Here is a 55,432-nt window from a genome sequence, read left to right as displayed (position 1 = left end):
CCGCGCTTCTTGGCAGGGGCGCCAGACTCCGTCTCTCTCCGATACGCTCGGGTGGGCACGATCTCTCCCGTCTTTGGATCGACTCTCCCGATGAGCGTCCGCTTTGCACGAGACTGCTGTTTTTCCTTATCCCAGTAGGGCTCGTTGTTGTAGGCATAGGTAATGCCTGTCTTTTTATTGGTTTGATAAATGATCGCCATAATGAACACCAACCTCGTTATACATTATATAATATGTAACGAGGTAAAATCAACCATTTTCGGCTAAATGCCTTGTCCCTATGCTATTTTTTCATTCATCATCGTTATACAATCCGGGAACTCAGGTTGTATGGGGAGCCTACCGAGCGATCAGAAGTCACGACCGACATAAAGATACATGAGACGCATTTGGAAGCAATTATGAAAACGCCAGAGTTTGAGGTAATTAAAAACAGATTGGCTGAACAAATGAATAGGGAAAATGAGGAGAACTAGCGGGAAGCAATGGGAGAACGCCTTTGATGGACGTTCTCCTTTGTCCTGGCTTGGTGGAGCGTGTGAGGGGCTGTGAACTTATCAAGGGAGTTTTACACTATCCACTCCATCTACGCATTACTACCATTGATTCATAAAATTCTTTCTGTTAATTATACATAAATCTCTAATAACAAAGTAAGAAGCAAAAACTTTGTCTATCTCTTTTTCAAATTCATCAATTGTTGAAAGAAAGCTCGGTGGTCGCTCCATAATGAAAAACAAAAGGAAATAACTAAAACTTTCGATTTGAAGAAATATCATGATTAAATGTTTGTTCGTTTCTGAACTAATTCCTCCAAGGACGGACTTTTCGTACATTTTATTAGGTTTTAACGATGGTAACAGAAGAGAATTGCGAGAGGCAATAATTGAAGAGTGAACTGAATTAGAAAAGAAATTTTTAAGTTCTTTTTTGTTCTTTAGATATGATTGTTTAAAGTTATGATCTACGTCACATTCTTCAAATAATTCTTTTATCTTAGAATTAATTTTCCCGTAAGCAATATTTTATTTCCAAAATTTATCTTGATAATAATTATTATCTAATACTTCATAAAGCCGGGTTGAAAAGTCCCTATCAAACAAAGCTACAAGAATAATATCTATTGTTTCAATAATCGATCTTGATATTATTCTTGCTGGCTCTTCAAATCCACTTAAAACTAGCCTTCGAATTGATACCAAAAGATTACATAACCGAGAGATGTAAATAGTAAACACAACCGATTCTTTTTTATCAATCTCATTGTTCATTTTTGTGTTATTTATAAACGCTAATTCATAAACACAATGTATAAATTGAATCCCTTCATCGAAAATCTTCAAATAGTAATCGTGCTCATTTAGTATTGAATTCTCTATGTAATCTTCTATAATAGAAATTTTCGATACAATTGGTTCTCTTTCTATTTTACTTTTTGTAAAAGCCCCCATTGAATGCTTTTCCCAAAGTCTATTGATCTTATAATCAATTGAAATTTTCCTCCGGGTAAATTTCATAGAATTGTTCCTCCACTTTGCATAGGTTTTACATGTCTAAATTATCTTTGAATATTGATAGGAGGAACAGGGCGAATGTATGGCGAACCGAACTTTTCACTTGTTTTTCGCCGTCACCGATGGTTACTGTCCTCCGCGCTGTCTGTAACGGTAAGTTTCTTCTATCACAGCAAAAAGGCTCACTATTCAAGATCAAGGTGGGCCATTTTCAAAATTTTTGCGGGCATGTTGAACCCCTGTCTACAATCGGACAGGGGTCCACGGATGGGCAAATCCACTATTCACCGCCGCGTGACGCTAACTGCGTACAGTACTTATAACTTATAAACCCATTATTTCTGTCAACTTTTTAAATTCTCTTTCGATAACTTGCGGAAGGCTATCTTTGTTACGCTCATATGTTGCTGCCCTACGGGTAAGTGCTTCTTCCGTAAAGTAAGTTTCAACATTGTAGTTATGAGCGTCAAAATATTCTTGAGTAATGATTTTAGTAAATGGAACAAAAAAGTCATTTGACTTACTGTACATAATTCCTTTGACTTTAAAAAGTCGTAGTAACTCTCTTAAGTTTTGATCATTACTTAGAAAAAATGGAATGAAATAACGTCCATTTCCACCGTGTAACAGCTGTCGCTCCATAATCCTAGGTACAGAGAAATCCCAGGCTATATTTTCAATAAATTGAAGCACCTTTTTGGGGCTCATTCCTTTATTGATTTTATTAAGCATTTTAACATCGTTTTGTGTAGTGAAATACTTATGAGCAATAACAAACTCTCTATCAAAATATATACCAACAATATTAGTTGCAAACTCAAAGAGCTTCTGAACTTTCTTGTGTACAGTTGTTTTTGATTCGAACTTAATCTGCATTACCCCTATTATGAATAGTACCATATACCTCTGTATTCTTAAGTAATAATCCATCCCTTCTTGTGCATAAGCAGAATTAAAAATTCCATTAAAGATTTGATCGGCTTGCAATTGTGCTTCATTTTCTGTAATCCCATATTGCAACTTTCCTGTTTTAATATATTCTTCTCTATTAATACTCTTGAAAAGTTCGAGGCTAACCAAATTAAGGTATAACTTGGCCTTTTTTTCTCTTTTGGTCTTTTCATCCTCACCTTCTATATTTACAAACGAATTTTTATAGTTTTCTATCATATAAAAAATATGATCATAATTAAAACTATTCCTAATGAGCAGGTCAATTGTAGTAAATATCTCATTATTTAAAGTAGAATAATCCCTACTTACAAAATTATGTATATAGCTAGCATAATTTGTGTCCAGCATTATTGAGTAGTCAAGACCAAATGTGGTGTCCTTTTCCCCGTTTTTAACAGTTTCAATCAATAACTCGTCATCAATAAAGTATAGCTTGTCCGTCTCAAAGTAAGGAATGAAGTGGCTATCGATATTGTTGATTAATTTATTCAACTCAGTAGGGTATACACTTTTGTGATAGTTGTCTAAAGAGATAATTGATGACTTATCTTCCGTTGACTCCCCCATCATTACCCAAGCTTCAACAACTTCACTTGCATTTGTCGCAATAGAAAGACTGTATAGCCCTTGTTTAATACGTTCATTATCCATTCGGTTACGCTCCTTAACAGTTAGCTTAGTGCCTTAACAGGTAACAAATCATAATGCCTACATTCGCTAAAATGTTGCCCTGTTCGCAGGGTTGTCTGCCCGATTCCGCTTCCCCGAACTGTAGCGGGCAGACCAAGGCAGCGTCAACGACCACTGCGTGAATACGGTGTTATAGGATGGCCAGCCTTTCTTGAGTTGCTGTACACTTCATATATTAGTTCTATCCAATAAAAACTTTCCCGTCTACTTTCCATTCCATCTCTAATTTAGATAAGTCACCAACAAAAAAATTAATAGACCCATCTTTATTAAGTGTCAAATTTCTTGAATCAACTACTTCTGAGTATCTTTCAAAATAAGCTCTTTGTCCGTTAGAAAAATGCATAGCAAATCCATATAAGCCATCTGTCTCGTTAGTTAATAATTCAAACACTTCATATTGAGGAAGCCTTATGTATTTAGGGTGATTATTGAACCAAATGAGCCAGGATTTCCACGCCTGAAGGAGAACTTCGAAAAAAGCGAATGTCCTTGTTATTAATTCATTAATGTATTCTAGACTGACAGATGATGGTGGGCCTCCTTCTGTCCAGCGATATTCATCTGAAGTTATACAATAATCTGAATGAACAAATGAATTTCTAATTTGGTCATTATAAAACGAATCAAAAATTTCTTGAAACTTAAGATCGTTACTCTTTAAAGCTAATTCTTTAAGAATTTTCACTTTTGTATTTGCACTTGGAGGAATGTAGTAAAGAGGCTCACGTTTTTTTTGTTTTTGACTTTCAATAAAAGGTTTTATAACAAAGTCTTGTCCACTACAACATCTTATTAAATTTGCAAAGAGTTCGTGGATAGCAGTTATTTCAATTGCCTGACAGTACATTAATAGGCCAACCCGAAAAGGTGCTTTCCCTTCAAGAGTATCTGAAAAATCTAAAAACTTATTATAATCTTCAAAAGCATCTAGTATTTCAGAAAAGGGATCCCAATGCCCGTATTGTACTCCAGACACTCTCAGTAAAGTGTAAATAAAATCAATTGGTCTAGTATTCCATGCTTTTGAAAATAACTCCATCAAATATTCTCTATACTCTTCTCGGTATGCTTCCTGTTTGGTTGTCATTTTTTTCATTCCTTTATGCTTTGCTGGCTTTCCTATAACATCATGTTTACGAAGATATAGCCTGCATGAAGCCTGTTAGCCTTATCTCTATGTGAATTATCTTCCATCACAACGGATAGGAACAGGGCAAATATATGGCGAGACGAACTTTTTAACTCCTAATTTTTCGCCGTCACTTATGATAAGGTTCCCCCCGTATAATCTTAAACGCCCGGTACACCTGCTCCACCAGCACCAGCCGCATGAGCTGGTGTGGCAGCGTCATGCGCCCGAACGAGAGCTTAAGGTCCGCGCGCGCAAGCACTTCGGGAGCGAGGCCGAGCGAGCCCCCGATAACAAAAGCCATGTGGCTGCGCCCGTACGTGGCAAGGTCTTGCACCTGCCGCGCGAGCTCCTCGCTCGACAGCGGCTTCCCGTCGATGGCAAGCGCCACCACGTAGGCATCGGCGGGAAGCTTCGCGAGAATGCGCTCGCCCTCGCGCTGCCTCACCTGCACCTCCTCCGCGGCGCTCATGGATTCCGGCGCCTTCTCGTCCGGCACCTCGACGATCTGTACCTTGGCGTAAGGCCCCAAGCGCTTGACGTACTCGGCGATCCCCTGCACCAGATAAGTCTCCTTCAATTTACCTACTGCGATAATCTGAATGTTCATCCGCTCTTGCTCTTCCTCTCTCGTTTAACCTTTATATGTCCTGTTCGGGGTGCCTTGAATTTTTATGTCAGGTTACATCACAATATATGTAATCAGATAAAGTCACTCCACAAATTCCCTTCCAAACCCATATTGCCTCCTAGAGAGATATGGTATTATGTAAATTGTACCATATTATTCCTTTAAAGAAGGTGAAAGCAATGGCCCATAACCATATACCAGCCATTCTAGCTGCTTCTTTAGCAGCTCTAACCCTCGCTGCTTCCCAAGTTGCTTCAGCGCCAAACTTGAGAAATGAATCGGTCTCCAGCGCACAAGTAGCCACCCCAACCGCACCTGTTGTTGTCGGCAAGCCCCAAGGTCAGGCTAACCTTACCGTAAGCTTTGTTGATGTGGCATTGAAGCAGAACCGGAATACGATTCTTACTCCACAAGGTAATCTAACGGAGCAATATGCCTATTCGACGTACTCCGTTCCTTATAAAGTTATTGAAGACGGCAATGACAATGTAGGGCTAGGGCCAAGAGAACAAGATTCCTTCTTGTGCAGCGCTCCAAAAGGCGGGACTAGTACCATTGTAAATCCGGTTGAGGTTCGCGCCAACGTCCAGATCCAATCTTACGTCGGGATGGAACTAAGAAAACTCATCCATCTCATATGGACTAATCAGGAAGACGGTTCATTCAAGCACGTCTATTCAAAAACAAAAGTATATCCTGCACCGGAATCCGCACCTTACCATCGTGATTACTACCGCGCTATCCAGTATGATTTAGGAACAACGATTGTGAATAGAACCGACGTTTACCATGTATATAGCGGAAATAACCACTTGTATGCTACCTCCTACACCAGCCAACAAAAGATCTACGCAAAAATTCCAAAAGCAATTGAATACGCTAAAGACTTCTAAAAGCCACGGAAACTACACTCACGACCAGCCACAAAAAAGGAAGGCCGCATCTAGCCAGCCCTCCCACAATCACTTTATCTTGTTCACCATCACCGCCAAACTCCTACACAACCAAGAACCGCCCCGGCTCGGCACACCGTTCGCAATGCGGAGGCGGGTCCCAGCCCGTAAACTTCACTTCCTCTAAGTCCACAATGTCTGGCGCATCCTCGTATTCATCCACGAACATATCAATGGCCAGCTCCAGATGCTCTTTACAAACTACGTGCATAAGATAAGACCCCTTTTTCTTTTAACCCTAATAAAATCGCACACCGTTTCGCTCCGATTCGGCCCCTGCATTCATTGTTCCCCAAACGCAGCCATGACTTGCAGCATTCCCTAACAACCGCGCCTACCAAAGTCACATTAGCGGTCCTTCAACTCAGCCAACGTGACTTGAACCGTGTTCTTCTTCGCTCCCCGATAATACGTGACGGCGAGCTTTTCCCCGATCTTTTTATGCCCGTAAATGTATTTGCGCAGCGCCAGCGTACCGTCGACCGGCTTGCCGTCCAGCTCCACGATCACGTCGCTAGTTTTCAGCCCCGCGTCCTTACCCGGACCGATAGCGTCAATCACCAGGACACCTTTCTTGACGTCCGACGGCAGCTTCAAGCTTTCGATGCCCGCATACGACTGCAAATCCTGCGTCACCACGCCGATGTAAGGACGCTTGATTTTATGGTCCTTGATCAGCGTCTCGATAATCGATCGCGCCTGATTGATCGGAATCGCGAAGCCGAGTCCCTCTACACCCATATCCGCGACCTTGAGCGTGTTGATGCCGACGACCTTGCCGTCCAGATTCACAAGGGCGCCGCCGCTGTTCCCTTGATTGATGGCCGCATCCGTCTGGATGACCTCCATCTCCCAGTCGAACTCGCCTTCGCGGCCGAGCGATACGGGAATCGTCCGCTTGGGCCAGCTGATAATGCCCCGGGTCACCGTTGGCGCATACCCGAGTCCGAGCGGATTGCCTACGGCCAACGCCGTCTCTCCCGGCTTGAGCGCATCTGAATCGCCGAATTCGGCGATCTGCTTGATCCCGCTTCCGTCAATCTCCAGTACGGCCAAATCCGTAATCTGATCGCGCCCGATCAACGTCGCCTTACGACGCTCGCCGGTGAACGTGGTGACGTCCAACTGCTGGTACCCTTCCACGACATGGTTGTTTGTCACAATGCGTACCTGATCCCCCGACCGGGCAAAAATAACGCCCGAACCAAGACCCACCGCGCCACCGCGCGCGTTTTCCTTCTCTCCCTCCCGACGGGAGCCGATAATGCTCACAATCGTCGGCGATACCTTCGCTGCCGCGCCTACCACCGTATCGCTCATCAGCCGCTCGGCATCGATCCCTCCGCCGGTCGCCGCTCCCGGAGCGGCCATCACCGCTGCCGCCTGCGGCATCGAATCATGCCCTGTCTCCCGGTCGAACAGCATAAACAAGGCCGCCGTTACAACGGCGCCGCCTACGGCCGGGAGCAACCACGTCGGCAGCCTCACACCGGGCCGGCCGGACGGCAAGCGCCAAGTCTCCCTTCGGGGTGCCCTCGTCGAATAAAAATCGTCGTCAAACAAACTCACCGCTGCCGCCCCCTGTTCCATCCCGCTCCGCACCCCATCCGAGGCCGAAAAATCTGCTGTATCCATTGTACCTTAAAATCTGTCAATCTCAAAAACTAAAAAAGAGGAATGATTTCCCTAAAGCTAGACTAGAATAAGAACATAGCCTGCACCCGATCAAGGAAGGATGATGGAGATGTCGAACCGCCGCATATCGTCCCATCTGGATGAAATCGCTTGGATCGCCAAGCTTGCGGACCTCAAGGAAGACCATTACCGGAACTCCCTTTTACTGGGGGCCATTCTCGAACTGCTGCTGGAAAAAGGGCTGCTCACCCCACAAGAATTAGCCGCCAAAATCCACACGCTGGAGGCGTCTGACCAGTCCATACTCCCGACCGGCAACGGCTAATCGTCCTTCAACACGTCCCACTCCGTCGACCGGTCATGATACGTGTCCTTTAGCTTGGCACGATGATCGTCCGGCGCGAGCCGCTCCTCTACCATACTATTCACGGCCAGCCTGGCCAAATCCATCAGGTTGTGGTCCCGGCTGAGATGCGCGAGATACACCCGCTTCGTCTTCGCCGTCATCACATCGACGAGGCCGATCCCGGCCGCTTCGTTGGACAAGTGGCCGACATCGCTCAAGATGCGCCGCTTGATATTCCACGGATACCGGCCCATCCGCAGCATCTCGATATCGTGGTTGGACTCCAGGACGAGCACGTCGCTGTCCTGAATTTTCTCCTTCACCTTGGAGCTCATGTAACCGAGATCCGTCGCGACGCTCAGCTTTTCTTCCTCGTGATAAAAGCAGTAGCCGACCGGCTCGGCCGCATCGTGCGAAATGCCGTACGACTCCACCTGCAGCGAGCCAAATTCGAGCATTTCCCCCGTCTTCATCACGCAGCGGTTCTCCTCCGCAATCTCGCCGATTTGCCGGTCGAGCTCCGCCCATGTCTTCTCATTGGCATAGACGGGCAAATCGTACTTGCGCGCAACCGCGCCCAGCCCTTTAATATGATCGGCATGCTCGTGCGTTACCAGAATCGCGTCCAGCTCGCTGGCCGACATGCCCCGTTCCTTCAACAATTGATCGATCTTTTTCGCGCTAAGCCCGGCGTCGATCAGCACTTTGCCCTCTTCGGTCGCAACGACCGTGGCGTTGCCCGTCGAGCCGCTGCCCAGCACACAAAACCGTATCCCCATGTTCAAAACTCCTTAGCCGCTTACTTTTTGCTCTTCTGCGGCCCTTCCACCGCACCGTTCAAAGCATGAACGTAATACACGTCTCCGTCTGCATTCCCCAGCGACACCCGCCAGGAAGGCCACATATTCAACGTCTGCGAATTGTACACCTGTCCGTGATACCCGAGCTTTACGCTCGTAATAACCGCTCCCGACGGCAAATAGTTCTCGATCAGACTCCGCAAAGCGATGTAGGCGGTAATGACCTTCTGCTCCTTCTGCTGCCCGTCGGACTGCACTTCCACATAACCTTGCTGGTAGGAAGTGATTTGCCCGTTTTTCTCGAACAGTCTCAGCTGCACGTCGAACATCGGAAGCGTGCCGTACAGTTGGTGAAACACATAAGTACCGCCAAGACTCGTCATCGGATCGAACTGGTACGACTCGATCTTCGGAATCCCCGTTTTCGCCAGGAGCTCCCGGAACGAGCCCTTGCTGATCAACGGATCGAATTTGAACGGCGCCGCCAGCGGTACCGCCTTCTTCGGATTGAAGTTATCGTCGAACCGGACGACAATCTCCCGCAGCTTCGGCACATCCTTCGGAATATCCGGCGGCACCTGTATATTTTTACTCTTCGTCAGCCTTTGAATCTCCTCCGCCGCTCCGATCGCGTTCGCATCCAGATCGAGAAGGTCCGCACGGCTGGACCATAGCTGGATGCCGAGCACCACGTTCAGCAGCAGGAAGGACAATATCAATATCGTCTTGGCCCGTCCCCATTCCACGCCGGCATCCTCCTTAGTCCAAAAATTCGTACGTGCCGTCTTGCAGCTCGGCCACCCAAGCCGGAACAAGCATCATCGACTGCTCCGTCACGACCAAGCGGTAAGCCGGGAAGATCGAATACACCCGCGACTTGTTGGCGAACGCAGCTAGCTTCTGCTCCAGCGCTTCTCCGCCCGCCAATTGCACTTCGGTGCGGGCAGAGCTTCGCTGATCAGGGGTAAGCAGCGAACGCTCGTAGCTGGCTACAATACCTTTTTGCAGAGATATTTTCATAAAGCCCGTATTCTCGCTCCGCGTATTGATGACCGGGTACGAATTGTAGTACTGCCGGAACACATACTGCTGATTGCCCGGCAGCAGCCGTTGCGGCACCTTCTGCACCCCGTAATTGCCGTTCCATCCCCCATGCTGGTTGATAAACTGCACGGCCGACAACAAGCTCTCGCGTAAATCGACCTTATTGTTCTCCGACGCGGCCACCGGATCGGTATATGTCATCCAATGCTGCTCGTTTCTCAGCTTCAGCCCGCGTTTCCCGTCCGTGTAAATCTCCGAGGCGTCCCGCTCCGTCACATTGCGCGTCAGCGTCGGATCGACAAAAAACGTACGCTTCAATTGATCCGCCGTAAACTGCGTATAAGTCATCTTGAAGCTTGGGATCGTCAGCGGCTTCATTGGCAAATAATAGTCCCCGGCCATCGGCTTGTAAGGGGTGAACGTTTCATCCGCCTGTACGAACTTCTCGATGTCCTTCACCGTAAAGTCGGCCTTGATCGCTTCGTACACCGTATTCGCCGTATCCGTAAACAAAATCGCTCTAACCTCGTTCGCATCCTTGGCAAAAATCCAAATGCGCGTAATCAGGTCGTTCTCGCCCTGCAGGTCGCCCTTCAGCTGCATAACCTCCTGCAGAACGTTCATCGGCAGTCCGTCGCGGAACCGGATCTCGACCCCCTGCTGCATATTCCGCACATCGTCCCAGTTGATGTCGAGCGAAGTGACACTCGTCTTCCGGAATCCTTCCAAAAACCGCTGCTTCAAAATTTCCATCACTTCATTGTACTTCACCGTATTCGGGTAGAGCACTGTATGCAGCTGGTTGCCCAGATGCAGCACCAGCTGATCCGGAAACAGCATATCCTTCAAGGACGCACGGGTGCCGAGGATGTCGGTTTTCACGTATTCCTCCGGCTTGACCGGATCGTATTTCGGGTAACTGTAGGCCAGCAGGTAGCTTTGCAGCAGACTAAGCAGCACCAGCAGCGTCAGCGCGGCGGTTTTCAGCTTCTCGATCATACGGCCGCCTCCTCCTGTTGATACGGCAGCGTGAACTTTACCCGCGTCCCTTGCCCAAGCTCCGACTCTAATTGAATGGCGCCGCCATGCGCCTTCACTATTTCCCGGGCAATCGACAAGCCGAGACCCGTCCCGCCCATATTGCGGGAACGGGCTTTATCTACCCGGTAGAAGCGCTCAAAGATCCGGCTCAAATCTTTGCGCGGAATCCCGATGCCGTTATCCTGCACGGAAATCTCCAGCACGGAGGATTCTCTCCGGCCCGCGTGAATGCGGATATGTCCGCCCTCCGGCGTATATTTGATCGCATTAGAGACCAGGTTGTCGAGCACTTGATCGATCCGGTCGCGATCCAGCATAATTTCGTCCACGTGCTTCTCGACGTCGATTTCGATGGCGATCATGCGCTGCTCCAATTGAAAGGAGAAGCGGTCCGCCACTTCCTCGAGCATCTCGGTCACATCCGTCGTTACCTTGCTGAGAATCGCCTGCTTCGAATCGAGCCGGGACAGCTGCAGCAGGTCCGTAACGAGCCGGATCATCCGCTCCGTTTCGTTCCTTGCGACATTGACGAACTTGCCTGCAAGCTGTGGCTCCTCCAAGGCTCCGTCCTCCAGCGCTTCGAGATAGCTCTTAATCGTCGTAAGCGGCGTCCGCAGCTCGTGCGATACGTTCGCTACGAATTCCCGGCGCGCTTGATCGAGCTTCTCCTGGCCGGTGACATCCTGCAGTACCGCAATCGTCCCCGTAGAGCCCTTGCTGTGAATCGTCGTATACGTCACTTTGACGAAAAGCGGATCTTCCTCGGCCTCATGGTACAGATGCAGCATCGTCGAATGATCCTCCGTGCCTTCCAGCACCTGCATCTTCTCCTGCGGCATTCCGAGCAGCTCGCCAAGCGGCATGCCTAGCGTCGTATCCTCGTTGACCTGCAGAATCTGCTTCGCCCGCCGGTTGATCACCATGATGCGCCCATGGTCGTCTGTGGCGATCAGCCCGTCGTTCATGTTGGACAAGATTGAAGCGAGCTTTTCCTTCTCCTCTTCGTTGAGCGATAACGCCTCGCGAAGCCGCTCCATCATGAAATTGAACGTATTGCCGAGCTGACCGATCTCGTCTTCGCCTACCACCCGGATTTTTTCCTCGTATTCGTACCGGCCTTCGGCTACGGCCGTAGCCTGCCTCGTAATGGCCTTGATCGGATTTGTAATCGTTGACGACAAAATCACACCGAGACCCGCCGTAAGCGCGAGCGCGATTAACGTGCCGGAGATAAAGAAGTTGTTGATCTGGGTCAGCGTTTTGTAGACATCGTCCATCGAAGCAATGATGTATACCGCGCCGAGCACCTTGACGCCCGAGCCGATCGGCTTGGCGATAATGATTTTGCGGACGCCGTCGAAATCGGTGAACAGACGCTGGTTATCCTTAATCCCCTGCAGCGCCCGCGTCACTTCGGTCTGCGTATTTTTGCTGTTCACGACCGATTGGTTCGTCGGCCTTGTCGTCGTGAGCACGGCACCGTTCGCATCGATGATCTGAATTTCCGCTTTGCTCGTCGCGAAGAGGCCGTTTACAAAATCGTTCAGATCGGCATACGATTTCTTGGCCGTATCCGAGTTTTTATTTTCCTGATTTTCCGTCAGGTACGTCTCCGCATACTGCGCGAGCAGCTGCGCCTGCGAGTTCCGGTTCTCGATAAACTCGTTTTTGAGCGACGTTTCCAGCGTCTTAATAAAATAAACCCCGATAAGCTGGAGCGCGACCAAAATCATCAGCAAATAAATAATAATCAGCTTGGCTTGAATCGATTGGAAAAAACGGATCGGTTTCATCGGCTCGGCCTCTGCCTAGTAGCCGCCGGCGCTTGCTTTTGAATTGCGCATCATGTATCCAAGTCCGCGCCGGGTAATAATGTACTCCGGACGGCTCGGATCGTCCTCCAGCTTCTCGCGCAGCCTGCGGATAGTCACGTCGACCGTCCGCACATCGCCGAAATACTCGAAGCCCCATACCGCTTGAAGCAGATGCTCCCGCGTCATGACTTTGCCGCTGTTCTTGGCCATGTACTGCACAAGCTCGAATTCCCGGTGCGTCAGATCGAGCGGAACGTCGTCCTTATACACGACATACATGTCCGTATCGATAAACAAGCTCTGAATGCGTAGCCCTTGCCGGGCTTCCTCTTCGTTCGGCTGCGCCTGCGATGCCGACGGCATCCCCGACTTCGTATGACGGCGCAGATGCGCCTTCACCCGGGCCAACAGCTCGCGCGTGCCGAACGGCTTCGTCACGTAATCGTCGGCTCCAAGCTCCAACCCGAGCACCTTGTCGATTTCGTTATCCTTGGCTGTCAGCATGATGATCGGCGTGTTCAGCTTCGCCCGTACCTCCCGGCAGACGTCCATACCGTCCTTGATCGGCAGCATCAGGTCGAGCAGAATCAGGTCCGGCTCTTCGGAATAGGCAAGATCCACGGCCGCTGCACCGTCATAGGCACAGATGACCTCGTGGCCTTCTTTTTCCAGGTTGAATTTTAATATATCGGCAATCGGCTGTTCATCGTCGACGACGAGAATTTTGGCCATGCTTCGTTCACCGCCTGTCAGAGACTCGCGTTGCATCCGTACTGCGCTCCTTACTTCGCGCCGCCGAATGTCAACGATATCCTATCCATGGTAAGCTATCCTATAATTTTACCACATCCTGAAGCAAAAAGAGACACGGAAGCCCAGGTTTCCTGTGACTTCCATGCCCCTCTCTATCTCTCCAGCCTTCTTATTGGTTCAAATACTTGAGCGGATTTTCCGGCGTTTCGTTCTTCTGCACCTCAAAGTGCAGATGCACGCCCGTTGAATTTCCGGTGCTGCCCATATAGCCGATCTTCTCGCCCTTCTCGACGATCTTGCCGACGCTTGTATTGATCTGGCTTAAATGGCCGTACAGCGTTTGGTAGCCGTTCATATGGTCGACGATGATGCAGTTGCCGTACCCGCTTTTCTCGCCGGCAAATACGACTTTGCCGTTATCCGACGCCATGATGTTGCGGTTGCCCGTCAAATCGACACCCTTATGGAACGCGCCCCAACGGGTACCGAACGTGCTTGAAATGGATGCCGACACTACCGGCCAAGCGAATTTGCCCGTTCCTTCGCCTTTGATCACTTTGGTGCCTTTCTTCACGACGGCCTTAAGCGGCTGTTGAACGATCTCTTCGCTTAAGACCGTCTCCGCCTCGAGCAGGCCGTTTACTTTCGTAAGCTGAAAGGTCATTTTCTTGAGACCGTTCTTACCGGGACTTAATTCCTCGGACTCGCCGAGACGCATGTTGTCGTCCTGCTTCACTTCGGTCTCGTAAGCGATCTCTTGATTTTCCACCACTTTCTCAACCGTCCGCACGGCAAGCGTCGGCTTCAGAACCGTCAAGTCAAGCTGCTGGCCAACCTTGATCATATCGTCGGTGATCGTGGGATTGTTCTGATAAATGACCTGCTTCGGAATATTCAGCTTCTGTGCGATACACGAGACGCAATCGCCCTTCTCCACCGTATACTTCGTCGGCTGAACATCGCCGGTCTCCAGCTTTTTGCGTAGGTCCTCCGGATTCGCCAGCTGCTTCGGCTCGATCTTGACTTCCTGAAGATCGACCTTTTGCACGAAGTCCGCTTTTTGCAGCTCCGTTTGCACCGGCGTAACGGCTGCGGGCGATGCCGACAAGATGCCTACGCGCCCCGACGTCTTTTTCGTTTGCATCGATGCGACGGCATTGTTCTTGATTTGCTCCAGCACCGTCTTCGCCGCCGCTTCGTCCTTTACGATCCCCATCGGCTTGCCATCCACCAGAAGCTGCAGGCCGACCGGGTACGAGGAGAAATAGCCGCCCAGCTCATCAAGCACGGCTTGATCCTGGGTATTGTGGCTGAAAACCCTTTCAGGGGTTAATTCGAGCTTCGGTTCCGTTACGATCATCCGAAGATCGGACTCGCTCTTGGACAACTGTTCCCGCTTCTTTTGTTTATATTCCTCGACCTTGGAAGGATCGGATACGATCCCGACCAAGTCTCCGTTCGCATATACCCGATAATAATCGGTCATATTGGCTTCCACCAATTGATGTCCGCCAACAACAACCGCCGCCATCAAACCCAACGCGGAGACCGATTTGATAACCATCCATTTATGTATAATGATTCGGTTTTTTATCCGTTCAAGCGCTGTCGCTCCCGGTACTTCCGACACCGCCGCTGGCTTTACACTTCCATTCAAGCTATTCGACCGATCCGCAGACCTTGGAGTGCGAAGCTTGTCCAACAGGCCTTTGAGTCGATCCGCTCCTTTGAAAAATTTCATTTTCTTCTCCTTTTAAGCCGTTTTTTGCCGCATTCGAACCTCAGCTTCCCCCGGCCTTAAGACCGACGGATGCGATGCTTTTCCTGATGACACGTTTCTTTTCTCTAAGTCTATAGTCTCATGTTGTTTGGTCGTATGTTCTCAGGTTCGCTTACGATGTGCACATAAAAACACTAAAAAAAGGGACAATAACCCAAAGGGTTTAAAAACCACTTTATAAATTTACCACATTAACTTTGCCCATTTCAACAAAATCGTATCTTATCCCACATTTCAGCGGAGAAATTGACAGGAGTGTGAAGACATTCGATGGAAAATTTTATGGCGGCTTTCCGAAGCGAACATGACCTGCAGCAAGCCGTGGATGCGCTGCGCAAGCAGGGCGTCGTCGATCTCCAGATCGAGCCGGGGGTAGAGCCGCATCAGCCGATGCCAACATCCCTTCTGGGCGGCGGGCTATCGCATTTGTCAATAGCCGAAAGTCCCGGCTGCTTGCTGCAGGTCGTTGTCGAATCATCGCGGATTCGACAAGCCGAAGACACGGTGACCCGCTACGGGGGGGCCATTGAATAAAGGTAAACTGAACGAGAAAAAAATAAACGCCCTGCGCGCGTCAGGGCGTTTCCTTTTGAATTAAGCCTAGCAACTGCTTGTACTCGTCGGGCTTCAACGATTTTTGGAGAAGCCGCTCGATCTCCTTCAGCTCGGCGGCCGTAATGCCGTCTTCCATCAACTTGGATATCGTCTGCATGTCCTCCTGCGGTACGCGGGAGACCATCAAGGAAAAGATTTTCGCCTTGTCCGCTTCGGACAGCTGCTCCTTCTTCTTCCTCACTTCCTCGCTTGAGACCACGATCCTCTGTTCCTGCACCGTGAGACTGTCCTGCTTGCTGCTCGCCTTCCCGGATTGGCGGCTCCAGACGGCCACCGCATCCTCCGGCACCCTGTAAGGGTCGTCGTTCGCCTTGCCGCTGCCCGGCGCCGTCGTTTTGCCGTCCGTCTGCGTGCGTTCTTTCATGCCGGTTTCCGAGGAGGAAGGCGTATTGCCGGCCGGAGGCACGGACACCGCCAAGTCTTTAGGCTTTGCAGGCACGCCGCTTCCGCTCCCCGCGCCAAGCCCCAGCTGCGCCGTGAACCGGCTCATGAAGGCGCCCCATTCGATCTTTTGACCCGCCGGACGTGGAATATGATACTGGTCGAGCAATAAGTCCACATACGTATTGGCAGCGGCGAACGTCAGCGCCACACAGCAAAGCGAAGTAACCGCCGCACTGACCGCCAGCTTGCCGATCCCTATCAGCCATTTCATCCCGGACATCCCCCATCTTGCCTTCTGCTACTCTATTCACAGTATTGACCTTTTTCTGGGAAACCAACCGGGGGACGCCGGGGAAAAATGCAACTGCGTGCATGAAAAACCCCTCGCAACCGTCATTTAAGGACGGTTCGAGGGGCTGCCTATTTCATCTTCCGAATTAATAAATCGGCTTCACCAGATTCGTCTGCTCGCGGTTGCGGCCAACCGAGAAGATCGCGATCGGAATGCCTGTCAACTCGGATACGCGCTCGACGTAACGTCTGGCGTTCTCCGGCAGATCCTCAAGCTTGCGGACACCGGACAAGTCTTCGCTCCAGCCCGGAAGCTCTTCGTACACCGGCTGGCACTCGGCCAACATTTTCAGGCTTGCCGGGTAATGGCTGATCGTTTCGCCGCGATACGTATACGCGTTGCAGATTTTGACCGTTTCCAGACCGGCGAGCACGTCGAGCGAGTTCAAGGACAAGCCCGTGATGCCGCTCACCCGGCGGGCGTGACGGACGACGACACTGTCGAACCAGCCGACGCGGCGCGGTCTGCCGGTGACCGTGCCGTACTCGTTGCCGCGCTCGCGAATCCAGTCGCCGGTTTCGTTCATCAGTTCAGTCGGGAATGGACCGTCGCCTACGCGCGTCGTATACGATTTGGCAACGCCGATGATTTGCTGAATTTTCGAAGGACCGACGCCCGAACCGATGCAGACGCCGCCCGCCGAAGGGTTCGACGAAGTAACGAACGGATACGTGCCTTGGTCGATGTCGAGCATGACGCCCTGCGCCCCTTCGAACAGCACCTTCTTACCGGTGTCGATCAGGTCGTTCAAGACGACCGACGTATCGGTAACGTATAGACGAAGCTGCTCGGCATATCCGAGGTATTCCTGAATGATCGAGTCGGCGTCGATCCCTTTGGAGCCGTACACTTGCTCGATCAGCGTGTTCTTCTCGGCGACGAGGCGGCGCACTTTGCTCTCGAATTCTTCCGCATCCATCAGATCGGCGATCCGAATGCCGTTGCGCGCCGCTTTGTCCATGTAGCAAGGACCGATCCCTTTGCGGGTCGTACCGATTTTGTTATCGCCTTTGCGCTCTTCTTCTAGACCGTCGAGCAGCAAATGATACGGCATGATGACATGCGCGCGATCGCTGATGCGCAGGTTGTTCGTGGAGAAGCCGTTCTCGTGAATATAGCGGATTTCTTCAAGCAACGCACCCGGATTAATGACCATCCCGTTGCCGATGACGCATACTTTATCTTCATAAAAAATGCCGGAAGGAATCATCGTCAGCTTATACTTTTTATCGTTAATGAGAATGGTGTGTCCAGCGTTGTTCCCGCCCTGATAGCGAGCGACAACCTCAGCGGACTCTGCCAGAAAATCGGTAATCTTTCCTTTTCCTTCGTCTCCCCATTGGGTTCCGACAACCACTACCGTTGACATCTTCACTACCCCCGTGAGGTGGGAAACCACCTAATATTAGCCTTTATGGTGCAACGCACCATGAATAGTTTAGCAGTTGACTAGAGCAAAGTCAATAAAAGCGAACAATTATAATCTATTGCCCAGCATTGTTCGGAAAACATTCTCGATATCCGCGCCAACGCAAAAAAAACGGCACCTGCGCGTATTCTACCGCAGGATGCCGTCCTTTATGCTATCCTAAACCAATTTCCGCAAAAAAATGTTCCTCATGCAACAAATTGCACTCGGGAAGCTGTTAACGCGCCATCGCCATCTCCTGATGCGACCTGTCGAGATTGACGAATTTGTTGTAGTTTTTAAGAAACGCCAGCTCCACCGTCCCGACCGGGCCGTTCCGCTGCTTGGCGATAATGATTTCGATGATGTTCTTCTTCTCGGATTCCTTGTCGTAGTAATCGTCCCGGTACAGGAACGCCACGATATCGGCGTCCTGCTCGATCGAACCGGATTCCCGAAGGTCGGACATCATCGGTCGCTTGTCCTGCCGCTGCTCCACGCCCCGGCTGAGCTGTGACAGCGCAATGACCGGCACGTCCAGCTCACGCGCGATTTGCTTCAGCGTACGCGAAATTTCCGATACTTCCTGCTGCCGGTTATCGCCCTTGCCGCGGCCGTGAATCAGCTGCAGGTAATCGATCAGAATCATACCGAGGCCCTTCTCCTTCTTCAACCTGCGGCACTTCGCCCGAATGTCCGCCACCGTGACGGACGGCGAATCGTCGATATAAATATTCGCCTCCGACAGCGATCCGATCGCCATCGTCAGCTTCTCCCAGTCGTCCGGCTCCAGAAAGCCCGTTCGCATCCGCCCGGCGTCCACATTCGCCTCCGCGCAGATCATCCGCTGCACGAGCTGGGCCGCGCCCATCTCGAGACTGAAGATGGCCACGGTTTCCTTCTCCCGTACCCCGACGTTCTGCGCGATGTTCAGGGCGAAGGCCGTTTTCCCTACCGAAGGACGCGCCGCTACGATAATGAGGTCCGAACGTTGAAACCCGGACGTCATCTTGTCCAGATCGGCAAAGCCGGAACGGACTCCCGTCATGCTCCCCTTCTGGTTGAAAAGAAACTCGACCTTGTCGAAAACCTCCATCAGCACGTCTTTGATGGCAATAAAGCCGGAGCCCGAGCGTGCCTGCGAAATCTCCATAATCCGCTGCTCGGCGTCGCTGAGCAGCGTTCCCACTTCGTCCTCGCCGGAGTACCCGTTCGTGACGATCTGGGTCGCGGCGCGGATCAGGCGGCGGAGCATCGACTTCTCTTCCACGATCTGCGCGTAGTAATCGACGTTGGCTGCCGTCGGTACCGCATTGGCGAGCTCCGACAAATAGCTGATGCCGCCGACTTCCTCCAGCTGCTTCTTATCCTGCAGCCGAGCCGTCAGCGTGACCAAATCGACCGGCTCGTTCGCCTCCGTAATTTCGATCATCGCTTCGAAGATGCGCTGGTGCGAGCCGCGGTAGAAGTCGTCGCTCGTGACCCGCTCCATTGCCGTGACCAGCGCGTCGCCGTCAAGCAAAATAGCGCCGAGCACCGCCTGCTCGGCTTCCAAATTTTGCGGAGGGATGCGATCCATAAACAAACTCTCGTTCATCCGTTATCCTCCCCACCGGATACTGCCTTATAACGACGCAGGAGCCGGCTGCCTTTCACCGCCCGCTCCTGCATGTGTCATTTCCTCAAAAAACCATATCATCATCGGACCAGCCGATTTATTCTTCCACCACGTGAACCTTCAGCTTGCCGGTCACTTCCGGATGCAGCTTGACGACCACCTCGGTCACACCGAGCGTGCGGATCGGCTCATCCATGACGATTTTGCGCTTATCCAGCTTGATCCCCTGCTTCTCCAGCGCTTCCGCTACCTGCTTGTTCGATACGGCGCCGAACAACCGGCCATCCGCTCCGGATTTTGCTTTCAGCTGAATCGGCAGCTCGCCGAGCTTCTTGCCGAGCTCCTGCGCGTCCGCTTTCTCCTGCGCCTTTTTACGATCCTCGGCCTTCTTCTGCTGCTCCAGCGTCTTCATCGCCGAATCGCTGGCCGGCGCGGCCAACTGCTGTTTAAATAAGAAATTCGTCGCGTAGCCTTCGGAAACCTCTTTCACTTCGCCTTTCTTTCCTTGGCCTTTGACGTCCTTCAACAAAATGACTTTCATTCGAACAACCCCTCCTCCGCATGAATCTCGCTAAGTATTTGCTTTAACCGCTGCGTGGCCTCCGCAAGCGTGCCTTCCAATTGCGTAGCCGCATTGGTCAAATGGCCGCCGCCGCCCATCCGCTCCATTACGACCTGGACGTTCATCTCGCCGAGCGACCGCGCGCTGATGCCGATCAGGCCGTCCGGCCGTTCGCTGATGACGAACGACGCCATAATTCCTGTCATAGTTAACAATGTATCAGCAACTTGGGCAATGAGCAACTGTGAATATTTACGTCCCGGCTCGTTCACCGCAAGCGCAATATGGTCGAAGATCACGACGGCGTTCTTGATCACGTCCGCCTTCTGAATGTAATGCTCCAGGTCTTCCTTCAGCAATCGCTGGATTAACGAAGAATCGGCTCCGCTCCGCCGCAGGAACGATGCGGCTTCGAACGTCCGCGCGCCTGTGCGCAGGCTGAAGCTTCTCGTATCGACCATGATGCCGGACAACAGCGCCGTCGCCTCCAGCACGCCCATCGTCAGCCGCTCGTGGAAATATTGCAGCAGCTCCGTCACCAGCTCGCAGGTGGACGAAGCGTACGGCTCCATATAGACGAGCGTGGCATCGTGGATGAAGTCCTCGCTGCGGCGGTGATGGTCGACCACCACTTTGCGCGATGTGAGCTGCAGCAGCCGCGGCTCCGGCGTCATCAAGGCCCGGTGCGTATCGACAATGACGGCAAGCGTGCGCGAATTCGTAATCTGCATCGCCTGATCCGGCGTAATGAACCAGCGGTTCAGCTTCTCGTCCTCGTATACCGTCTCCATCAGCCTCTGGATCGACGGGTTGACCCCTTCCAGCACGATATAGCCTTCCTTGTTGCTGATATGCGCCATCTTGAGCACCCCGATGGCCGCGCCGATCGCATCCATGTCAGGCACCCGGTGCCCCATGATGACGACCTTATCGCAATCCTTGATCAAGTCCCGCAGCGCATGAGAAATGACCCGGGCCCGCACCCGCGTCCGCTTCTCAATCGCATTCGTCCGGCCGCCGTAGAACGACAGCCGTTCCCCGACCTTCACGGCCGCCTGATCGCCGCCGCGCCCGAGCGCCATATCCAAGCTCGTCTGCGCCCAAAGGCCAAGCTCGGTGAGCGACGACGTGCCGGAGGCGATGCCGATACTGAGCGTCATCGGCAGCTTGTTCTCGATCGTGATGTCCCGCACCTCGTCGAGAATCTCAAAGCGCGACTGTTCGAGCGCCTTCAGCCCTTTTTGGTCCATCATGACAAAATAACGGTCCGACGACGTCCGGCGCAGGTACATTTGATGCTTCTGCGCCCATTCGGTGATCTCGCCCGTCACTTTCGCCATCATGATGCTGCGCGTCTGATCGTCCAGCCCTTGCGTCGCCTCGTCAAGATTGTCCATCATGACGATACCGACCGCCAGCTTCTCTTCCTCATAGCGGAGCTGCAGCGATTTCAGCGCCGTGATATCCGTAAAATAAAGCAGCCGCTCATCCGGGCGGACCTGCACTTCATAAATCTGCTTGTCGATCGTCATCTCAAGCTTCAGCTCTTTGTCCTTGCGGGCTTTGAGCGCGGGAAACATCTCGTTGACCGACTCCCCGATCAGCGAATCTTTCCCCAGCATTTTCGCGACGAACGGGTTATGCCATTCGATGATCTTATCCTCGTTGTACAAGAGAATCCCCAGCGGCAGCTCGTGGATGACCTCGCTCCCCGCCCGCTTGACCCGATGGGACAGCGTGCTGACGTATTCGTTCAATTCCTTACGGAACGCCTGTTCCGCCTGCAAGGTGTAGTACCCCAGAATGCCGCACAGAACCAGCGCGATCACGCTGATGATCCACGAGTACAAGAAAAGAATGAGGATCAGCACCGTAAGCAGCGCAAACATCCATACGATATGCATTCCGTGCCAACGCTTCAACAGGAACTTCGGCATTTCATTCGCTCCTAATCCGTAAGATAAGTCATTTGCTGGCCATGCGGTCGCGGATCGGAAAGAGTGCGTCGAAGACGCCCAGCAAGCTGAACATAAAGTAAGCCGGCGGTACTAGCAGAAGAAAAATGCCCATAATCGGCAGCGTTTTGTTCCATCGTTTCACATGCGCAACGAAAAATAAAAAAGCTATCGCCTGAATCGCAAATGCCGCCATCAGCAGCGGAAGCAGGTTGAGAAGCACGGTGAAGATCATCGACTTCGAATCCTTCACGAACATCTCCAGGATGAGCGCAAGCAGATACAGCCAGACGAACGATTTAGGCAGCATCCAATCTTTAACCGGTTTAAACGCCGGGATCGACTCGCCGGAGCGTACCAGCACCTTGCGCGCCAGCCAGTGCGATATGACGACGTAGAACAGCGAAAAGCCGATCATATACAGCGGCAGCATCTGTACCGCCAGCTGCACCAAAATGTCCATATCGATGCGCATCATACCCTGCATCTGAACCGGCAGCGTCTGCATGCTCTCCATCATAAGCCGTTTCATGCTGCCGATCGGATTCAGGCCAAACATGGAGCAGACGATCAGCGTGAGCAGCAGCTCGCCAAGCAAGGTAAGCGTTCCTGCCGTAAGCACCGTTCGCGCCGCGGCCCGCTTTTTGTACAGATTGCCCATCTGAATGACCGGCGGCAGGAAAAAGATCGACACCGAGACGAGCAGCGCCCCGAGCCATCCGGCCAGCAGCGAGGCGACGAAATACACGACAGCCAAACTAACGATGTAATGAACCAAAAACCGGCGGGTTCCGAGCTTCACATACATGATCAGCACCGGCACCATCAGCAGAGCGGCCGTAATCAAGCTCAGCGGCGGCAAAAAGATCGATAAAAGCAAAAAGATATACGCAATGCTCCACCCGAGCATACGCGGTTTTTGGGTTCCTTCCAAGCAATTCACCTCTTACGCAAATGATCTTCCACAGCGGATATGTCGCCATACCACTCTTCCAGTTGATGCCCTTCTTCGCGGTGCTTTTTCATTTTTTCCAATACCGCCTCGTCCAAACTGCGCGAAGAGATACCAAGGCGACGTCCCAGAATATAGCAGCAGGCGATAAGACCGGACAACCCGTCAACGATTTTGGCATGGCTGCCTTCCCACATGCCCTTCAGCAGATGAGCGAGCTGATCGACCAGTTCGGTTTTGAGCCATTCGATAATTTTGGCCCGTTTCGCCAAATCGACCTCACGATCCAGATTGGACATGGCCACTTCTCCCCTTACCCAGACGCTTTCGTTAATTATAACACATTTTTACACCTTTTGTTCCGACTGCCACAGCTTGAAGCAGTAATCGATAATTTCGCGGCGGCGGATAATGCCGATGAACACCTCGTTGTCGTCGAGCACCGGCACGAAGTTCTGGTTGGTGGCCAGCGTGATCAGATCCTGCATTTGCTGGTTAATTCGCACCGGCTTAATCGCCATATGCTGCGGCACGTCCTCGAGGTGCACCTTATGCGCATTCTCGAAGCCAATCTCCGGCGAGTGCTTCAGCTTCCAGAGCAAGTCCCCTTCCGTAATCGTTCCAACATACTTGCCATGGTCGTCCACGAGCGGAACGGCCGAATACCGGTGATACTCCATACGCTCCAGCGCTTGACGCATCGTATGATGAGGGGAAAAATAAATGACATCGTCCTTCGGGACAAGGAAAAATGCAATATTCAACGGATCTCCCTACTTTCCTCTTGCTAGACCTCCGACGTCGGGTGGCCCTCCCTTCCATCATATCATGATACAAGCCCCGAAGAAAAATCATGCCGGACGCGCCGGGATAAGCAAAAACCACAAGCCTTGAGCCTGTGGTTGGAGACGTTTACATATAAAGCAGATCGTAATCCTCCGGATGAAAACTGTATAATTGCTCTGCCGTTTTTCCCGAACCGGGACCTAATTCCGCCGGATGATCGAACTTGAACACACGCTGCAGCGCCTGTTCCACGCGCTCCCCAAGCCCGCTTCGCTTGAGCAGCTGCATGTACTCGAAATCCCGAATCCCCCGCTGCAGCCATTTGTAGCGAAGCGACAGCAGCGGCCGCCCCCCTTTGCCGGGATAGACAAAGTTCGTGTCCCCCGCCTTCCACAGCAAAGGCCGGTAAGACAGCTTATCGAGCGGATTGTCCGGCCAAACCGTGTAATTCCACCGCAAAAAGCCGTCCATCCGCAACCTTTCCGCAAGCCATGGGATGACCCTCGATTCGATCGCCGGCGAGCTGATAAACGTATTCGGCTTGTCCGGCACGCAGCAGACGTAATACATCATCCGTCCTTTGGCCTCCGACCGCACCTGCATCAGCTGCTCGAACTCGCCCGCCGCACAGTCCAGAATCGGCACATAATCGACGATGCCTTGGACCCCCTTGCGAATAAATTCGCTTTGATGAATCGCCGCCTTGTATTGGAAAGCAGGCGCCATCTCCCGAAGACATGCCATCCGTTTGCCGAACAAATCGAAATCCTCCGGCTCATCAGCCACGACCCGAACCCGATCCATCCATCCTTTCTCGATAAAATGCCGCTCCAGCGCCTGCACGTACGCCGCAAGATCGTTTTGATCGCGGATGAACTTGTAACTACCCGCAGCTTCGTCGTAATAACGAACACGAATGGCATCAGGATAGTCTTGCACGATGCTTCCGAAGCCTTCCTCTTCGTGCTCCCAGACGTTAACCAGGCCGAAAATCTCCAGTTCCTCGCGAATACCATGCTTCTCCCCAAGCTCGACGTACCGGTCCAACCGGGAAAAATCGTACGCAAACTCGCCGGAGCGGCGCTTCACGATGGGTACGATGCTGTATTCGTTCAAATCCGACGGCTCCGCGTCGATGAATGAACGCTGACCGCACCACGGCTCCTCGGACACGATCAGGGTCAGCGCTTTTTGCCCGAGCTGGCCTAAGCTGTACAGGTACGAATCCAGGATCGCAAAATGCTCGTCCGACCAGTAAGCCACATTGTACTTCCGGGCAATATTGCAGTTATGCTGCCACAGATCCAAGTAAAACGAGTACTCCTGCGGGTCCGGCAGCACATGGCCGCCAATCGTCAAGCTGAACGTCAGCTCCCGCTCCAGCACCTCGTCTTCGAACATCGAATGCGCGTAAAATTTGACCTTTCCGCCGTACGTTCCGGCCGCAGCCGATTCCCCCGCATGCAGCTCGATCCAAAGCGGTTGAATTTTCCGCTTCTGCACGTAAGCATACCGGTCCTCCAGCAGCACATCGGACTTGAGCGTCCGGTCGTCGTCTTCGATCAAGCCGATTAGCTTGACCTCTACCTGACATGGCGCATCAGTCTCTACTTCGCAGCGAACGATCTTAATCGGGCCGCTTTTGCCCAGGATCGCATCTCCGCCGACGGTCAGCAGGAACTCGTCCCGGTCCGAGCTGACCAGCGCCTGAAAGGCAGCGCTGTCACGCTTCTGACAGCGAAGATCGAGATGAGAAGCCGCCGCATCCTTCGCCCCTTGATTCCACCAGTTTGCCGACCATATGTATTTGTAGAACATGTTTTGCAGGCCATAATGCATCAAGGTTCATCGTCCTCCGGTTCAGATTAGGCATGCAGGATTAGAAAAGCTTCTTGGGGAAGATATAGAAAAAAGACAGTCGGTAGGATACCAGCTGTCTTTTTCCAATCCATCTATTCCGTTGTATAAGGCAGCAATGCTACTTGACGCGAGCGTTTGATCGCAACGGTCAGCATACGCTGATATTTAGCGGAAGTACCTGTCACACGACGAGGAAGAATCTTGCCGCGCTCGCTGATGAACTTCTTGAGCGTCTCGATGTCTTTGTAGTCGATGTGCGTAATTTTGTTAACCGTGAAGTAGCACACTTTCCGGCGCTTGCCGCCTTTTTTGCCACGACCGCCGAACTTTCTTTCACCGCGCTCTTCCGGATTACGTCTCTCTCTTTGTTCCACTTGTTTTCAGTCCTTTCTACTGTAGATTGTTCCTTCCGCTCTATCGCTAGAACGGCAAATCATCATCGGAAATGTCGATCGGTCTGCCGTCATCCTGGAAAGGATCCTGTTGTTCGCGTCCTCCGCCGTAGCTTCCGCGGTTCCCGCCGCCACTATTGCCGCCGCCACTATTGCCGCCGCCACCACCGCTTATGCCCATACTGCTATCGTCGCGGTTTGCGCTGTTCGCGGATTCCAAGAAACGCACATTGTCCGCAATGATCTCCGTCACATAGACGCGACGGCCTTCATTGTTATCATAGTTGCGTACTTGAATACGGCCTTCGACTGCAGCCAAACGCCCTTTGCGAAGGTAGTTTGCGCAAGTCTCCGCAAGCTGGCGCCAAGTTACGATCGGGATGAAATCCGCTTCCCGCTGCCCTTGGTTGCTTGTGAAGGGACGGTCTACCGCAAGCGTAAACTGGGTTACAGCCACACCTGCCGGCGTATAACGTAATTCGGGATCACGTGTCAGCCTTCCGATCAGAATTACACGATTCAACATCTGCATTCCCTCCCGGATCGTTGCAACGGCCGCATCGTCAGACGATGCTCGTTGTCAACAAACTCAATTACGGCACGAAGCCTTAAGCTACGTCTCTTACGATCAGGTAACGAATGATTTCGTCGGAAATCTTCATTACGCGGTCAAGCTCGCTAATGACTTCATTGGTTGCGTTGAAATGAACCAACACATAATGACCGTCACGCAGCTTGTTGATCTCATACGCAAGACGGCGCTTACCCATCAGGTCGTGCTTCGTAATTTCGCCACCGTTGTTGATGATGTTTTGGAACTTCTCCACCGTAGCCTGAACAGCTTCCTGTTCCAGGTCAGGACGGATGATGTACATCACTTCGTATTTGCGCATGTTGCCACCTCCTTTTGGACTAACGGCCCCTGAGTCGGCTTGTACCGTCAGGAGCAAGGAGCGAGAATCGATAATATCCAAACTCGCACCATAATACTATAGCAAAATCGAGCACGTAACGCAAGCAAAATCCGTTCGTTGTGCCTCTTTTTACGCGGTGTTCTGGCAATTATTAGCCCGCATGCTTCCGAAGCTTTATGGAAAATCTAACATCAGATTTAAGTACAGGAGGTGGCTTGTTGTGGGGGAATGGAGTCAGTTCCGTCCGGGAGACAACGCGCCGAACGACGGCGAATATATGGAAGTCGGCGAGAATGCCTTTCATATGGGCATCAATAATCCGAAGATCATCAATCTAAAAAAGGGAGATCCCTTCCCGGAAACAACGAACCATAACCGCAAGTGGAAAAAGCTGTTTCGAGGCTAAACCAGCTCGCTCCCTTCCATGCCACCCGGCAGGGAGCCTGCTTCCTCTGCAATTTGGACAAAGGAGGCGCTACCGATGCGCTATAAATATACGATAATATTGACCATTGTGGGCATTGTGCTGTGTTTTATCCATTATATCGGACACGAATACGATCCGGTGTATCTGCTCTTTTATTCGCTCAGCGTGCCCGCCTGGTTTTATCCGATCTTTACCTATACCAATATCAATCCGTGGCCGCTTTATCTGCTCACCATTCTTTCGTGGACGATTATCGGTTACGCCGTTGACCGCTTCTCCGTCTACCGACGGACGAAGGACGGGGAATGATTGCAATCGGAATTTTCCGAACGAGCCACCTTTTTATATGGTTAATTCAATAAATCTTTAATATAATTACCTAAATTGACATATATTCTATTCGCTCCTGCTCCGCTGATGTAATGATTTAAATAAAAGGAGTGATGGGGATTTGACCTGGCTGCTGCAGCATCGAAACGGGGAGGGTTACCTTGCAAAATTTCGCAGACAAAAAAGTATCTGATAATGGAATTATGGTCGTTCCATCTAGTTTGTCCAGAGAACAAATACGTTCGGAAATGAAACTCATTATTGAAAAAAGACCAACGCCAGTCACATGTAAAATAACGCAAAGAGGAACCTTGCTTACTTGGTTCCTCTTTTTTTTAATATGCGCCAGATCCTCGTTAGTTTTCGCTTATTAATTTGAGATCATCCATATGGTGAATGACATGAAAATTTAAAAGCTGGTATGCGCTCATACCGATCAGCTTTTCATGCAAATCATAAATGGTTACCTCCCCTCGGGTCGTATCCCCTAATTGCATGGACACCTGACTTTCAACATAAACCCGTTCGTTTTGTGTCCGGACGGCTATCGTATAGTGAATGGTACCTTCATGAATATAAAACGCGTGTGATCCATCGGGAGTTAGATAAGCATCAACCAATTCAAATTCATTTTCCCCTTGCTCAATCACCATTTTAATCCGTTTGAGCATAATCCTTATCCCTCCTTGTTTATTTGCAAATAATACTTCTATAGTATTACTACTAAGGTATATATTATTACTTCTAAAGTAACACGTCAATAGTTCCATTCAAAAAGTTTTACTCGTCTCGTATAGTTACGTTATAATACAAGAAGGATGCAGACTAAGGAGCGTAACCAATGTCAGAGAAAGTACGATTTAACCTTGGTAAAACTATTGATGAGTTAGGAATTACGAGGAATAAATTGGCTGTCGAATCAAAAACGCGGCCGGCAACAGTGTTAGATTTAGTCAGTGGCGAAACAAAACGGATTGAAATTCATACATTGGTTAACTTGCTTGATACCTTAAATGAGATTGCGCGTAAGCAAGGCATTACTCGTAAAATAACCATATCCGATATAATCGAGTACATACCAAATGGTGAAAACGCAGAAACTCCATAATAGCGACGAGCTCAGATTTAGTCTGTTTGATTGGCGTTTTTTCGTAAACCTTTCTGACGCCCTCTTCCAAACTGCGGCATTAATAACGGAGGAGAGCCGCCAGTGGACGAAATTTAAGAAATCCTCACGCAACTCCAACGCCTTAACGATAAACTTGACGCTCTTACCGCGCAGCTACAGCAATGTAGCACGACGTTTGAAGCATCGTTTAAGCAGGCGATCGATACCACTGCTAAATAGCGTCTAATCAGCGCCTTTTGACGCCGTGTAGCAGGGACGGTCGTCCAAGCCGGTTAGGACGTGTAAAAGCACGTAAAAATGACGGTAAAAATAACAACGCCACCCGAACGGTCTAATTCCGCTTGAGTGGCGTTAATTTTTCGTTTATTTGCCGGTGAACATGCGCTTAATCTCGCCCCACTCCACCCCTTCAAGATTATGGGTTCAAGGGGGACAGAGGCTCCATGTCAAGGGCGGCGGTGTTAGCTAGGCATTCGTCGCGAAGGGAGCTTGGTCTGTCTCTTAAATCAATCCCACCAAAAGTACCAAGTTGTCGAATCTTTCAACGAACTTGCCAAAGCACGAATGTTATCAGAACCTTGCATGACAATATCATAGCAAAACGCAAAATGCTCTTTGGCGAGCGACTCGGAGGCTTCCAATGTTAATGGTGGATTAGTAAGCTGCATTTCCCAGTTGTCATATGTCACAACAGCAGGAACGGCACCATATTTTTCATACCAATACCGAAACACCGCCATTTGCTCAGCTGGCGCTGGACAATCATTAAAGCCGCCCATAGGTATCCATGCTGCCAGTTCCCAAGGGTTTTTTGTGGGAATTTTGGCAATGATGATTTCTTCATGTGGCTTATCGTCATTCATAAAAGACCAAAAGCAGTTATTAGGTTCTTCTGGCTTAAACTGTCCAAGAACATCCATATCTTTGTGCATTTCCATGTATTCAGAAATGCGCTCAGACAGAAAATCTTCCGCATTTATTTTTTCTGATTCAAGGGTAACCATTTGACGGAAAGCGGCAATGCCCTCTGCTGTGTTTTCCACGTCATAATCATCAAAAACAGGTTCAAGTGCTTCCACCAATATGTCGGAAACAACAATAATCAGCGGATAAAACCCGTCTGTTTTTCCTTGCGCTGTTAGCTTATTAAATCGCTCAACAATTTTTTCTCCGTTTTTCTCATTTTCAAACAGCTCATAGTCGCAGTTTAAAAAATCCAAGATTGCTTTGCAATCATCTGTCATGATCCTTTACCCCCTTCTTTATGGGGCGTGCATCGCTTTCGCAATAGATAGCTGCAGGCCGCTTCCCATATTCATCCTTATTGTACAACGAAAAGGATATTCGGGCTAGGTATTATCGGGAAGTTTGCGGCCTTCCGGTCGACTGCAAAGCCGTCCTATCGAAGCCTATGCTCCGACGAACCCTCTGGGTTCTCACCCATTTTCCACACAAACAAAAAAAACGACCCTGCGGTCGTCTTCGTCATTTATGTTATGGCGGAAAGAGTGGGATTCGAACCCACGCACGGCTTGCGCCGCCTAGCTGATTTCGAGTCAGCCCCCTTGGGCCTCTTGGGTACCTTTCCGCATTAAAGGGACAAGAAATATAATAGCATATATCCCTTCATCTATGCAAGTGCTTTTTAATATTTACCAGCCGTAAGGCTTCTCCCTAATCCGTTGCCGCGGAATCTTCCGCTGGCGCGGCGGAACGGAGCACTTTTTTCAGCTTGCTCTCGAACTTGGACCGGGGAACGAGCACGCTGTGCTTGCAACCGACACACTTGATGCGAATGTCCATCCCCATCCGGATGATCTCCATCTCGTTCGTGCCGCAGGGATGCGGCTTCTTCATTTGCACGATGTCACCCAACTGATATTGCTTCTTTTCCATCACGATTCCGCCTTTTCCGTTCTATGATAAGTGATCATCCGTGGATAAGGAATTTGAATCCCGTTGGCCTCGAAGATTTTTTTGATCTCCGCATTCAGCTTCCTTGCTACCCCGGACTGCTGGTTAGGCTTACACTCCGCCGTAATCCGCAGCGTAATTTCCGTTGCTCCCATCATATGAACCCCGAGCACTTCAGGCTCTTTTACCATGTCCACACTTGTATCATAAAATGTTTTGACGGTATCCTCAAGAATTTTCATCGCGAAATCGATATCCGTTTCATACGATACCGAGACATCAATGACGGCAAGCGAGTTATTAATGGAAAAGTTTGTAACTTGTACAATCGTCCCGTTCGGAATGATGTGCACTTCCCCTGTCCAACTCTTCAACCGGGTTACCCGCAGGCCGATTTCTTCAACCGTTCCCTTGTAATTGCCTACTTGAATAACGTCGCCTACCGCAAACTGGTCTTCAAAAATAATGAAAAATCCAATGATGACGTCCTTCACCAAGCTTTGCGCGCCGAAACCGATCGCCAATCCAACGACCCCGGCGCCAGCCAAGACCGGTCCGAGATTCACTTGAAATTGACTCAAAATCATTAAGATCATAATAAAGTTAACAACGTAAGTAATAATATTTCCCACAAGTTTGCCTATCGTTTTCGAACGCCTGGCATCGAACTTGATCGGCCCTGTATCCCGCGCCATCATCATATGATGCAACGCTTTTTCCGCAACCTTAATGATCACCCTTGCCGCGATATAGATCAGTACGATCTTAATGACGGTGAACAACAGTCCTGTCCACAATTCGGGGTTGGAAACATAGTTGATGAACTTTTCTTGAAATTGTCCCCATGTGGATAAGCCGTTTTTCTTCAGCATTTCATCCATAAAAATCTCCCGCCTTACAACTCTAAGTTAACATAATGCCCATCTTCTTTACTATAAAGTCCGTGGATATCTACCCGTTCTTCTTTGATAATACGCCTAACCTCTGGAAGATCTGCCTCCTGAAATTCCAGGGATAACGCGCACCCAGCCGTAATTTCTTTGGGGGTAGGACACATATCGTTTTCGATCTCCGCATAATCGAGGAGCATTTCCGCTCTCAAAGCTTGCTGTGTTGAATCGAAAGCCATGAGCAGCACCCTTCCCACCCCCTTTCTATTTTTTTCTGCCCCGGGTATATTTCATTCCTAGCAACCGTATACTAGTACCAACCCATTTTCTGGCGTTTCCGATTATCACTTTACCCTTTTCCACAGGAGGCTTCCTATGAAACTGCCCTTTCAGAGAGATGTTCACAAACCTAAAGCCAGCGAAATCTTAAAAATTATGCACTCCGAAACGAACAGCATCGACCTGCTTTCGGATAAGCTAAGCGCTGTTTTGCGAACGATTCCGGCCCAACAGCCCCTCGTCATCGTTTGCGTAGGCACGGACCGTTCCACAGGCGATGCGCTCGGACCTCTGGTCGGGAGTCAGCTTCAAAAGCAAGGCATTAAGGGCCTCCATCTATACGGTACATTGGAGAATCCGGTTCACGCCATGAATCTGAATGAAACCTTGACGACGATTCAACAGCATTTTAATGACCCTTTTGTCATCGCGATCGATGCCTGTTTAGGCCAACTGACCAGCGTCGGCTATATCCAAGTAGGCGATGGTCCGGTCAAACCGGGTGCTGGCGTTAACAAAGAGTTGCCTCCTGTCGGCCATATGCACGTTACCGGTATTGTGAACGTAGGCGGATTTATGGAGTACTTTGTCCTGCAAAACACCCGATTGAGCCTGGTCATGAACATGGCCGAGGTCATTGCCAAATCGTTTCAAACCGCATTCAGCGACAAACGCCAATGGTCTCCTACCTCTTTGGTACGGATCGACTAATCGCTTCCTTCTCTTCAGGGGACAAAGCATATTTGGACTGCCCCTGCTCGACCGGCTTCGCATACACATACGTTTCATCGCGGCCGTGAATGCCCGAAAGCACGACTCCTGTCTGCTGTTCGTCCAAGATCGCTACGGAAAAGCTCAAATCGCTTCCCATTTCCGAAAAAGCATTGTACCGGTGTACGCCGATATGCGATTTCATCGTAGACATGTTCCGGCGTATCGCTTGAATTTGCTGTTCGTTTCGGCTATCGTTTTCCAGCAAAATGTTCCCTTTCTCCTGCAGCTCAAGCAAAATCTGTTCGATATTCAAGCTCCCGGTCCCATTCAGCATGCTTTTGTAATTTCGGCGGAGCCTGTTTAATTTTACCCACAATACGATAACAAAAATTAAAAACAATAAAGAGATGGCCGCTGTAATAATCAACAGCACCTCCACAGGCATTTCCAGTACGGCATCCCCCACGCTAAAAGCCTCCTGCTCTCCTACTTAAAGTGTTTGGCAATTTCACGAACCGCATAGAGCAGTTGATCTGTTTCGTGTTCCGTCGTAAAGCAGCCGACACTAGCCCTTATGGCTCCGTGTTCCAATGTGCCGACCATCTCATGAGCAAGCGGCGTACAATGGAAGCCAGCGCGAACGGCAATATGAAACGATTGATCCAATATGAAAGCAACTTCGGATGCATCGGCGCCGGCGATGGTAAAGGCAACAATTCCTGTTTTATTTTGCCCGATTTGCGGCCCTAGAATGGTTACTCCATCAATTTCCATCAACCCGTGCATGATCCTTTGGGTGAGCATCCACTCTTTCGCATGAATATGCTCTACGGTTTGCTTGTGTATGTACTTCACGCCTTCCACAAGTCCGGCAACCCCTACCGTATTTTGCGTTCCGGCTTCATAGCGATCCGGGCGAACATCCGGCTGCTCCGCGGCTTCGGATTGACTGCCGGTACCCCCATGCAGCAGCGGCTCCAGATCGATCTCAGGATCGATATACAGTCCCCCTGTTCCTTGCGGCCCGAGTAAACCCTTGTGTCCCGGAAAAGCAAGCATATGAATCCCCAACTTCTGCACATCGACTTCCATCGTTCCGGCTGTTTGCGCAGCATCGACCAGCAGCTTAATATGATACTCTCTGCACAGTTGTCCCAATTCCTCAATCGGCATAATACTGCCTAGCAGATTGGAGCTGTGCGTACTTACAATCAAGCTTGTTTTCGGAGTGATTTCGCGACGAACATCGTCCAGGCTCAACCTTCCTTGCTCATCGGTTTTTACATAGGTCACTTGCACATTTTTCGTTCTTTTCAAATATTCCAGCGGTCTCCTTACGGAGTTGTGCTCAACGGCCGTACAAAGAATATGATCTCCCTCTTTGACGAACCCTTTAATGGCCAGATTCAAGGCGAAAGTTGTATTGTGAGCATATATGATATCGTTAGGATTTTTGATATTGAACAGCTTGGCCAGCTGCTTCCGTCCTTCAAATAATACGCGGCTCGCTTTGACAGCCAGTTTATGGCTGCCTCTCCCCGGATTGGCAGCATACTGCTCCATGCAATCATGCATCGCTTTCAACACTTCGGGCGGCTTCGGCCAGGAGGATGCCGCATGATCCAAGTAGATGACCGACATTTGTTCTCACCTCTACTGTCAATTCAGATCCACTACACAAATATAGCATACCTAGTTTAACCTGTAGTTATCAGGCATGACCCGGGTATGCTATACCATCATCGCTAGGAAGTTTTTCCTTGGAGTAGCTCCAACAGACGATCCAAATCATCTTTTGAATAATACAACAACTCGATCTTCCCTTTGTTATTGCTGTGTTTGATTTTCACCGTCGTCCGGTACATTTCTCTCAAGCTTTCTTCCAATTGATTAATGTACGGGTCTTTACGTTTCGGCTTTGGCTTCATCTTTTTCGAATCCACTTTTTCTTCCAGCTTTTTTACTTCCTCTTCAAGCTCGCGAACACTCCACTGCTCTTTTATCGCGGTATCGGCTAAAGCTTTAATGACCGTTTTATCCTTCAAGCCTACGATCGCTTTAGCATGTCCCATCGATAATGTTCCACGTGAAACATATTGTTTAACTTCTTCCGGAAGCTGCAGCAGGCGAAGGAAGTTTGCAATGTGTGAACGGCTCTTCCCTACCTTTAGGGACAGCTCTTCCTGCGTCAGTTTGAATTGATCGATCAATGCTTGATAAGCTATCGCGATTTCCAAGGCATTCAAATCTTCGCGCTGGACGTTCTCAATTAACGCGATTTCCATAACCTGCTGATCGTTGAATTTCTTTACAACTGCAGGTATCGTCGGTTTTCCACAAACTTGAGAGGCACGAAATCTCCGCTCACCTGCAATAATTTCGTATCCTTTAAGAACACTGCGGACGATGATCGGCTGAATGACACCATGCTCTTTAATCGAGTCGGCCAATTCCTGAATCGTCTCATCGTTGAAATTGCGTCTAGGCTGATATGGGTTCGGCCGAAGCTGAGCCAATGGAATTTCAACTACTTTATCGTCTTCATTAATGCTCAACGGGGGCAATAGTGCATCCAGTCCTTTACCTAATCCGATTTTTTTGCTCAAAGTGCGATCACTTCCTTTGCCAACTCCAAGTATACCTCTGCCCCTTTCGATCTCGGATCATACGTAATGATCGGTTGACCGTGACTGGGAGCCTCGCTTAATCGGACATTCCTTGGTATGATCGTCTGATATACCTTTTGTTGGAAATACTTTTTTACTTCCTCAATCACCTGCATGCCCAGGTTCGTTCTCGCATCGAACATGGTCAACAGTACGCCTTCAATTTGCAGCGTCGTATTGAGATGCTTTTGAACCAACCGAACCGTGTTAAGTAATTGGCTCAGGCCTTCCAGAGCATAATATTCGCATTGAATAGGAATAATTACCGAATCGGCTGCCGTTAACGAATTGACGGTCAAGATCCCCAAGGATGGCGGACAATCGATTAGAATGTAATCGAACATATGTTTGACCAACTGCAGTGACTTTTTCAAACGCAATTCCCTGGAAATGGTCGGAACAAGCTCAATTTCCGCGCCGGCCAATTGAATCGTAGCAGGGATGATTTTCAAATTTTCCAGGGCCGTGTCGACCATAGCCTCATTCGGATGGACATCGTTAATAAGAACGTCGTAAATACAGTGAACGACATCTGCTTTATTAATGCCGAATCCGCTTGTCGTATTTCCTTGGGGATCGATATCGACAAGAAGCACTTTCTTTCCCAAGGATGCCAATGATGCGCCTAAGTTGACGGATGTCGTTGTCTTGCCAACCCCACCCTTCTGGTTGGTTATGGCGATTATTTTAGCCAAAATCTGTTCACCTCAAATAATATAAACTAGAGTAACTTCGATACTTTCGAGGAGTCGAATAGAAGACATACAAGTAGCGACAGTAGCGAAAAAAAAGATCATTGGAGAGCTTCATTCCCTCCCCAATGATCGGTTGGTAAGAAAAGCTTCGAAATAGAAGCCATTTCGAGGAAAATACGTTTGTGCCTCAGCCAAAGCCTTTCTAGTAAAGATAGAATGCTCTATCAAACTCAAACATTCCCATCATCACAGAAAAACTCAAATCGAAGTCATGTCAAAGATGCCTGTACCCGTCACCCATCACAACCATACTTTGAACCCAAAATTCGGGCAACCAACTATCAGAAATTCATAGATGCTTTTGCGAGAATATGTATTCTGACAGCTAAACGAAAGCCTCATACGAGGCTTCAACAAATCTCTACTCTCTATTTTACCGCTTTGGAATCCGAATTACAATCTCATAGTGATCTTCGTGATCTTGTTCCGTCGTATTAATGGGGAGGCCGGATGAAGTCACCATATCCACCGATTGACGAATCGTGTTTAGGGCTAACCGTACATCCTTGGAGAACGATACTCGCTTGGTTTTGCTCTTAATCTTCGCCGCTTCTTTCAAAAAGGCGATTCTAGCTTCGGTTTGCTTTACATTCAACTCTTTACTTACAATATCCTCCAGAACACGCAACTGCTCTTCCTCTTGATTCAAAGCCAACAATGCCCTGGCATGCCGTTCTGTAATTTTCCGTTCCATTAATGCATTTTTCACCGGCTGGCTCAGCTGAAGAAGCCGGATCTTGTTTGCAATCGTCGATTGACTTTTCCCAAGTCGCTGCGCCAGACTTTCCTGCGTCAAACTGTGCAGATCGATCAACTGCTGGTAAGCTATCGCTTCCTCGATCGCAGTTAAGCCTTCCCGCTGCAAATTCTCGATAAGAGCAATCGATGCCGCTTGCGAATCGTTAAAATCGCGAATAATCGCCGGGATCGTTGCATTTCCCAGCTTTTTTACAGCACGCCATCTGCGCTCTCCGGCAATTAATTCGTAACGGTTATTCCGAAGTCGCACAACAATCGGCTGAATAACACCATGTGTCTTAATCGTTTGACACAGTTCATCAATCCGCTCATCGTCAAAAATCGTTCGAGGTTGGTAGGGACTTGGAACGATGTCATTGACAGGAACATTTTTCACTTCGTCAGTCGACGCTTTTTCAGCAAAACCAAACAATTTTGAGATTTGTTCCTTCATTACGATAACCACCCGATCTTTTTCACCGATAATGAATACCCACTCTATAAACAATTCTCCAAATATGCTCAAAATCCTGCAAACGTCTTTGAAGAAGTTTGTTTCAGTTCCTCATAAAAAAAGGAGCCGCCTGCTCCAAAATGTTCCACGTGGAACACCGTTAAACTAGCGGCGACTTCAAAGGAGTTCCCGCTTTTCTGGGATACTTTTTGGAAGTTGGAGCTGTCTTTTCTATGTCAATAATGTGTCTGGTCGATTCTTCCAAAGGAAGCTGAAAACGATATGTATGGTTCCATTTACCTTTTAACTCTTTCAGGCTAAGCGCAGCTTCCTCTAACTCTGCTTGAACGTCCTGCCCTTTCATGGAAGTAAACCTCCCACCAGGTTTCACAAAGGGAAGACAAAATTCGTTAAGAACAGCTAACCGGGCAACAGCCCTCGCGGTGGCGAGATCATAACGATCCCGATGTTCAGGCATACGCGCAACGTCTTCTGCACGTCCATGAATGAATTGCACGTCCGTCAATCCAAGCGTATTTCCCAGATGCGTTAAAAACTGTATCCGCTTGTTGAGCGAATCGACGATCGTGACGTGCACATGGGGATAAACAATCTTCAAAGGAATGCTCGGAAATCCGGCTCCTGATCCGATATCCGCAATGGAACGAATGTGTTCCATCGGAATAAAAAAAGAAACAGAGAGAGAATCATAAAAATGCTTCACGTACACTTGTTCTCTCTCTGTAATCCCCGTCAAATTCATACGCTCGTTCCATTCGACGAGCTCTTGGTAATAGAGCTCGAACTGATGAAGCTGCGCTTCCGTCAGTTCGATGCCCTTCTCTTTCAACAGTTCAGTAAATTGTTGTTGTACGGCGTCCATATTAACCTCTGGCTGCAACGACTTTATTGTAATGCTCTAAATGAACAAGCAAAATGGAGATGTCCGCTGGCGTAACGCCGCCAATACGGGAAGCTTGACCGATGGAGATCGGACGGATTTTCGCCAGCTTTTGCTTCGCTTCGGTGGCGATTCCGTGAATTCCATCGTAAATGATATCGTCCGGAATCCGCTTTTTCTCCATTTTCCGAAGCCGTTCCACTTGTGCAAGCTGCTTCTCAATATAGCCGCTGTATTTCACTTGAATTTCGACCTGCTCCTTCATGTCCTCCATGAGCTCATAGGGAGCCGGAGAAATGCCATGAATGTGCTCGTAAGTCACTTCCGGCCGGCGGAGCAAGGACAACAGATCGACGGAGTTGTTCAGTTCGGCGCTGCCGAGCGAAGCAAGCATCGCTTGAACCTCCTGCGTCGGTTTTGTCTTCGTCGTTTTAAGCCGCTCAAGCTCGGCTTCGACAAGACGTACTTTCTCCTGATACCGTGCATACCGTTCTTCCGGAATCAGGCCGATATCGTAACCAAGCTGGGTCAACCGCAAATCCGCATTATCGTGGCGGAGCAGCAAGCGGTACTCGGCACGCGACGTCAGCAAGCGGTAAGGCTCGCTCGTCCCTTTCGTCACCAAGTCGTCGATCATCACTCCGATGTAAGCTTCGGAACGATCCAGAACAACAGCTTCCTTCCCTTGCACTTTGCGGGCCGCATTGATTCCGGCCATAATCCCTTGTCCTGCCGCCTCTTCGTAGCCGGAGGTGCCGTTAATTTGCCCGGCGGTAAACAGCCCGTCAATCATCTTCGTCTCAAGCGACGGCTTTAGCTGCGTCGGAATCACGGCATCGTACTCGATAGCGTATCCGGTGCGCATCATTTCGACCTTCTCCAGCCCCGGAATCGAGCGGAGAATTTGCAGCTGCACATCTTCGGGCATACTCGTAGAAAGCCCTTGTACGTAGTATTCCTTCGTATTGCGGCCTTCCGGCTCCAGGAAAATTTGGTGCTTCGGCTTGTCGCTGAAGCGTACGATCTTATCTTCGATGGACGGGCAGTATCTTGGTCCCGTTCCTTCGATCGCTCCGGAGAACATCGGAGCCCGGTGCAAGTTATCGTTGATGATTTGATGCGTTTCCTCTGACGTATAGGTTAGCCAGCAAGGCAGCTGATTCGGCACTTCCTCCGTCGTATCGTAGGAGAAAAATTTCGGTTTCTCGTCCCCGGGCTGAATCGATGTTTGGCTAAAATCGATCGTATCCTCATGCACCCGCGGCGGCGTCCCCGTCTTAAAGCGGACCAGCTCCAGACCGTGCTTGCGCAGATTTTCCGACAGCTTGACGGCCGGCTGCTGGTTGTTCGGTCCGCTCTCATACATCAGCTCGCCCATAATGATCTTGCCGCGCAGGTACGTGCCTGTCGTCAGTACGACCGTTTTCCCCATATAGACGGCGCCGCTTTTTGTAACGACACCTTTGCACACGCCATCCTCGACGATCAGTTCTTCGACCATACCTTGACGAAGCGTCAAGCGGTCCTGTTTCTCAATCGTTTCCTTCATCGTGTGTTGATACAAAAATTTATCGGCTTGCGCCCGCAAGGCATGCACAGCCGGTCCTTTCCCCGTGTTCAGCATGCGCATTTGAATATACGTTTTGTCGATGTTGCGGCCCATTTCACCGCCAATCGCATCGATTTCACGCACAACGTGCCCTTTCGCCGGTCCGCCGACGGAAGGGTTACACGGCATAAAAGCGATCATATCCAGATTGATTGTAAGCAGCAGCGTCTCGCAGCCCATCCGGGCCGCCGCCAAAGCCGCTTCGCTACCGGCATGACCGGCTCCGATCACAATGACATCATATTGACCTGCAATGTAAGTCATTCTCCCAACCTCCTAACCCTTTTGGAGAAATTATTTACCTAAACAAAATTGTGAAAAAATCTGATCTATTAACGATTCGCTTACCGAGTCCCCGATAACTTCCCCGAGGTGCTCCCAAGCGTTACGAATGTCGATTTGAATCATATCGATCGGCACAAAAGCCTCCGCTGCTTCGTGTGCCTCCGTCAGAGCTGATCTGGCCTGCTTCAGCAGATGAATATGACGAGCGTTGCTCACATAAGTCAGGTCACTTGATTCTACCTGACCGCTGAAAAAAATACTAGCAATAGCTTTTTCCAAGTCCGTGATGCCTTGCTGGGCAAGCAGCGACATCCGCACAACCCGGTCCTCACCAAACGCCGACTTCAAAACCTCTTCCTCAATAAGCTGCGGAAGATCCTGCTTGTTGATAATCGCGATCACCTGACGGTCCTTCAACTGGTCGATCAGCACATACTCATCCGGCTGCAGCGGCTCCGCCCCATTGCATACGAACAGGATCAGATCCGCGTCCGACAGCGCTTGGCGCGACTTTTCCACACCGATCTGCTCGACCAGATCCGACGTTTCCCGAATCCCGGCCGTATCGAGCAGCTTCAGTGGGATGCCGTTCACATGCACGTACTCCTCCACCACATCGCGGGTCGTCCCAGCAATATCGGTGACAATGGCCCGCTCCTCCTGCGCCAGCGTATTGAGCAGCGACGACTTGCCGACATTCGGCCGGCCGACGATCGCCGTAACCAGGCCTTCCCGCAAAATTTTGCCCTGCTGGGCCGTCGTCAGCATGCGTTCGATATCCGACAGCGCGTCCGCACATTTCTCTTTGATAAAAGCGTTTGTCATCTCTTCGACATCGTGCTCGGGGTAATCAATATTGACCTCGATGTGCGCCATCAGCTCGACGAGCCGGTGGCGAAGCTCTTTGATCGTTTTCGATAGGCTGCCCTCCGACTGCTTGAGCGCAATGCGAAACGCCCGGTCCGACTTGGCGCGGATCAGGTCGATGACCGCCTCTGCCTGGGACAAGTCGATCCGGCCGTTTAAAAAGGCGCGCTTCGTGAACTCGCCCGGCTCGGCCAGCCGCGCTCCGTGCTCCAGCAGCAGATCCAGCACCTTCCGCACCGAGACGAAACCCCCGTGACAGCTGATTTCGACTACGTCTTCCTTCGTAAACGACCGCGGCGCCCGCATCACCGTCACGAGCGATTCCTCCACCTGGGCCCCGGTTTCCGGATCGCGAATATAGCCGTAATTCACCGTATGCGTCGGCACATCCGCAAGCTTCGATTTCCCTGTAAAAATTTTATCGCACACAGGTACCGCTTCATCACCGCTGACGCGAATGACCGCGATTCCTCCTTCACCCATCGGGGTGGCAATCGCCGCAATGGTGTCTTGATTCATGATAGCACCTCAATCTGACTTTCTCCATAATTAAAGAAAAAGCAATGAAGTCATTACGGACATGACATCATTGCAATGTGGCAATCAACGTAAAACGATAACGATTCGGCGGTTCGGCTCGTCTCCGCGGCTGAACGTGCGAACCTTGTCGTGCTGCTGCAGCCAAGAGTGAATCACCTTGCGCTCCGCAGGCGACATCGGCTCCAGCACCACTTCCTTGCGCGTCCGGACGACGCGTTCCGCCAGCCGGTCAGCCAGCTCCTGCAGCGTCTTGGTCCGGCGCTCGCGAAACTGCTCGGCGTCCAGAACGATGCGCACATGCCGATCCGAAAAGCGGTTGGCGACAATATTGACCAAGTACTGCAGCGCATCAAGTGTCTGCCCGCGGCGCCCGATCAGCATGCCGAGCTCCGAGCCGTGCAGATGAAGCTGCGTACCGTCCTTGTCCTGTTTTTGTTCGATCCGCACGTCAAGCTTCATGCTGCGAAGAACCTCCTGCAGGAACGCGACCGCTTCCTCGATCGCATCAGGCAGCAGCTCAAGCTCCACCCGGGCGTCCTTCGCCCCGATGAGGCCGAACAAGCCCTTGGAGGGCTGCTCCAGCACGCTGATTTTCACCCGTTCCTCCGGCACACCCAGCTGCCCGAGTCCGTTTTTGACGGCATCGTCAATCGTTTTACCCGTAACCACGATTTTCTTCATATCATCGCACCCTTACTTTTTAGATCCGCCCTTTTTATTAGGTACACCATAAATAAAGTAAGATTGAACAACGGTGAACACGTTGCTGTATACCCAGTAAAGCGGCAGCGCCGAAGCGAAATTCATCGCCATCACGAAAATAAGAATCGGGAAAATAAACATCAGGCTTTGCATTTGCGGGTTCATTTGCGACGACATCATTTTTTGCTGCAAGTACGTCGTTAGCGCAGCCAGGAGCGGCAGGATATAATAAGGATCTTTCGTGCCGAGCTGCATCCACAAGAAGGAATGCTCGCCGATGTGATGGTTGCGCATGATCGCATTGTAAAGCGCAATCAAAATCGGCATCTGCACAAGCATCGGAAGACAACCGGCAAGCGGATTGACGCCTTCCTTCTGAAACAGCTTCATCGTCTCTTCCTGCTGCTTCTTCGGGTCGTCTTTATATTTTTCCTTCATCTTCTGCAGTTCCGGCTGTATCTCCTGCATCTTCTTCGAGCTTTTGTATTGTTTCAACGTCAACGGCAATATAATGAGCCGGATAATAATCGTTACGACAAGAATCGATAATCCGTACTGCCCGCCGAGCAGGTTGGCGAACCAGTCAAGCGTATTGGCCAGCGGTCCTACGGCATACTTGTCCCAAGTGCTATTGGCCGGATCGATGGGGGCGTTGGCGGGACTGCATCCGGCCAGCAGCAGCAATACCGACACGAGCGGTATATATTTCAGTAATCGGCGCGTCAAAAGAGTATCCTCCCAGTATCATCTTTTCCAATAATCAACTATATCATATCTTTGGACACAAAGAAACTGATCCCCGCGAATCGCCGGCCTAGAGGCCAGCATACCATCGCGAAGCTCAGCCGGGTCCCGGACTATTTTCTTTGCGCAGCAGCAGCGATGCGCGCTTGAACACGTGCAGCACGCTTTTTTCCATCTCGTGATAGGACATTTCGGCCGCCGGCTTCCTGGCAATGAGGATCAGATCGTACCCTCCCGGAATCCGGGCGGCGTTCAATCGCACGATCTCTTTGAGAAGACGCCGGATCCGGTTGCGCACAACGGCGTTGCCGAGCTTCTTGCTGACCGAAACTCCAAGCCGAAACGAAGCCTGCTGCGGCTGCGCTTTATTATACAGAACGAACTGGTGATTCGCAGCGGATTTGCCGTGACGATATACCTTATCGAAATATTCTCTTTTGGTCAGTCGGTTTTTCTTTTCCACGCGGCATCGCTCCATTGGTCAATCCTTGAGTAGCCTGGGCTTCCCTATCGTTCGCGAATTCGTCCCGTTTTAAACGAATGCAACAAAAAAGACCACCTGACAGTGGTCTCTCGTCTTATGCGCTCAGTACTTTTCTTCCTTTTAGACGGCGAGCAGCCAATACTTTGCGGCCGTTCTTCGTACTCATTCTTTTACGGAAGCCGTGAACTTTTTTGCGCTTTCTAACGTTCGGTTGGAAAGTCGGTTTCATTTATCGTGCACCTCCTCAAAGGATTTCGTTCCCAATCCCCAAAAATACCTTTTAACATTAAACCACTTTATGTGCCAAAAGTCAACTTCCAGCCTGTAAAAAAGTTATGCACAGGCTGCGGCCTAATTCGACCATTTCTCCCCTGTGAATAAAAAAATCGGGTTTTTCACGGCTCTTGGCGAATTGTAAACAGATTATAAACAATATCTAGTGCTGTTGATAACTTAAATACACAAGGTCTTGGGTATGTGGATAATCCCAAACATTCCATTGCTAACGCGGGTCTTTTTTGATATCATGAATATGTTTTCTTTTGTGGATACGGATTTATTTCAATAATGTTATCAACAGCCTGTGGATATCTCTGTGAACAATTTTCAGTGCCTCTGTATAATGAAAATTTCGTAACCCTGCACATTGTGGATAGTTTCGACAGCATCTGATTTTTTTCTACAGGGGCGCGGCTTATGCCATACCGGTTATTTTTTTGAAGGAGTGAATAGATTGTGGAAAGCCATCCCAACGACCAGTGGCAGCAAGTTCTTTCCATATTGCAAAAAAGGGTGAGCAAGCCAAGCTACGAGACGTGGCTGACTTCCACAAGAGCCGTGACATTCAACGATTCCACGGTCGTCATCTGTACCCCCAACAATTTTTCCCGGGAATGGCTTGAAAACCGGTACACCAAACATATAAAGGAAGCCGTATTCGATTACTGCGGCAAGCAGGTCGAATTAAAGTTCATCATCGAGTCCGAAGACGAAGCCGATTCGTTCAGCCGCTCTTCCTCCCCGTCAACCATTCCCGCAAGCGTGCCGCAAACCACCGTTTCCGAGGAAACGTTCAGCCGCATGCTTAATCCCAAGTATTTGTTCGATTCGTTCGTCATCGGATCGGGCAATCGCTTCGCTCACGCCGCATCGCTAGCGGTCGCCGAAGCGCCGGCCAAAGCATACAACCCGCTGTTTTTGTACGGCGGCGTAGGACTGGGCAAAACGCACTTGATGCACGCGATCGGCCATTACGTGCTTGAGCATAATCCGAGCGCCAAGGTCGTCTACATCTCGTCCGAAAAATTTACGAACGAGTTCATCAATGCGATCCGGGACAACCGGGGGGAAAGCTTCCGCAACAAGTACCGCAATATCGACGTGCTTCTTATAGATGATATTCAATTTATTGCGGGAAAAGAATCGACGCAGGAAGAATTTTTCCATACGTTTAACGCGCTGCACGAAGAGCGGAAGCAGATCATCATCTCCAGCGACCGGCCGCCGAAGGAAATTCCGACGCTCGAGGAACGGCTGCGCTCCCGGTTCGAATGGGGGCTTATCACGGACATTCAGCCTCCGGACCTAGAGACGCGGATTGCCATACTGCGCAAAAAAGCGAAAGCCGAGAATCTGGATATTCCCAACGAAGCGATGGTCTACATAGCGAGCCAGATCGATTCGAACATTCGGGAGCTGGAAGGCGCCTTGATTCGGGTGGTCGCTTACTCGTCTCTTATTAACGAAGACATTACGTCGCATTTGGCGGCCGAGGCGCTCAAGGACATTATCCCGAGCAGCCGTCCGCGGGTGATCACGATTCTCGACATCCAGCAGAAGGTCGGCGAATTTTACGGCTTGAAGATGGAGGATTTCAAAGCGAGGAAACGAACCAAGACCGTGGCTTTCCCGCGGCAAATCGCCATGTATCTGGCCCGCGAGATGACTGACTTTTCGCTGCCGAAAATCGGCGAGGCGTTCGGCGGCCGCGATCATACGACCGTCATTCATGCGCATGAAAAAATATCCGAAGCGCTCAAGTCCGACCAGGAATTATATAAAATTATTAAGAACATTACCGAAAAAGTGAAAAACGTGATGATGTAATCATTAGCGTCTATTCACAGCCCTCAATCCACAACTGAATAAAGGGGAGCCTATGCACACACTTATTCACATGTGGATAGGCTCTCTTTTTGCCTTATTCACGCATTTATCCACATATCCCGGGGCCCTACTACTATTACTATAAAAAAACATGTAATATAGAGGTATATGCGCAACTCTCCCATTTTAGAACTTGTAGGAGTGAAATTATGAAGTTAACCGTACTGAAAGAATTTTTGAACGAGTCGATTCAACACGTTTCCAAAGCCATATCCAGCAAAGCGACGATTCCCATTTTAAGCGGAATTAAAATAGACGCCGATTCCACTGGCATCACGCTAACGGCGAGCGATACCGATATTTCGATTCAGAGCTTCATTCCGATCGAAAAAAATGAGCTGCAAGTTATCGACCTGAAGCAATCCGGCAGCGTCGTGCTCCCTTCCAAGTTTTTCGTGGAAATTATTCGCAAGCTTCCGGCGCAACAGGTCGAGATTGAGGTCAAAGACCATTTCCAAACGACAATCCGTTCCGGTTCTTCGGAAATTCAACTGGTTGGACTCGATCCGGAGGAATATCCGATCATGCCGGGCATTGAAGAGAACAAACGAATTCAAATCCCGAGCGATCTGCTTAAAACGATGATCAAGCAAACGTCATTTTCGGTGTCCACGAACGAAGCAACGCCGATTTTGACCGGAATTCTGTGGACCATTTCCAACGGGAAGCTGAAATTTACCGCTTGTGACCGGCATCGCTTGGCTTCCAGGGAAACGACTATCGATACGAACGTCGATCTCTCCCTTAATAATGTTTCCATATCAGGGAAAACCTTGAATGAGTTGTCCAAAATTCTTCCCGATCAAAACACGCTGATCGACGTCGTATTTGCTGAAAATCAGGTGCTGTTCAAAATGAGCTCCATTCTTTTCTATACCCGTATCCTGGACGGAACGTATCCGGATACGTCGAAGCTCATTCCTCAGGTGTATCAGACCGAGTTGGTTGTCAACACGGACAATCTGGCAGACGCGATCGACCGCGCCTACTTGCTTTCGCGGGAAGAAAAAACGAATATTGTGAAGCTCGTGATGCGCGAGGATCAAACGATTGAAATTTCCTCCAGCTCGTCCGAGCTGGGGAAGGTAACCGAGGAACTGACGACGGTAAGCATGAAAGGGGAGCTGCTGCGCATTTCGTTCAACTCCAAATTTATGCTCGATGCGCTTAAAGTGATGGACAGCGAACACATTCATATCGGATTTACTGGTGCGATGCAGCCGATCATCATTCGTCCCGACGAAAATTCGAGCCTGCTTCAGCTTATTTTGCCGTACCGGACTATGGGCTAAAGGAGTGCTTTTACAAGATGAAAACCATCGGCATTCGCACCGAATATATTACGCTTGGGCAATTTTTGAAGCTCGCCGACTGTATTTCCACCGGCGGGCAAGCCAAGAGCTTCCTGCAGGAGGCTACCGTCATCATCAACGGCGAGCCGGATAACCGCCGCGGCCGCAAGCTGGTGGCCGGCGACATCGTCAACGTTGCGGGCTGCGGCGAATTCCAAGTCGTACAGGAATAAAGCCCAAGCACATGCTTTTGAAGCCGGCATTGCTCCGCAATGCCCTTAGGAGGAACTCTATTGCAGTTAAAACGGCTTTCATTGCAGCATTACCGTAACTACGACCAGATGGAATTCCAAACCGACAACATGGTCAACATCATTGTCGGACCGAATGCACAAGGCAAAACGAACCTGCTCGAATCGATCTTCGTGCTGGCGTTGACCAAATCCCACCGGACGCATCAGGACAAAGAGCTGATCCGGTGGAACGCTTCCTCCACGCTGCTGCACGCCGAAGTCGAAAAGCGTTACGGTACGGTGCAGCTCGATTTATCCATATCGCAGCAAGGCAAAAAGGCCAAGGTGAACGGGCTGGAGCAAAAAAAGCTCAGCAATTTCATCGGGGCCTTAAACGTCGTTATGTTCGCGCCTGAAGATTTGGAGATCGTCAAGGGCTCTCCCGGCATCCGCAGGCGCTTTCTCGATATGGAGATCGGGCAGGTTTACCCGTCCTATTTGCATGACCTGTCGCAGTACAACAAAATATTGCAGCAGCGCAACAATTACTTGAAGCAGTTGTTTTCCTCGCCGGGCAAAGCTTCCATGCTGGACGTATGGAATGAACAATTAATGCAGTTCGGTGTTAAAATTATGAAAAAACGTCAAAGCTTTATAAAGAAGCTGCAAGCATGGGCCGAAAAGATCCATGCCGGTATCACCAACGGCTCCGAGCAGCTCCGCATCGAGTACGACAGCGCCTTGTCCCACGCGCTGGAACAAGAAGACGCTGTTTTATTTGACCATTTTATGATAAAGTTATCACAGGTGAAGGATCAGGAGCTTCGCCGGGGCGTGTCATTGGTCGGGCCGCACCGCGACGATCTGCGATTTTATATCAACGACAAGGAAGTACAGACGTTCGGCTCCCAAGGGCAGCAGCGGACGACGGCTTTGTCGCTTAAGCTGGCCGAGATCGAGCTGATCCGCGAGGAGGTCGGCGAATATCCCCTGCTCTTGCTCGACGATGTGCTCTCCGAGCTTGACCGCTACCGCCAAACCCAGCTTATCGAGACGTTTCAACGCAAGGTCCAAACCTTCATAACAACCACTGGCATTGAAAGCATAGATTTGTCAAAACTGGAAAGTGCTTCCGTGATTCACGTTCGGGACGGAAGCTTGACATAGATAGTTTTGCCGATAAGGAGTGGGCCAGCGTGTTTATCCATTTGGGCGGAGAAAAAATTATTCGCACCGCAGAGCTTGTCGCCATTTTTGACCTTTCCATTGAGAAATCATCGAAAATATCGAAACAATTTACAACGTATGCCAATAAAGACAAGAAGGTGGAAGTCATCGGCGATGAGGATAGCAAGTCGCTCGTGGTGACCCAGACGAAAGTATATTATTCCCCGATTTCGTCCATGACCTTGAAGAAACGGGCTCATCATCTGTTAACGAACTAGATTTTTTGAAATGCTTCGTAAAGAAGCTTTTCTTAATTACGGAAAAGTGGGTGTCTGCATGTCTGTGAATCCAGGTACAAGTTATGATGAAAGTCAGATCCAGGTGCTTGAAGGTCTGGAGGCCGTTCGCAAGCGTCCGGGGATGTATATCGGCTCGACGAGCAGCCGCGGCCTTCATCATCTGGTATGGGAAGTCGTCGACAATAGTATAGACGAAGCTTTGGCAGGATACTGCACCAGAATCCATGTCATCGTTCATCAGGATAACAGCATTACCGTTATCGACAATGGACGCGGCATTCCGGTCGGCGAGAATCCGAAGCTGAAAAAATCGACGGTAGAGGTCGTCCTTACCGTACTTCATGCCGGCGGCAAATTCGGCGGCGAAGGCTACAAGGTGTCCGGCGGCTTGCACGGGGTAGGCGTCTCCGTCGTGAATGCCCTTTCCAAGAAGCTGATCGTGGAGGTCAAACGGGAAGGCAAGGTACACCAGCAGGAATACCGTTGCGGTGCTCCGCAGCAAGAATTGCAAGTTATTGGCGAGTCCGATGAAACGGGGACGAAAGTAACGTTTTGGCCCGATGAACAGATCTTCACGGAAACGACGGAGTATTCTTACGAGACGCTCCAATCGCGGATTCGGGAGCTGGCGTTTTTGAATAAAGGCATTGAAATTACACTGACCGACGAACGTACGGACGTATCCCAATCGTTTTTCTATGAAGGCGGGATCGTTTCGTTCGTCGAGTTTTTGAATCAGCACCGGGAAGCGCTGCATCAGCCGATCTATGTCGAAGGGCAAAAAGACAATATCCAGGTTGAAGTCGCCTTGCAATACAACGACAGCTATACGGAGAACATTTATTCGTTCGCCAACAACATCAACACGCACGAAGGCGGTACGCACGAGTCCGGCTTCAAAAGCGCATTGACGCGGATATTGAACGATTTTGCGCGGAAATTCAATGCGATTAAAGACAGCGACGCCAATTTGACCGGTGACGACGTGCGCGAGGGAATCACCGCGATTATTTCCGTCAAAATTCCGGAACCGCAGTTCGAAGGACAGACGAAGACGAAGCTCGGCAACAGCGAGGTTCGCGGGATTGTCGAGTCGCTGTTTGCCGAGAAGCTGCAGGAATTTATGGACGAAAATCCGACGGTTGCGCGTAAAATTATCGAGAAGGGCGTCCAGGCGCAAAGAGCCCGAGAAGCCGCGCGGAAAGCCCGCGAGCTGACGCGCCGCAAGAGCGCGCTCGAAGTCAGCTCCCTGCCGGGTAAGCTGGCCGACTGTTCCTCCAAGGACGCTTCGATCAGCGAAGTGTATATCGTCGAAGGGGACTCTGCCGGCGGCTCCGCTAAGCAAGGACGCGACCGGCATTTCCAAGCCATTTTGCCGCTGCGCGGTAAAATTCTTAACGTGGAAAAGGCGCGCATGGACAAAATTTTGTCCGACAACGAAATCCGGGCGATTATTACGGCGCTCGGTACGGGAATCGGGGAAGATTTCGATATTGCCAAAGCGCGTTACCATAAAATCATTATTATGACGGACGCCGACGTCGACGGCGCCCACATCCGGACGCTGCTCTTGACGTTCTTCTATCGCTACATGCGCAAGCTGATCGAAGCCGGCTATGTCTATATCGCTCAGCCGCCGCTTTACAAGCTCGAACGGAACAAAACGGTGCGCTACGCGTACAACGACAAGCAGCGGGAAGCGATTTTGGCCGAATTCGGCGATGGCGTCAAAGTGAATACTCAGCGTTATAAAGGTTTGGGCGAAATGAATCCGGGGCAGCTGTGGGAGACGACCATGGATCCGGAAAGCCGTACGATGCTTCAGGTCAGCATTCAAGACGCGATCGAAGCCGATACGATGTTCGATACGTTGATGGGCAGCAATGTCGAGCCGCGGCGCGACTTTATCCAGCTGCACGCCAAATTCGTCCAAAACCTGGATATTTAACGACTTACCATGCGAAATGTGAAAAAATACGGCTTGCTGTGGCTGCTCGCGGCAGTCGCTTGGCTGCTGCTCGTACCGGGCATGTTTCAGGTACGCGGAACAGACGTCTGGTACACGGACCGGGTAGCGGTCATCGCCTATCACCATATCGACGATCATACACAGGGGGACGTTACAATAACGACGGCGCGCTTTCGCGGCCAATTGACCGATCTGCTGCAGCGGGGATACCATTTCATATCGCTGCAGCAGTTTCGCGATTTTATGGCTGGCAGGCAAGTACCGCCCAATGCCATCCTGGTTACGTTTGACGACGGATACCGAAGCTTTTACACGAATGCTTACCCGATTTTGAAAGAACTGAATATTCCCGCCGTGAACTTTGTCATCACGAAAGATCTTGAGCATCCCGAACAGAGCCTGATTCCTTCGCTTTCCAGGGATCAGATTCGTTTTATGACCCGGGAAATAAAAGACATCGACGCCCAGTGCCACTCGGATAGCCTGCATGACCGGGCGCCTGACGGCGGACCGCTGCTGACGACCCGGCTTCCTAAGGACGGTGGTACTGAAGATCTGCCGCAATTCGAACAGCGAATTACGGATGATACGAAAGCATGCGTCAACAAGCTGAAGGAGCTTTACGATCGTCCGGTGGATGCCTATGCGTATCCATTCGGCTACTATGACGAGCAATCGATCGCTTGGCTTCGCAAAGCAGGCATTCGATACGGTTTTACAACGGCAAGCGGCTTGACTGGCCGGGATGCGGACCCGATGCAAATTCCGCGCATTAACGCAGGCAGTCCATTTGTTAAAGCGAACTCATTAAATAATTTAATTATTAAATCGATTTCCCATAAGTCTTCATAGAAAAGGTTTAGACCTTTTATAGCAGCAGTTCTTGAGAGCAGATAGCATGTAGGAGGGGTACACATGTCGGAAGAATCTCGTTCGCAGATTAGAGAAATCGATATCGGCTCGGAAATGCGCACCTCCTTTATGGATTACGCAATGAGCATCATTGTCAGCCGCGCTCTGCCGGATGTACGGGATGGGCTTAAGCCGGTGCATCGACGTATTTTGTATGCGATGTCGGAACTGGGTATGGCGCCGGACAAGCCGTATAAAAAATCCGCACGGATCGTCGGCGAAGTCATCGGTAAATACCATCCGCACGGCGACTCGGCTGTTTATGAAACCATGGTTCGGATGGCGCAGGATTTCTCCTTGCGCTACATGCTCGTCGACGGCCACGGAAACTTCGGCTCCATTGACGGGGACATGGCCGCGGCCATGCGGTACACTGAAGCGCGCTTGTCCAAGATTGCGATGGAGCTGCTTCGCGACATCAACAAAGAAACGATCGACTTTGTGCCTAACTATGACGGCGAAGAACAAGAACCGGCCGTATTGCCGGCGCGTTTTCCGAACCTGCTGGTGAACGGTTCGTCCGGGATTGCGGTTGGCATGGCAACCAATATTCCGCCGCACAATATGATTGAGGTTATCAACGGTGTCCAGCAGTTGATCGAAAATCCCGATGTGACGCCGCTTGATTTGATGCAATCGATCAAAGGCCCGGATTTTCCGACCGGCGGCTATATTATGGGTCGCGAAGGAATCAAGCAAGCGTATGCGACCGGACGCGGTTCCGTGACCATGCGCTCAAAGGCAACGATTGAAGAAAACGGCAACAAAGCGCGGATCATCGTGCACGAGCTGCCGTATCAAGTGAATAAAGCCCGATTAATCGAAAAAATCGCCGAGCTGGTCCGGGATAAAAAAATCGACGGCATTACCGATTTGCGCGATGAATCCGACCGCAACGGGATGCGTATCGTCATCGAGCTGCGCCGCGACGTGAATCCGAATGTCGTGTTGAACAACTTGTACAAGCAGACGGCGATGCAGTCGAACTTCGGCATCATCATGCTTGCGCTTGTCAACGGCGAGCCGAAAGTGCTCAACCTGCGCGATATGCTGTTCTATTACCTGGAGCATCAGAAAGAAGTCATTCGCCGCAGAACCGAATACGAACTTCGCAAAGCGGAAGCGCGCGCGCACATTCTGGAAGGTCTCCGTATTGCGCTTGATCACTTGGACGAAGTCATCACGCTGATCCGCAGCTCCCGTACGGCGGAACAAGCCCGCGACGGCTTGATGGAGCGCTTCGGGCTCAGCTTGGATCAAGCACAGGCCATTTTGGACATGCGTTTGCAGCGCCTGACCGGGTTGGAGCGCGAGAAGATCGAAGAGGAATACGCCGAGCTGCAGAAAAAAATTGCGGAGTTAAAGGCGATTCTGGCCGACGAAAAGCTCGTTCTGAATATCATCAGCGAAGAGCTGAACGAAATCAAAGAGAAGTTCGGCGACGACCGCCGTTCTGAAATTACGATCGGCGGAGACAGCATCGAGGATGAGGATTTGATACCTCAAACCGAGGTCGTTATTACCATCTCGCATACCGGTTATATTAAGCGACTGCCGGTATCGACATACCGCAGCCAGCGTCGCGGGGGCAAAGGCGTGATCGGGATGGATACGAAAAATGATGACTTTGTGGAACATCTGTTCGTAACGAACTCGCACCATTATTTGATGTTCTTTACAGACAAAGGGAAGGCGTATCGTCTCAAGGCTTATGAAATCCCGGATCTAAGCCGTACCGCACGGGGAACGCCGATTATTAACCTGATTCAGATCGAACAAGGCGAGAAGATTAATGCGGTTATCCCGGTGGAAAGCTTCGATTCCGACAAATATTTGTTCTTCGCGACGAAGAACGGTCTGGTGAAGAAGACGCCGCTTGACGATTATTCCAATATCCGCAAAGGTGGACTTATCGCCGTATCCTTGCGTGAGGATGACGATTTGATCGGCGTCAGGCTGACGGACGGCAACCAATCGATCATTATGGGAACGAAGCAGGGCATGTCCATTCATTTCCCTGAGAAGGAAGTCAGGGCCATGGGCCGTGCCGCTACCGGCGTCAAAGGAATTCAGCTCGACGAGGGCGACGCGGTCATTGATATGGATGTCGTGCATGAGGATAACAGCGTGCTGATCGTAACCTCCAAAGGGTTCGGCAAGCGTACGCCGGTTTCCGAGTATCGTCTCCAATCTCGCGGCGGCAAAGGCATCAAGACGCTGAACGTGACGCCGAAGAACGGTCCTGTTGTCGGTCTGAAAATTGTCCGGGAAGACGAAGACCTCATGATCATTACCGCTTTAGGCACGATCATCCGGACAAGTATGTCCGGCATTTCGCTCATGGGCCGTAACACGCAAGGGGTCAAGCTCATTAACATTCGGGAAGAGGATGAGGTATCCACCTTGGCTCGTGTGGATAAGAGCGAGGAGCAACCGGAGCTTGAAGAGGGCGCGGAATCTTCGGAGGACCAAGAAACGCAAGAGTAACAAGACCTTTAAATATTTTAAAACGAAGATGAGAAGAATGGGGCTTACATCCCCATTCTTTTTCGTTTATAATAACAACATAATTGGGTCTAAAGTATTATTTTTTGAGAATCTTTGATCTGCGGAAGCTGACAAGAGGTAAGGTGAGGGAATCCCATGGTAACCGTTCCTGTTTCCCAATTGAAACCCGGCGAAAGAATTATTGAGAATGTTATTACGAAATTTAACAATGTTTTGTTTATGAAAGGAAAAATCGTATCGGAGCGCGATCTCGATATTTTGCGAGCATTCCTCATTCCATCCGTTCAGATCGAAGTCAAAAACGGGGAAGCGGATTCTGCCGTGCAGGAAGCGACGTCTGAAGAGCAAGCCGACAACGTTTTGCCTTTTCATGAGCACTATCATACGATGCTGCATTTGCTTCGTCGCGTGTTCAATACTTCCGCATCGGGAGGATATAGTCCTCCGATTCTGGAAATTCGCACGACGCTTGAAGCGCTTATTAATAATATCGATCAGTATGACGTGTTGACGTTCAATCCGCGTCACTTTCAACTGAGAGATTTTATTTACCACAACAGCATTATGGTTAGCCTGACTTCCTATCTTTTGGCCAAATGGCACGGGTTGTCTTCCAAGGAATTAATGCAGGTTGCGCTTGCCGGATTGCTGCATGATATCGGCAATGCCAAAGTGGATCCCGCCATTTTGCATAAGCCTACCAAGCTTACCGCCGAGGAAGCCGAAGATATGAAGCGACATACCATTATCGGCTATAATATCTTAAGGCCTGTTCCGGCGATCAACGAAGGGGTCAAGCTGTGTGCCCTCCAGCACCACGAGCGGGAGGACGGTTCCGGCTATCCGCTTGGCATTCAAGGCGATAAAATTCATCTGTATTCCAAAATCGTAGCTGTTACCGACATGTTCCACGCCATGACGACCGACCGTTTTCACAAAAAGGCCGTCTCGCCGTACCTCGTTTTGGAACAGCTTCAAAACGAGTCGTTCGGCAAAATGCAGCCTGCCATCATTCAGACGTTTATAAGCAAAGTAACCGCATTCCACAACGGTATGCTTGTCCGGCTGAGCGATAACCGGGTTGGCGAAATCGTATTCTCCGACCATGCGCACCCGACGAGACCATGGGTTAATGTGAACGGCAAAATCATTAATCTAACGGTAGAACGTCATTTGCATATTCAAGAGGTTATTCAGAAATAACATATTTTCGGATCAAGGCTTGACTTTCGGTACGATTATATGTTACATTAGTCTTCGCCCCTCAGAAGGGCGAGGCTTTTTTCTCTCTTACATCATCTTGGTGGAAATTTGGTAGAAAAAAAAGTACTTGCAATCGAGTAGGCGAATGTGGTATATTGATTAAGTCGCCGCTAAACAAGGCGACAAGGAAATTGCCCTTTGAAAACTGAACATTGAGTGAGTGTCATAAAGAGAATGAAAATTCTCGTCAGTAGTAAATTTTGAGCTTTATCAGCTTTTCTTTAATGGAGAGTTTGATCCTGGCTCAGGACGAACGCTGGCGGCGTGCCTAATACATGCAAGTCGAGCGGGTTTTACCTTCGGGTAAAGC

Annotated in this window: 57 protein-coding genes, 1 tRNA gene, 1 rRNA gene and 1 pseudogene; 17 read left to right on the top strand and 43 right to left on the bottom strand. The window is 50.2% G+C overall.

Annotation, left to right across the window (positions count from 1 at the left end):
* The 5 genes and pseudogenes from BLO51_RS29870 to rlmH form a co-directional block, all read right to left on the bottom strand.
* Nucleotides 1-200, bottom strand: a pseudogene (locus BLO51_RS29870) (IS1634 family transposase); the annotation flags it as partial.
* Nucleotides 201-1,025: 825 nt separating this feature from the next.
* Nucleotides 1,026-1,517: a hypothetical protein gene (locus BLO51_RS21630; protein WP_090675149.1), complete on the bottom strand. Its 492-nt coding sequence runs from the start codon at nucleotides 1,515-1,517 to the stop codon at nucleotides 1,026-1,028.
* A gap of 321 nt (nucleotides 1,518-1,838) precedes the next feature.
* A complete protein-coding gene (locus tag BLO51_RS21625) occupies nucleotides 1,839-3,119 on the bottom strand; it encodes a hypothetical protein (protein ID WP_090675146.1) in 1,281 nt (426 codons plus the stop codon).
* 220 nt (nucleotides 3,120-3,339) lie between these two features.
* On the bottom strand, nucleotides 3,340-4,257 hold the full coding sequence (locus BLO51_RS21620) for a hypothetical protein (protein WP_217266768.1): 918 nt from the start codon (nucleotides 4,255-4,257) through the stop codon (nucleotides 3,340-3,342).
* A gap of 163 nt (nucleotides 4,258-4,420) precedes the next feature.
* Complete coding sequence (rlmH, locus tag BLO51_RS21615) at nucleotides 4,421-4,900, bottom strand: 23S rRNA (pseudouridine(1915)-N(3))-methyltransferase RlmH (RefSeq protein WP_090675142.1); 480 nt, start codon at nucleotides 4,898-4,900, stop codon at nucleotides 4,421-4,423.
* 200 nt (nucleotides 4,901-5,100) lie between these two features.
* On the opposite strand from rlmH, the gene BLO51_RS21610 reads away from it, so the two are divergent.
* Nucleotides 5,101-5,814 carry a hypothetical protein gene (locus BLO51_RS21610; protein ID WP_090675141.1) on the top strand — a complete coding sequence of 238 codons (714 nt, stop codon included), beginning with the start codon at nucleotides 5,101-5,103 and terminating at the stop codon, nucleotides 5,812-5,814.
* 103 nt (nucleotides 5,815-5,917) lie between these two features.
* Here BLO51_RS21610 and BLO51_RS21605 read toward each other — a convergent pair whose 3' ends face one another.
* Together BLO51_RS21605 and BLO51_RS21600 are read right to left on the bottom strand one after the other, a co-directional pair.
* Entirely contained in the window at nucleotides 5,918-6,085 is a 168-nt protein-coding gene (locus BLO51_RS21605) for a CxxH/CxxC protein (RefSeq protein ID WP_010501530.1), read from the bottom strand.
* 137 nt (nucleotides 6,086-6,222) lie between these two features.
* Complete coding sequence (locus tag BLO51_RS21600; RefSeq protein WP_245719763.1) at nucleotides 6,223-7,443, bottom strand: S1C family serine protease; 1,221 nt, start codon at nucleotides 7,441-7,443, stop codon at nucleotides 6,223-6,225.
* A gap of 175 nt (nucleotides 7,444-7,618) precedes the next feature.
* Here BLO51_RS21600 and BLO51_RS21595 point away from each other — a divergent pair, with 175 nt between their 5' ends.
* Nucleotides 7,619-7,834, top strand: coding sequence for a hypothetical protein (locus BLO51_RS21595; RefSeq protein WP_090675138.1), 216 nt, complete (start codon nucleotides 7,619-7,621; stop codon nucleotides 7,832-7,834).
* On the opposite strand, the gene BLO51_RS21590 is transcribed toward BLO51_RS21595, so the two are convergent.
* From BLO51_RS21590 to BLO51_RS21565, 6 genes are all read right to left on the bottom strand, one after another.
* Nucleotides 7,831-8,634 (bottom strand): MBL fold metallo-hydrolase, encoded by an 804-nt coding sequence (locus BLO51_RS21590; RefSeq protein WP_090675136.1) that lies wholly within the window; start codon nucleotides 8,632-8,634, stop codon nucleotides 7,831-7,833. The two genes, BLO51_RS21595 and BLO51_RS21590, sit on opposite strands and share 4 nt — an antisense overlap.
* 20 nt (nucleotides 8,635-8,654) lie before the next feature.
* Complete coding sequence (gene yycI, locus BLO51_RS21585) at nucleotides 8,655-9,401, bottom strand: two-component system regulatory protein YycI (RefSeq protein ID WP_090675135.1); 747 nt, start codon at nucleotides 9,399-9,401, stop codon at nucleotides 8,655-8,657.
* 13 nt (nucleotides 9,402-9,414) lie between these two features.
* Complete coding sequence (locus BLO51_RS21580) at nucleotides 9,415-10,698, bottom strand: YycH family regulatory protein (RefSeq protein WP_090675133.1); 1,284 nt, start codon at nucleotides 10,696-10,698, stop codon at nucleotides 9,415-9,417.
* On the bottom strand, nucleotides 10,695-12,533 hold the full coding sequence (walK, locus tag BLO51_RS21575) for a cell wall metabolism sensor histidine kinase WalK (protein WP_090675131.1): 1,839 nt from the start codon (nucleotides 12,531-12,533) through the stop codon (nucleotides 10,695-10,697). The genes BLO51_RS21580 and walK overlap by 4 nt, the downstream gene beginning before the upstream one ends.
* Nucleotides 12,534-12,548: 15 nt before the next feature.
* Nucleotides 12,549-13,286, bottom strand: coding sequence for a response regulator YycF (gene yycF, locus BLO51_RS21570; RefSeq protein WP_090675157.1), 738 nt, complete (start codon nucleotides 13,284-13,286; stop codon nucleotides 12,549-12,551).
* Between the two features lie 190 nt (nucleotides 13,287-13,476).
* Complete coding sequence (locus tag BLO51_RS21565; RefSeq protein ID WP_090675129.1) at nucleotides 13,477-15,048, bottom strand: M23 family metallopeptidase; 1,572 nt, start codon at nucleotides 15,046-15,048, stop codon at nucleotides 13,477-13,479.
* A gap of 309 nt (nucleotides 15,049-15,357) precedes the next feature.
* On the opposite strand from BLO51_RS21565, the gene BLO51_RS21560 reads away from it, so the two are divergent.
* Nucleotides 15,358-15,621, top strand: coding sequence for a hypothetical protein (locus BLO51_RS21560; RefSeq protein ID WP_090675127.1), 264 nt, complete (start codon nucleotides 15,358-15,360; stop codon nucleotides 15,619-15,621).
* A gap of 40 nt (nucleotides 15,622-15,661) precedes the next feature.
* Here BLO51_RS21560 and BLO51_RS21555 read toward each other — a convergent pair whose 3' ends face one another.
* The 12 genes from BLO51_RS21555 to rpsF form a co-directional block, all read right to left on the bottom strand.
* Entirely contained in the window at nucleotides 15,662-16,357 is a 696-nt protein-coding gene (locus BLO51_RS21555; protein ID WP_090675155.1) for a hypothetical protein, read from the bottom strand.
* 166 nt (nucleotides 16,358-16,523) lie between these two features.
* Entirely contained in the window at nucleotides 16,524-17,807 is a 1,284-nt protein-coding gene (locus BLO51_RS21550; protein ID WP_090675125.1) for an adenylosuccinate synthase, read from the bottom strand.
* 277 nt (nucleotides 17,808-18,084) lie between these two features.
* A complete protein-coding gene (dnaB, locus tag BLO51_RS21545) occupies nucleotides 18,085-19,443 on the bottom strand; it encodes a replicative DNA helicase (protein ID WP_090675123.1) in 1,359 nt (452 codons plus the stop codon).
* Between the two features lie 118 nt (nucleotides 19,444-19,561).
* Nucleotides 19,562-20,005 (bottom strand): 50S ribosomal protein L9, encoded by a 444-nt coding sequence (rplI, locus tag BLO51_RS21540; protein WP_090675121.1) that lies wholly within the window; start codon nucleotides 20,003-20,005, stop codon nucleotides 19,562-19,564.
* On the bottom strand, nucleotides 20,002-21,963 hold the full coding sequence (locus tag BLO51_RS21535) for a DHH family phosphoesterase (protein ID WP_090675119.1): 1,962 nt from the start codon (nucleotides 21,961-21,963) through the stop codon (nucleotides 20,002-20,004). The genes rplI and BLO51_RS21535 overlap by 4 nt, the downstream gene beginning before the upstream one ends.
* 28 nt (nucleotides 21,964-21,991) lie before the next feature.
* Nucleotides 21,992-22,915, bottom strand: a complete 924-nt coding sequence (locus BLO51_RS21530) for a DUF2232 domain-containing protein (protein WP_090675118.1) — start codon at nucleotides 22,913-22,915, stop codon at nucleotides 21,992-21,994.
* A 5-nt stretch (nucleotides 22,916-22,920) separates the two neighbouring features.
* On the bottom strand, nucleotides 22,921-23,232 hold the full coding sequence (locus tag BLO51_RS21525) for a MazG-like family protein (RefSeq protein ID WP_167670278.1): 312 nt from the start codon (nucleotides 23,230-23,232) through the stop codon (nucleotides 22,921-22,923).
* A gap of 48 nt (nucleotides 23,233-23,280) precedes the next feature.
* Nucleotides 23,281-23,697 (bottom strand): CBS domain-containing protein, encoded by a 417-nt coding sequence (locus BLO51_RS21520; RefSeq protein ID WP_090675116.1) that lies wholly within the window; start codon nucleotides 23,695-23,697, stop codon nucleotides 23,281-23,283.
* A gap of 148 nt (nucleotides 23,698-23,845) precedes the next feature.
* Nucleotides 23,846-25,558, bottom strand: coding sequence for a DUF4091 domain-containing protein (locus BLO51_RS21515; protein ID WP_090675114.1), 1,713 nt, complete (start codon nucleotides 25,556-25,558; stop codon nucleotides 23,846-23,848).
* Between the two features lie 113 nt (nucleotides 25,559-25,671).
* On the bottom strand, nucleotides 25,672-25,953 hold the full coding sequence (rpsR, locus tag BLO51_RS21510) for a 30S ribosomal protein S18 (protein WP_036691817.1): 282 nt from the start codon (nucleotides 25,951-25,953) through the stop codon (nucleotides 25,672-25,674).
* A 46-nt stretch (nucleotides 25,954-25,999) separates the two neighbouring features.
* Nucleotides 26,000-26,497, bottom strand: coding sequence for a single-stranded DNA-binding protein (ssb, locus tag BLO51_RS21505; protein WP_090675112.1), 498 nt, complete (start codon nucleotides 26,495-26,497; stop codon nucleotides 26,000-26,002).
* Nucleotides 26,498-26,579: 82 nt separating this feature from the next.
* Complete coding sequence (gene rpsF, locus BLO51_RS21500; protein ID WP_036691811.1) at nucleotides 26,580-26,864, bottom strand: 30S ribosomal protein S6; 285 nt, start codon at nucleotides 26,862-26,864, stop codon at nucleotides 26,580-26,582.
* A 241-nt stretch (nucleotides 26,865-27,105) separates the two neighbouring features.
* Between rpsF and BLO51_RS21495 the strand changes: the two genes are divergently transcribed.
* Together BLO51_RS21495 and BLO51_RS21490 are read left to right on the top strand one after the other, a co-directional pair.
* On the top strand, nucleotides 27,106-27,291 hold the full coding sequence (locus tag BLO51_RS21495; protein ID WP_090675111.1) for a YjzC family protein: 186 nt from the start codon (nucleotides 27,106-27,108) through the stop codon (nucleotides 27,289-27,291).
* Between the two features lie 75 nt (nucleotides 27,292-27,366).
* Entirely contained in the window at nucleotides 27,367-27,621 is a 255-nt protein-coding gene (locus BLO51_RS21490) for a hypothetical protein (RefSeq protein WP_090675109.1), read from the top strand.
* Nucleotides 27,622-27,998: 377 nt separating this feature from the next.
* Here the strand turns inward: BLO51_RS21490 and BLO51_RS21485 are convergent, their stop codons facing one another.
* Complete coding sequence (locus BLO51_RS21485) at nucleotides 27,999-28,313, bottom strand: hypothetical protein (protein WP_090675107.1); 315 nt, start codon at nucleotides 28,311-28,313, stop codon at nucleotides 27,999-28,001.
* 170 nt (nucleotides 28,314-28,483) lie between these two features.
* Here BLO51_RS21485 and BLO51_RS21480 point away from each other — a divergent pair, with 170 nt between their 5' ends.
* On the top strand, nucleotides 28,484-28,750 hold the full coding sequence (locus tag BLO51_RS21480) for a helix-turn-helix domain-containing protein (protein WP_090675106.1): 267 nt from the start codon (nucleotides 28,484-28,486) through the stop codon (nucleotides 28,748-28,750).
* Nucleotides 28,751-29,277: 527 nt separating this feature from the next.
* On the opposite strand, the gene BLO51_RS21475 is transcribed toward BLO51_RS21480, so the two are convergent.
* The 5 genes from BLO51_RS21475 to BLO51_RS21455 form a co-directional block, all read right to left on the bottom strand.
* Complete coding sequence (locus BLO51_RS21475) at nucleotides 29,278-30,015, bottom strand: DUF4253 domain-containing protein (RefSeq protein WP_090675104.1); 738 nt, start codon at nucleotides 30,013-30,015, stop codon at nucleotides 29,278-29,280.
* Nucleotides 30,016-30,268: 253 nt separating this feature from the next.
* Nucleotides 30,269-30,359 (bottom strand) — tRNA-Ser (locus BLO51_RS21470).
* Nucleotides 30,360-30,445: 86 nt separating this feature from the next.
* Entirely contained in the window at nucleotides 30,446-30,667 is a 222-nt protein-coding gene (locus BLO51_RS21465; RefSeq protein ID WP_090675102.1) for a DUF951 domain-containing protein, read from the bottom strand.
* Nucleotides 30,667-31,566 (bottom strand): mechanosensitive ion channel family protein, encoded by a 900-nt coding sequence (locus tag BLO51_RS21460; RefSeq protein WP_090675101.1) that lies wholly within the window; start codon nucleotides 31,564-31,566, stop codon nucleotides 30,667-30,669. Before BLO51_RS21460 ends, BLO51_RS21465 begins: the two co-directional genes overlap by 1 nt.
* Nucleotides 31,567-31,580: 14 nt before the next feature.
* Nucleotides 31,581-31,823, bottom strand: a complete 243-nt coding sequence (locus BLO51_RS21455; RefSeq protein ID WP_090675099.1) for a putative Se/S carrier protein — start codon at nucleotides 31,821-31,823, stop codon at nucleotides 31,581-31,583.
* 127 nt (nucleotides 31,824-31,950) lie between these two features.
* Here BLO51_RS21455 and yyaC point away from each other — a divergent pair, with 127 nt between their 5' ends.
* Nucleotides 31,951-32,565, top strand: a complete 615-nt coding sequence (gene yyaC / locus BLO51_RS21450) for a spore protease YyaC (protein ID WP_090675098.1) — start codon at nucleotides 31,951-31,953, stop codon at nucleotides 32,563-32,565.
* Here the strand turns inward: yyaC and BLO51_RS21445 are convergent.
* The 12 genes from BLO51_RS21445 to rpmH form a co-directional block, all read right to left on the bottom strand.
* Nucleotides 32,540-33,034, bottom strand: coding sequence for a DUF4446 family protein (locus BLO51_RS21445; protein WP_090675096.1), 495 nt, complete (start codon nucleotides 33,032-33,034; stop codon nucleotides 32,540-32,542). The genes yyaC and BLO51_RS21445 overlap by 26 nt on opposite strands.
* Nucleotides 33,035-33,054: 20 nt before the next feature.
* The gene (locus tag BLO51_RS21440) at nucleotides 33,055-34,209 is read right to left on the bottom strand and encodes an aminotransferase class V-fold PLP-dependent enzyme (RefSeq protein WP_090675095.1); all 1,155 of its coding nucleotides are present in this window, start codon (nucleotides 34,207-34,209) and stop codon (nucleotides 33,055-33,057) included.
* A gap of 104 nt (nucleotides 34,210-34,313) precedes the next feature.
* Complete coding sequence (locus BLO51_RS21435; RefSeq protein ID WP_090675093.1) at nucleotides 34,314-35,174, bottom strand: ParB/RepB/Spo0J family partition protein; 861 nt, start codon at nucleotides 35,172-35,174, stop codon at nucleotides 34,314-34,316.
* The gene (locus BLO51_RS21430; protein WP_090675092.1) at nucleotides 35,171-35,929 is read right to left on the bottom strand and encodes a ParA family protein; all 759 of its coding nucleotides are present in this window, start codon (nucleotides 35,927-35,929) and stop codon (nucleotides 35,171-35,173) included. The genes BLO51_RS21435 and BLO51_RS21430 overlap by 4 nt, the downstream gene beginning before the upstream one ends.
* A 433-nt stretch (nucleotides 35,930-36,362) precedes the next feature.
* Nucleotides 36,363-37,181 carry a nucleoid occlusion protein gene (noc, locus tag BLO51_RS21425; protein ID WP_090675090.1) on the bottom strand — a complete coding sequence of 273 codons (819 nt, stop codon included), beginning with the start codon at nucleotides 37,179-37,181 and terminating at the stop codon, nucleotides 36,363-36,365.
* 160 nt (nucleotides 37,182-37,341) lie between these two features.
* Nucleotides 37,342-38,064 (bottom strand): 16S rRNA (guanine(527)-N(7))-methyltransferase RsmG, encoded by a 723-nt coding sequence (rsmG, locus tag BLO51_RS21420; protein ID WP_090675089.1) that lies wholly within the window; start codon nucleotides 38,062-38,064, stop codon nucleotides 37,342-37,344.
* A gap of 1 nt (nucleotide 38,065) precedes the next feature.
* Complete coding sequence (gene mnmG, locus BLO51_RS21415; RefSeq protein WP_090675087.1) at nucleotides 38,066-39,955, bottom strand: tRNA uridine-5-carboxymethylaminomethyl(34) synthesis enzyme MnmG; 1,890 nt, start codon at nucleotides 39,953-39,955, stop codon at nucleotides 38,066-38,068.
* Nucleotides 39,956-39,985: 30 nt separating this feature from the next.
* A complete protein-coding gene (gene mnmE, locus BLO51_RS21410; protein ID WP_090675085.1) occupies nucleotides 39,986-41,362 on the bottom strand; it encodes a tRNA uridine-5-carboxymethylaminomethyl(34) synthesis GTPase MnmE in 1,377 nt (458 codons plus the stop codon).
* Between the two features lie 84 nt (nucleotides 41,363-41,446).
* Nucleotides 41,447-42,064: an RNA-binding cell elongation regulator Jag/EloR gene (gene jag / locus BLO51_RS21405; protein ID WP_090675084.1), complete on the bottom strand. Its 618-nt coding sequence runs from the start codon at nucleotides 42,062-42,064 to the stop codon at nucleotides 41,447-41,449.
* A 12-nt stretch (nucleotides 42,065-42,076) separates the two neighbouring features.
* Entirely contained in the window at nucleotides 42,077-42,811 is a 735-nt protein-coding gene (yidC, locus tag BLO51_RS21400) for a membrane protein insertase YidC (RefSeq protein WP_090675082.1), read from the bottom strand.
* A 115-nt stretch (nucleotides 42,812-42,926) separates the two neighbouring features.
* Nucleotides 42,927-43,292, bottom strand: coding sequence for a ribonuclease P protein component (gene rnpA / locus BLO51_RS21395; protein ID WP_090675079.1), 366 nt, complete (start codon nucleotides 43,290-43,292; stop codon nucleotides 42,927-42,929).
* Nucleotides 43,293-43,407: 115 nt separating this feature from the next.
* Entirely contained in the window at nucleotides 43,408-43,542 is a 135-nt protein-coding gene (gene rpmH, locus BLO51_RS21390) for a 50S ribosomal protein L34 (protein WP_090675078.1), read from the bottom strand.
* Between the two features lie 506 nt (nucleotides 43,543-44,048).
* Between rpmH and dnaA the strand changes: the two genes are divergently transcribed.
* The 10 genes from dnaA to BLO51_RS21340 all read left to right on the top strand — a co-directional run.
* Nucleotides 44,049-45,419, top strand: coding sequence for a chromosomal replication initiator protein DnaA (gene dnaA / locus BLO51_RS21385; RefSeq protein WP_090675076.1), 1,371 nt, complete (start codon nucleotides 44,049-44,051; stop codon nucleotides 45,417-45,419).
* A 209-nt stretch (nucleotides 45,420-45,628) separates the two neighbouring features.
* The gene (gene dnaN, locus BLO51_RS21380) at nucleotides 45,629-46,771 is read left to right on the top strand and encodes a DNA polymerase III subunit beta (RefSeq protein WP_090675075.1); all 1,143 of its coding nucleotides are present in this window, start codon (nucleotides 45,629-45,631) and stop codon (nucleotides 46,769-46,771) included.
* Between the two features lie 17 nt (nucleotides 46,772-46,788).
* Entirely contained in the window at nucleotides 46,789-47,004 is a 216-nt protein-coding gene (gene yaaA, locus BLO51_RS21375; protein ID WP_090675073.1) for a S4 domain-containing protein YaaA, read from the top strand.
* A 60-nt stretch (nucleotides 47,005-47,064) separates the two neighbouring features.
* Entirely contained in the window at nucleotides 47,065-48,171 is a 1,107-nt protein-coding gene (gene recF, locus BLO51_RS21370) for a DNA replication/repair protein RecF (protein WP_090675071.1), read from the top strand.
* A 29-nt stretch (nucleotides 48,172-48,200) separates the two neighbouring features.
* Nucleotides 48,201-48,449, top strand: a complete 249-nt coding sequence (gene remB / locus BLO51_RS21365; RefSeq protein ID WP_090675069.1) for an extracellular matrix regulator RemB — start codon at nucleotides 48,201-48,203, stop codon at nucleotides 48,447-48,449.
* Between the two features lie 58 nt (nucleotides 48,450-48,507).
* On the top strand, nucleotides 48,508-50,418 hold the full coding sequence (gene gyrB, locus BLO51_RS21360) for a DNA topoisomerase (ATP-hydrolyzing) subunit B (RefSeq protein WP_090675067.1): 1,911 nt from the start codon (nucleotides 48,508-48,510) through the stop codon (nucleotides 50,416-50,418).
* A 9-nt stretch (nucleotides 50,419-50,427) separates the two neighbouring features.
* Entirely contained in the window at nucleotides 50,428-51,291 is an 864-nt protein-coding gene (locus BLO51_RS21355) for a polysaccharide deacetylase family protein (RefSeq protein ID WP_090675066.1), read from the top strand.
* A gap of 63 nt (nucleotides 51,292-51,354) precedes the next feature.
* Nucleotides 51,355-53,838, top strand: coding sequence for a DNA gyrase subunit A (gyrA, locus tag BLO51_RS21350; RefSeq protein ID WP_090675064.1), 2,484 nt, complete (start codon nucleotides 51,355-51,357; stop codon nucleotides 53,836-53,838).
* A 156-nt stretch (nucleotides 53,839-53,994) separates the two neighbouring features.
* Nucleotides 53,995-55,062, top strand: coding sequence for an HD-GYP domain-containing protein (locus tag BLO51_RS21345; protein WP_090675063.1), 1,068 nt, complete (start codon nucleotides 53,995-53,997; stop codon nucleotides 55,060-55,062).
* A 281-nt stretch (nucleotides 55,063-55,343) separates the two neighbouring features.
* A 16S ribosomal RNA gene (locus BLO51_RS21340) occupies nucleotides 55,344-55,432 on the top strand; the annotation flags it as partial.

The sequence above is a fragment of the Paenibacillus tianmuensis genome (assembly GCF_900100345.1).
Lineage (GTDB): Bacteria > Bacillota > Bacilli > Paenibacillales > NBRC-103111 > Paenibacillus_G > Paenibacillus_G tianmuensis.
This window is presented reverse-complemented; position numbering and strand designations above follow the sequence as displayed.

What these genes read in the sequence shown, in the direction of transcription:
- rlmH (WP_090675142.1), bottom strand. Translation starts at nt 4,900, where the DNA reads ATGAACATTCAGATTATCGCAGTAGGTAAATTGAAGGAGACTTATCTG.
- BLO51_RS21515 (WP_090675114.1), bottom strand. Translation starts at nt 25,558, where the DNA reads ATGCATTATGGCCTGCAAAACATGTTCTACAAATACATATGGTCGGCA.
- BLO51_RS21610 (WP_090675141.1), top strand. Translation starts at nt 5,101, where the DNA reads ATGGCCCATAACCATATACCAGCCATTCTAGCTGCTTCTTTAGCAGCT.
- BLO51_RS21460 (WP_090675101.1), bottom strand. Translation starts at nt 31,566, where the DNA reads ATGGATGAAATGCTGAAGAAAAACGGCTTATCCACATGGGGACAATTT.
- BLO51_RS21580 (WP_090675133.1), bottom strand. Translation starts at nt 10,698, where the DNA reads ATGATCGAGAAGCTGAAAACCGCCGCGCTGACGCTGCTGGTGCTGCTT.
- dnaN (WP_090675075.1), top strand. Translation starts at nt 45,629, where the DNA reads ATGAAGTTAACCGTACTGAAAGAATTTTTGAACGAGTCGATTCAACAC.
- BLO51_RS21490 (WP_090675109.1), top strand. Translation starts at nt 27,367, where the DNA reads ATGCGCTATAAATATACGATAATATTGACCATTGTGGGCATTGTGCTG.
- BLO51_RS21465 (WP_090675102.1), bottom strand. Translation starts at nt 30,667, where the DNA reads ATGGAAAAGAAGCAATATCAGTTGGGTGACATCGTGCAAATGAAGAAG.
- BLO51_RS21620 (WP_217266768.1), bottom strand. Translation starts at nt 4,257, where the DNA reads ATGAAAAAAATGACAACCAAACAGGAAGCATACCGAGAAGAGTATAGA.
- rplI (WP_090675121.1), bottom strand. Translation starts at nt 20,005, where the DNA reads ATGAAAGTCATTTTGTTGAAGGACGTCAAAGGCCAAGGAAAGAAAGGC.
- BLO51_RS21485 (WP_090675107.1), bottom strand. Translation starts at nt 28,313, where the DNA reads ATGCTCAAACGGATTAAAATGGTGATTGAGCAAGGGGAAAATGAATTT.
- yycF (WP_090675157.1), bottom strand. Translation starts at nt 13,286, where the DNA reads ATGGCCAAAATTCTCGTCGTCGACGATGAACAGCCGATTGCCGATATA.
- mnmE (WP_090675085.1), bottom strand. Translation starts at nt 41,362, where the DNA reads ATGAATCAAGACACCATTGCGGCGATTGCCACCCCGATGGGTGAAGGA.
- noc (WP_090675090.1), bottom strand. Translation starts at nt 37,181, where the DNA reads ATGAAGGAACAAATCTCAAAATTGTTTGGTTTTGCTGAAAAAGCGTCG.
- BLO51_RS21625 (WP_090675146.1), bottom strand. Translation starts at nt 3,119, where the DNA reads ATGGATAATGAACGTATTAAACAAGGGCTATACAGTCTTTCTATTGCG.
- BLO51_RS21565 (WP_090675129.1), bottom strand. Translation starts at nt 15,048, where the DNA reads ATGAAATTTTTCAAAGGAGCGGATCGACTCAAAGGCCTGTTGGACAAG.
- BLO51_RS21355 (WP_090675066.1), top strand. Translation starts at nt 50,428, where the DNA reads ATGCGAAATGTGAAAAAATACGGCTTGCTGTGGCTGCTCGCGGCAGTC.
- BLO51_RS21630 (WP_090675149.1), bottom strand. Translation starts at nt 1,517, where the DNA reads ATGAAATTTACCCGGAGGAAAATTTCAATTGATTATAAGATCAATAGA.
- BLO51_RS21345 (WP_090675063.1), top strand. Translation starts at nt 53,995, where the DNA reads ATGGTAACCGTTCCTGTTTCCCAATTGAAACCCGGCGAAAGAATTATT.
- rpsF (WP_036691811.1), bottom strand. Translation starts at nt 26,864, where the DNA reads ATGCGCAAATACGAAGTGATGTACATCATCCGTCCTGACCTGGAACAG.
- BLO51_RS21605 (WP_010501530.1), bottom strand. Translation starts at nt 6,085, where the DNA reads ATGCACGTAGTTTGTAAAGAGCATCTGGAGCTGGCCATTGATATGTTC.
- rsmG (WP_090675089.1), bottom strand. Translation starts at nt 38,064, where the DNA reads ATGGACGCCGTACAACAACAATTTACTGAACTGTTGAAAGAGAAGGGC.
- BLO51_RS21595 (WP_090675138.1), top strand. Translation starts at nt 7,619, where the DNA reads ATGTCGAACCGCCGCATATCGTCCCATCTGGATGAAATCGCTTGGATC.
- mnmG (WP_090675087.1), bottom strand. Translation starts at nt 39,955, where the DNA reads ATGACTTACATTGCAGGTCAATATGATGTCATTGTGATCGGAGCCGGT.
- BLO51_RS21550 (WP_090675125.1), bottom strand. Translation starts at nt 17,807, where the DNA reads ATGTCAACGGTAGTGGTTGTCGGAACCCAATGGGGAGACGAAGGAAAA.
- yaaA (WP_090675073.1), top strand. Translation starts at nt 46,789, where the DNA reads ATGAAAACCATCGGCATTCGCACCGAATATATTACGCTTGGGCAATTT.
- BLO51_RS21555 (WP_090675155.1), bottom strand. Translation starts at nt 16,357, where the DNA reads ATGAAATGGCTGATAGGGATCGGCAAGCTGGCGGTCAGTGCGGCGGTT.
- BLO51_RS21480 (WP_090675106.1), top strand. Translation starts at nt 28,484, where the DNA reads ATGTCAGAGAAAGTACGATTTAACCTTGGTAAAACTATTGATGAGTTA.
- BLO51_RS21535 (WP_090675119.1), bottom strand. Translation starts at nt 21,963, where the DNA reads ATGCCGAAGTTCCTGTTGAAGCGTTGGCACGGAATGCATATCGTATGG.
- ssb (WP_090675112.1), bottom strand. Translation starts at nt 26,497, where the DNA reads ATGTTGAATCGTGTAATTCTGATCGGAAGGCTGACACGTGATCCCGAA.
- BLO51_RS21475 (WP_090675104.1), bottom strand. Translation starts at nt 30,015, where the DNA reads ATGACAGATGATTGCAAAGCAATCTTGGATTTTTTAAACTGCGACTAT.
- gyrB (WP_090675067.1), top strand. Translation starts at nt 48,508, where the DNA reads ATGTCTGTGAATCCAGGTACAAGTTATGATGAAAGTCAGATCCAGGTG.
- yyaC (WP_090675098.1), top strand. Translation starts at nt 31,951, where the DNA reads ATGAAACTGCCCTTTCAGAGAGATGTTCACAAACCTAAAGCCAGCGAA.
- jag (WP_090675084.1), bottom strand. Translation starts at nt 42,064, where the DNA reads ATGAAGAAAATCGTGGTTACGGGTAAAACGATTGACGATGCCGTCAAA.
- BLO51_RS21560 (WP_090675127.1), top strand. Translation starts at nt 15,358, where the DNA reads ATGGAAAATTTTATGGCGGCTTTCCGAAGCGAACATGACCTGCAGCAA.
- walK (WP_090675131.1), bottom strand. Translation starts at nt 12,533, where the DNA reads ATGAAACCGATCCGTTTTTTCCAATCGATTCAAGCCAAGCTGATTATT.
- BLO51_RS21525 (WP_167670278.1), bottom strand. Translation starts at nt 23,232, where the DNA reads ATGTCCAATCTGGATCGTGAGGTCGATTTGGCGAAACGGGCCAAAATT.
- gyrA (WP_090675064.1), top strand. Translation starts at nt 51,355, where the DNA reads ATGTCGGAAGAATCTCGTTCGCAGATTAGAGAAATCGATATCGGCTCG.
- dnaB (WP_090675123.1), bottom strand. Translation starts at nt 19,443, where the DNA reads ATGAACGAGAGTTTGTTTATGGATCGCATCCCTCCGCAAAATTTGGAA.
- rpmH (WP_090675078.1), bottom strand. Translation starts at nt 43,542, where the DNA reads ATGAAACCGACTTTCCAACCGAACGTTAGAAAGCGCAAAAAAGTTCAC.
- BLO51_RS21440 (WP_090675095.1), bottom strand. Translation starts at nt 34,209, where the DNA reads ATGTCGGTCATCTACTTGGATCATGCGGCATCCTCCTGGCCGAAGCCG.
- BLO51_RS21590 (WP_090675136.1), bottom strand. Translation starts at nt 8,634, where the DNA reads ATGGGGATACGGTTTTGTGTGCTGGGCAGCGGCTCGACGGGCAACGCC.